The sequence below is a fragment of the Rhizobacter sp. genome, assembly GCF_032229685.1.
Lineage (GTDB): Bacteria > Pseudomonadota > Gammaproteobacteria > Burkholderiales > Burkholderiaceae_C > LMDS01.
In genome coordinates this window covers 57672-111761 of the sequence record NZ_JAVTWP010000002.1, presented here as the reverse complement: position 1 = coordinate 111761, position 54090 = coordinate 57672, and the positions used below count along the sequence as shown (strand labels likewise).

Annotated in this window: 49 protein-coding genes and 1 pseudogene (1 of these 50 cut by a window edge); 27 read left to right on the top strand and 23 right to left on the bottom strand. The window is 64.0% G+C overall.

The genetic code is table 11. The annotated features are described in order from the left end of the window. Positions 1-485: 485 nt before the first annotated feature. Together AC30PD_RS00960 and AC30PD_RS00955 are read right to left on the bottom strand one after the other, a co-directional pair. Positions 486-1184, bottom strand: a complete 699-nt coding sequence (locus tag AC30PD_RS00960; protein WP_489533759.1) for a tyrosine-type recombinase/integrase — start codon at positions 1182-1184, stop codon at positions 486-488. 327 nt (positions 1185-1511) lie between these two features. Continuing rightward, entirely contained in the window at positions 1512-1745 is a 234-nt protein-coding gene (locus AC30PD_RS00955) for a helix-turn-helix transcriptional regulator (protein WP_489533758.1), read from the bottom strand. An 80-nt stretch (positions 1746-1825) separates the two neighbouring features. On the opposite strand from AC30PD_RS00955, the gene AC30PD_RS00950 reads away from it, so the two are divergent. After that, on the top strand, positions 1826-2236 hold the full coding sequence (locus tag AC30PD_RS00950) for a hypothetical protein (protein ID WP_489533757.1): 411 nt from the start codon (positions 1826-1828) through the stop codon (positions 2234-2236). Between the two features lie 567 nt (positions 2237-2803). On the opposite strand, the gene AC30PD_RS00945 is transcribed toward AC30PD_RS00950, so the two are convergent. Together AC30PD_RS00945 and AC30PD_RS00940 are read right to left on the bottom strand one after the other, a co-directional pair. After that, positions 2804-3004, bottom strand: coding sequence for a hypothetical protein (locus tag AC30PD_RS00945; RefSeq protein WP_489533756.1), 201 nt, complete (start codon positions 3002-3004; stop codon positions 2804-2806). A 228-nt stretch (positions 3005-3232) separates the two neighbouring features. Then, positions 3233-4231, bottom strand: a complete 999-nt coding sequence (locus tag AC30PD_RS00940; protein ID WP_489533755.1) for a DNA-binding protein — start codon at positions 4229-4231, stop codon at positions 3233-3235. A gap of 121 nt (positions 4232-4352) precedes the next feature. Between AC30PD_RS00940 and AC30PD_RS00935 the strand changes: the two genes are divergently transcribed. The 3 genes from AC30PD_RS00935 to AC30PD_RS00925 all read left to right on the top strand — a co-directional run bounded on the left by AC30PD_RS00935 (position 4353) and on the right by AC30PD_RS00925 (position 6583). Further along, positions 4353-5471: a site-specific integrase gene (locus AC30PD_RS00935; RefSeq protein ID WP_489533754.1), complete on the top strand. Its 1119-nt coding sequence runs from the start codon at positions 4353-4355 to the stop codon at positions 5469-5471. 340 nt (positions 5472-5811) lie between these two features. Further along, the gene (locus AC30PD_RS00930; RefSeq protein ID WP_489533753.1) at positions 5812-6033 is read left to right on the top strand and encodes an MbcA/ParS/Xre antitoxin family protein; all 222 of its coding nucleotides are present in this window, start codon (positions 5812-5814) and stop codon (positions 6031-6033) included. 370 nt (positions 6034-6403) lie between these two features. Beyond that, a complete protein-coding gene (locus tag AC30PD_RS00925) occupies positions 6404-6583 on the top strand; it encodes a hypothetical protein (protein ID WP_489533752.1) in 180 nt (59 codons plus the stop codon). A 397-nt stretch (positions 6584-6980) separates the two neighbouring features. Here the strand turns inward: AC30PD_RS00925 and AC30PD_RS00920 are convergent, their stop codons facing one another. The 5 genes from AC30PD_RS00920 to AC30PD_RS00900 are packed head-to-tail and all read right to left on the bottom strand — an operon-like array spanning position 6981 to position 11554. Beyond that, positions 6981-8084, bottom strand: coding sequence for a DUF8744 domain-containing protein (locus AC30PD_RS00920; RefSeq protein WP_489533751.1), 1104 nt, complete (start codon positions 8082-8084; stop codon positions 6981-6983). 4 nt (positions 8085-8088) lie between these two features. Beyond that, a complete protein-coding gene (locus tag AC30PD_RS00915; protein ID WP_489533750.1) occupies positions 8089-8433 on the bottom strand; it encodes a metal-sulfur cluster assembly factor in 345 nt (114 codons plus the stop codon). Next, the gene (locus tag AC30PD_RS00910; protein WP_489533749.1) at positions 8430-8891 is read right to left on the bottom strand and encodes an RrF2 family transcriptional regulator; all 462 of its coding nucleotides are present in this window, start codon (positions 8889-8891) and stop codon (positions 8430-8432) included. The genes AC30PD_RS00915 and AC30PD_RS00910 overlap by 4 nt, the downstream gene beginning before the upstream one ends. 11 nt (positions 8892-8902) lie before the next feature. Then, complete coding sequence (locus AC30PD_RS00905; protein ID WP_489533748.1) at positions 8903-11188, bottom strand: nitric-oxide reductase large subunit; 2286 nt, start codon at positions 11186-11188, stop codon at positions 8903-8905. Between the two features lie 48 nt (positions 11189-11236). After that, the gene (locus AC30PD_RS00900; RefSeq protein WP_489533747.1) at positions 11237-11554 is read right to left on the bottom strand and encodes a DUF2249 domain-containing protein; all 318 of its coding nucleotides are present in this window, start codon (positions 11552-11554) and stop codon (positions 11237-11239) included. Between the two features lie 305 nt (positions 11555-11859). Between AC30PD_RS00900 and AC30PD_RS00895 the strand changes: the two genes are divergently transcribed. Then, positions 11860-12225, top strand: coding sequence for a hypothetical protein (locus tag AC30PD_RS00895; RefSeq protein WP_489533746.1), 366 nt, complete (start codon positions 11860-11862; stop codon positions 12223-12225). A 133-nt stretch (positions 12226-12358) separates the two neighbouring features. Here the strand turns inward: AC30PD_RS00895 and AC30PD_RS00890 are convergent, their stop codons facing one another. Genes AC30PD_RS00890 through AC30PD_RS00880 form a run of 3 tightly spaced genes read right to left on the bottom strand, consistent with a single transcriptional unit; the run spans position 12359 to position 16855 of the window. After that, positions 12359-15283: an adenosylcobalamin-dependent ribonucleoside-diphosphate reductase gene (locus AC30PD_RS00890; RefSeq protein ID WP_489533745.1), complete on the bottom strand. Its 2925-nt coding sequence runs from the start codon at positions 15281-15283 to the stop codon at positions 12359-12361. Between the two features lie 25 nt (positions 15284-15308). Then, positions 15309-16544, bottom strand: coding sequence for an NAD(P)H-dependent flavin oxidoreductase (locus tag AC30PD_RS00885; RefSeq protein ID WP_489533744.1), 1236 nt, complete (start codon positions 16542-16544; stop codon positions 15309-15311). After that, positions 16541-16855, bottom strand: a complete 315-nt coding sequence (locus tag AC30PD_RS00880; RefSeq protein ID WP_489533743.1) for a DUF2249 domain-containing protein — start codon at positions 16853-16855, stop codon at positions 16541-16543. Before AC30PD_RS00880 ends, AC30PD_RS00885 begins: the two co-directional genes overlap by 4 nt. 406 nt (positions 16856-17261) lie before the next feature. Here AC30PD_RS00880 and AC30PD_RS00875 point away from each other — a divergent pair, with 406 nt between their 5' ends. Further along, positions 17262-18818 carry a methyl-accepting chemotaxis protein gene (locus AC30PD_RS00875; RefSeq protein WP_489533742.1) on the top strand — a complete coding sequence of 519 codons (1557 nt, stop codon included), beginning with the start codon at positions 17262-17264 and terminating at the stop codon, positions 18816-18818. 501 nt (positions 18819-19319) lie between these two features. On the opposite strand, the pseudogene AC30PD_RS00870 reads toward AC30PD_RS00875, so the two are convergent. Together AC30PD_RS00870 and AC30PD_RS00865 are read right to left on the bottom strand one after the other, a co-directional pair. Further along, positions 19320-19490: pseudogene (locus AC30PD_RS00870) on the bottom strand (DUF3079 domain-containing protein); the annotation flags it as partial. Between the two features lie 11 nt (positions 19491-19501). Further along, the gene (locus tag AC30PD_RS00865; protein WP_489533741.1) at positions 19502-19993 is read right to left on the bottom strand and encodes a DUF6306 domain-containing protein; all 492 of its coding nucleotides are present in this window, start codon (positions 19991-19993) and stop codon (positions 19502-19504) included. A gap of 274 nt (positions 19994-20267) precedes the next feature. On the opposite strand from AC30PD_RS00865, the gene AC30PD_RS00860 reads away from it, so the two are divergent. The 10 genes from AC30PD_RS00860 to AC30PD_RS00815 are packed head-to-tail and all read left to right on the top strand — an operon-like array spanning position 20268 to position 33314. After that, positions 20268-21557 (top strand): MFS transporter, encoded by a 1290-nt coding sequence (locus tag AC30PD_RS00860; protein ID WP_489533740.1) that lies wholly within the window; start codon positions 20268-20270, stop codon positions 21555-21557. A 20-nt stretch (positions 21558-21577) separates the two neighbouring features. Continuing rightward, positions 21578-23230: an MFS transporter gene (locus tag AC30PD_RS00855; protein ID WP_489533739.1), complete on the top strand. Its 1653-nt coding sequence runs from the start codon at positions 21578-21580 to the stop codon at positions 23228-23230. A gap of 39 nt (positions 23231-23269) precedes the next feature. Beyond that, positions 23270-24664, top strand: coding sequence for an MFS transporter (locus AC30PD_RS00850; RefSeq protein ID WP_489533738.1), 1395 nt, complete (start codon positions 23270-23272; stop codon positions 24662-24664). A 30-nt stretch (positions 24665-24694) separates the two neighbouring features. After that, positions 24695-28501, top strand: a complete 3807-nt coding sequence (locus AC30PD_RS00845) for a nitrate reductase subunit alpha (protein ID WP_489533737.1) — start codon at positions 24695-24697, stop codon at positions 28499-28501. After that, complete coding sequence (narH, locus tag AC30PD_RS00840; RefSeq protein WP_489533736.1) at positions 28498-30021, top strand: nitrate reductase subunit beta; 1524 nt, start codon at positions 28498-28500, stop codon at positions 30019-30021. Before AC30PD_RS00845 ends, narH begins: the two co-directional genes overlap by 4 nt. A 1-nt stretch (position 30022) precedes the next feature. Beyond that, positions 30023-30733, top strand: a complete 711-nt coding sequence (narJ, locus tag AC30PD_RS00835; RefSeq protein ID WP_489533735.1) for a nitrate reductase molybdenum cofactor assembly chaperone — start codon at positions 30023-30025, stop codon at positions 30731-30733. Then, positions 30730-31455, top strand: coding sequence for a respiratory nitrate reductase subunit gamma (gene narI, locus AC30PD_RS00830; protein ID WP_489533734.1), 726 nt, complete (start codon positions 30730-30732; stop codon positions 31453-31455). The genes narJ and narI overlap by 4 nt, the downstream gene beginning before the upstream one ends. 19 nt (positions 31456-31474) lie before the next feature. After that, positions 31475-32254, top strand: a complete 780-nt coding sequence (locus AC30PD_RS00825; RefSeq protein ID WP_489533733.1) for a peptidylprolyl isomerase — start codon at positions 31475-31477, stop codon at positions 32252-32254. Positions 32255-32269: 15 nt separating this feature from the next. Then, the gene (locus AC30PD_RS00820) at positions 32270-32968 is read left to right on the top strand and encodes a carbonic anhydrase (RefSeq protein WP_489533732.1); all 699 of its coding nucleotides are present in this window, start codon (positions 32270-32272) and stop codon (positions 32966-32968) included. A 13-nt stretch (positions 32969-32981) separates the two neighbouring features. After that, the gene (locus tag AC30PD_RS00815; RefSeq protein WP_489533731.1) at positions 32982-33314 is read left to right on the top strand and encodes a cupin domain-containing protein; all 333 of its coding nucleotides are present in this window, start codon (positions 32982-32984) and stop codon (positions 33312-33314) included. Positions 33315-33335: 21 nt separating this feature from the next. Here the strand turns inward: AC30PD_RS00815 and AC30PD_RS00810 are convergent, their stop codons facing one another. Further along, positions 33336-33740, bottom strand: coding sequence for a ribonucleotide reductase subunit alpha (locus tag AC30PD_RS00810; RefSeq protein WP_489533730.1), 405 nt, complete (start codon positions 33738-33740; stop codon positions 33336-33338). A gap of 102 nt (positions 33741-33842) precedes the next feature. Here AC30PD_RS00810 and AC30PD_RS00805 point away from each other — a divergent pair, with 102 nt between their 5' ends. From AC30PD_RS00805 to AC30PD_RS00785, 5 genes are all read left to right on the top strand, one after another. Beyond that, entirely contained in the window at positions 33843-34328 is a 486-nt protein-coding gene (locus AC30PD_RS00805) for a SirB2 family protein (protein WP_489533729.1), read from the top strand. Beyond that, positions 34321-36276 carry a type IV pili methyl-accepting chemotaxis transducer N-terminal domain-containing protein gene (locus AC30PD_RS00800; RefSeq protein ID WP_489533728.1) on the top strand — a complete coding sequence of 652 codons (1956 nt, stop codon included), beginning with the start codon at positions 34321-34323 and terminating at the stop codon, positions 36274-36276. The genes AC30PD_RS00805 and AC30PD_RS00800 overlap by 8 nt, the downstream gene beginning before the upstream one ends. Further along, positions 36273-36944: a response regulator gene (locus AC30PD_RS00795; RefSeq protein WP_489533727.1), complete on the top strand. Its 672-nt coding sequence runs from the start codon at positions 36273-36275 to the stop codon at positions 36942-36944. Before AC30PD_RS00800 ends, AC30PD_RS00795 begins: the two co-directional genes overlap by 4 nt. Before the next feature lie 17 nt (positions 36945-36961). Then, positions 36962-37558 carry a nitroreductase family protein gene (locus tag AC30PD_RS00790; protein WP_489533726.1) on the top strand — a complete coding sequence of 199 codons (597 nt, stop codon included), beginning with the start codon at positions 36962-36964 and terminating at the stop codon, positions 37556-37558. 245 nt (positions 37559-37803) lie between these two features. Next, the gene (locus AC30PD_RS00785; RefSeq protein WP_489533725.1) at positions 37804-38427 is read left to right on the top strand and encodes a YitT family protein; all 624 of its coding nucleotides are present in this window, start codon (positions 37804-37806) and stop codon (positions 38425-38427) included. 63 nt (positions 38428-38490) lie between these two features. Here AC30PD_RS00785 and hemN read toward each other — a convergent pair whose 3' ends face one another. From hemN to AC30PD_RS00765, 4 genes are all read right to left on the bottom strand, one after another. Next, positions 38491-39900: an oxygen-independent coproporphyrinogen III oxidase gene (gene hemN / locus AC30PD_RS00780; protein ID WP_489533724.1), complete on the bottom strand. Its 1410-nt coding sequence runs from the start codon at positions 39898-39900 to the stop codon at positions 38491-38493. A gap of 69 nt (positions 39901-39969) precedes the next feature. Next, positions 39970-40227: a DUF2249 domain-containing protein gene (locus tag AC30PD_RS00775; RefSeq protein WP_489533723.1), complete on the bottom strand. Its 258-nt coding sequence runs from the start codon at positions 40225-40227 to the stop codon at positions 39970-39972. A gap of 47 nt (positions 40228-40274) precedes the next feature. Further along, positions 40275-40862 carry a hemerythrin domain-containing protein gene (locus AC30PD_RS00770; RefSeq protein ID WP_489533722.1) on the bottom strand — a complete coding sequence of 196 codons (588 nt, stop codon included), beginning with the start codon at positions 40860-40862 and terminating at the stop codon, positions 40275-40277. A gap of 16 nt (positions 40863-40878) precedes the next feature. After that, entirely contained in the window at positions 40879-41400 is a 522-nt protein-coding gene (locus AC30PD_RS00765; protein WP_489533721.1) for an RrF2 family transcriptional regulator, read from the bottom strand. A gap of 117 nt (positions 41401-41517) precedes the next feature. On the opposite strand from AC30PD_RS00765, the gene AC30PD_RS00760 reads away from it, so the two are divergent. Further along, positions 41518-42738, top strand: a complete 1221-nt coding sequence (locus tag AC30PD_RS00760; protein WP_489533720.1) for an NnrS family protein — start codon at positions 41518-41520, stop codon at positions 42736-42738. 31 nt (positions 42739-42769) lie between these two features. Here the strand turns inward: AC30PD_RS00760 and AC30PD_RS00755 are convergent, their stop codons facing one another. Then, complete coding sequence (locus tag AC30PD_RS00755; RefSeq protein ID WP_489533760.1) at positions 42770-42916, bottom strand: hypothetical protein; 147 nt, start codon at positions 42914-42916, stop codon at positions 42770-42772. On the opposite strand from AC30PD_RS00755, the gene AC30PD_RS00750 reads away from it, so the two are divergent. The 4 genes from AC30PD_RS00750 to AC30PD_RS00735 all read left to right on the top strand — a co-directional run bounded on the left by AC30PD_RS00750 (position 42851) and on the right by AC30PD_RS00735 (position 46305). Continuing rightward, positions 42851-43132, top strand: a complete 282-nt coding sequence (locus tag AC30PD_RS00750) for a DUF2249 domain-containing protein (protein WP_489533719.1) — start codon at positions 42851-42853, stop codon at positions 43130-43132. The genes AC30PD_RS00755 and AC30PD_RS00750 overlap by 66 nt on opposite strands. Further along, the gene (gene fdxA, locus AC30PD_RS00745) at positions 43129-43452 is read left to right on the top strand and encodes a ferredoxin FdxA (RefSeq protein ID WP_489533718.1); all 324 of its coding nucleotides are present in this window, start codon (positions 43129-43131) and stop codon (positions 43450-43452) included. Before AC30PD_RS00750 ends, fdxA begins: the two co-directional genes overlap by 4 nt. An 82-nt stretch (positions 43453-43534) precedes the next feature. Further along, entirely contained in the window at positions 43535-45001 is a 1467-nt protein-coding gene (gene ccoG / locus AC30PD_RS00740; protein ID WP_489533717.1) for a cytochrome c oxidase accessory protein CcoG, read from the top strand. A 116-nt stretch (positions 45002-45117) separates the two neighbouring features. Further along, a complete protein-coding gene (locus AC30PD_RS00735) occupies positions 45118-46305 on the top strand; it encodes an HPP family protein (protein WP_489533716.1) in 1188 nt (395 codons plus the stop codon). 426 nt (positions 46306-46731) lie between these two features. Here the strand turns inward: AC30PD_RS00735 and AC30PD_RS00730 are convergent, their stop codons facing one another. Next, a complete protein-coding gene (locus AC30PD_RS00730; protein WP_489533715.1) occupies positions 46732-48663 on the bottom strand; it encodes a winged helix-turn-helix domain-containing tetratricopeptide repeat protein in 1932 nt (643 codons plus the stop codon). Here AC30PD_RS00730 and AC30PD_RS00725 point away from each other — a divergent pair. Further along, a complete protein-coding gene (locus AC30PD_RS00725) occupies positions 48662-50296 on the top strand; it encodes an amidohydrolase (RefSeq protein WP_489533714.1) in 1635 nt (544 codons plus the stop codon). The two genes, AC30PD_RS00730 and AC30PD_RS00725, sit on opposite strands and share 2 nt — an antisense overlap. Positions 50297-50768: 472 nt before the next feature. Here the strand turns inward: AC30PD_RS00725 and AC30PD_RS00720 are convergent, their stop codons facing one another. After that, positions 50769-51968 (bottom strand): Wadjet anti-phage system protein JetD domain-containing protein, encoded by a 1200-nt coding sequence (locus tag AC30PD_RS00720; protein ID WP_489533713.1) that lies wholly within the window; start codon positions 51966-51968, stop codon positions 50769-50771. Continuing rightward, positions 51955-54090 carry the 3' portion of an ATP-binding protein gene (locus tag AC30PD_RS00715; RefSeq protein WP_489533712.1) on the bottom strand. The gene runs 1320 nt beyond the window's last position, so only the last 2136 of its 3456 coding nucleotides appear in the window; the start codon falls outside the window, past its right edge; its stop codon occupies positions 51955-51957. The genes AC30PD_RS00720 and AC30PD_RS00715 overlap by 14 nt, the downstream gene beginning before the upstream one ends.

Genomic DNA, 54090 nt, shown 5'->3' with positions numbered 1-54090 from the left:
TGTTAACTAATAGAGACGACGGACATATGCTCTCGCGCGCGAGTCTCACGTACCGAGTCGGGTGCCACAAAACTCCCCCGCGGATTGGGGCTAATTTGAACGACAAAGCACCCTACTGGTCCTCAAACGCCCCCCGCCGCCTCAGCGACCGGGCCTCAATCTAGCCCCGCGGCCTCTGTAAGGAGTCCGCAATCAACCCCCTCAGACCTTGCGGGCCGACGCCAAACTTACCCCTCAGCCGACGAAACTCTTCTGCAAACGCGCCCCGCAGCCTAAGAACTGGCCCCGTCGGGTTCAAGGTGTGAGTGGCTGCGATCTACAGTGGCATTTTGCGGACCGACACGTTCGAAGGACTGCTCGATCGGCCGCCCCGAGGCACCGAACTGAAGCAGGTGTCCGACCGAGGCCTTGTCGGACCGACGCCAGCGTCAGTCCAGACATCTGGCTCGGCAAGTGGAGCCAAGTCGCAACTCAAGGCCGAGCCCTCAAGTCCGGCGTGACGAACGCATCAGGCGGCTCAACCTATGGGGGCTGGACAGTCCCGCTCTTGTGGCCACGTCGTCCGGTGGCCAGCCGTCCTCCAACCAGCGAAGCAGGCAGCTATTGCGTAGCGACGTCGGGCCAGCATGCGTCCACCTGATTGTCGTCCCGCTCGGGCTGGACAAGCTTCGGGACACATGCTCGGCACAGATCTCCATCAGCGCCTTTGGAGTGAGGGATGCCTCGCCCCGCGTCGAAACGAACAGCGGATTTCCAGTGCCCTTGGCAACGTGCTCGCGCGTATGGAGCCAACGTGATACTGCAGCGGTTGTCTTCCATGCGAGCCTGACGGTCCGCGACTGAGCGGGTCGCCGCTGACTCCCGCGGATTTGCACGTATCCGATCCGGATTTCTGCAGGGTGCTTAGCGCCGTCCTCAGGGTCAAGGTTGACGTCCGCCACGGTGAGGGAGGCGACCTCCGATGCACTCAATGCATCCAGAAGAAAACACGCCAGGATCGCCCGATTTCGCACGGCGTGCCAGTCCAGAGCATCTGGCAGACACTGGACGAGCGCGTGATACTGTTCGTCTCGGAAGAAGGTCGACGTCGACGCTTCGGATTCCGGCACTGGCGGGTGATCAAGGCGAACGGGGTTCGCTCGGATCAGGCCACAGACTTTAGCGTGCGTGTACACGTCCGCCATGACCCTCGCGTATCTCCGCTGAGATACGGTACTTGGGTGATCGTCGCTCAGAGCGCGCGGCGTCATACCGCCAATGAAAGCTTGAACATTCCCCTCCGTGGCGTCTTCCCACTTCACGCCTTGATCGCTCAAGAAATTCAGCCAGCTGGTCCAAACTGACCGGTAGCCGGCAATAGTCTTTGCATTGACCTGGCGAGCGCGATCTTCGCGGGTGGCCCAAAGGTCAAATGGGGACATAGGTGTTGGGTCCAAGCCTGCTCTCTGTCCTCGTCATGCTGTCGGATCGATCAAGCGATCTTGCTGCGTGGATGTCGGCACCATCGTTGGTCAGGCGGGCGACAGCAAGTCGCAGACATCAACCTCAAGTGCGCGGGCTAGCCGTTCGATGTTGTCAAGCGAGACGTTTCTCTCGGACCGTTCGATCGAACCGACGTACGTACGGTGAAGGTCACAAAGATCTGCTAGCGCTTCCTGCGACAAGCCCTGCTCAAGGCGTGTCGCACGCAGATGCCGTGCAAGCCGGCGCCTAGCCGATTCGCGAAGTGAACCTTGCCCTTTCATGTAGGCAAGGTTGGCGTGATTGACGACTTTGCGTCTACAGACTTAAAGTAGCATGTTCAGTGACGGAGCCCCGTTTCGACATGGCGAAGATTCCACCCACGGACGTTCATGGACTGGCCGCCGAAGTCTGCAAAAAGCCCTACAGGTGCGCTCTGCCACTGTCGCTGCCCGATCACTGGGTGCGTCCGTTGGTACGCGACTTGCGCGAGATCGAGCAGATGAAGCGAGGGGACACCAGGGTCGAACCGCAGATGGCTGGCCCTCTCTTGGTTGCGATGCATGTAACCCGTGGAAGGATGAGTGAGCGGGGCCTGAAGCCGGATTTTTTCTTCTCAGAAGGGCAGATGGTGAGCTGGTTCCAGATGTACCAGTACTACATCGAGCGCGAGATGATCGCTAGGATCGTCGGTGTTCGGATGGTGGATGACGAAGAGTCGCTCTACGAAGCTCTCGACCACGAGATTGACCTACTGCGATCCTGTCCAAGCTAGACCCTCGCCCGAAGTGTCGCTGCTGCCCGCGTCCGATCACTGCTCGGAACCTACAACGACGAAGGGACCCTCACATAGCTGCCACTGAGCCTTATAGGCATGCGTATGACGCCTTCAGACGGACCAGCTATGCAGCTTCGATAAAGGAGTCCAAAGCATGAAACTGTGGACGGTTTGGCAGGACTACGGTGCGACGGGTGAGGGCCGAACTCTCATGGCGCGCATCGCCTACGCCCAGAACGCGCAGGAGGCGGTCGCTGGTTTCGGACAAGGTTCGGCCCATACTTTGCCAGTGGGGCCGAGGCGTTGGAGGGCGTGCCGGAGAACGAAGTGACAAAAGCGCTGTTCGCCCGAGCGGCGCTGAGGCGAGCCAGGCAAATGGAAGGTCGCGCGACTCTCGAGCTTTCAGCCAGCTTTCATTTCAACTTCGCCTGACTGTGCTCCTCACGGCCTCAAAAGCCTCGGCAGGCCCGACCGCGCCAGCCGTGCGCAAGCCGCGTCAATACCCTTCATCTGAGTCGCGCTCGATGAGTCCGACAACGCTTCGAGTCAGATTTGCACGCCCGCTCAACCGCAGAACCCAGCGCTGAGCATCTCGATGTAGCGGAGCACGTCAGCGGCCCTGCCTTCAGCAACCAATTGTGCTGGAGTTTTTCCGTCAAAGACGGACAGGGCCTCGTCGCTGTACCAGGCGGATGCGACGGCAGGATCAGAGTTCAATTCGGTAGCGGCGCGAAGGACGTTCTCTCTGTCGGTCATCGTGGACATGTGATGCTCGCTTTGTTGGGTCGAAGCCTGCCTATCGGATCATCAGCTACTTCTTCATCATGCCAGCGTCAGGGCGACCTCCTGTCTCGGAGAGGTCGAAGCGCTTGGCCGAGGTTTTCGAGGTCTCACGGGTTGCGGCTGGCACGGTGGATCCGAGACATTCTCCTGTCAATGCAAAACCCTGGCGCCGTCCTCAAAGTCTCATCGCCATTGGGGCGAACTTTTGCGTTACGCAGCCCGCTTGGCTGGCCGAGCCTTGGTTGCAGTGCTGCCAGCGCGTGAAGTGGCGCGGGACCGGATCGCCGAGATGATGCGTTCGGCCAGCGCTGTCTGCTGGTTAACGGCATGCGCGTCGCGATCCACAGCGACAAGCGACGCGCGCAGCGTCTCTGCGGTCGCAGCAAGTTGCTCGGCACGGCGCGTCAGATCCGACTCGCGCTCTTGCGCATTCCGAACTGCATCGATCTGACGGTCTACCTCAGCCTTGAGTCTGACGGTCTCCTCTGTGTGTTTCACGAGTTCGCTGCGGGCGGCGTCCTGTACCGCTTCCAGCTTTCGCTCGAGCGCATCGGCCCGCTTGTCCGCCTTGGCGCGTGCAACCCGCTCAGAGTCGATTTCCAGCGCAGCGCGGCGCTCGGCGGTGGCTGCGCGCTCGATTGCAAGGTCAGCCGTTCGCTTGGCCGTCGTGCGCGCTTCATCTGCCGCCTCTTCCGCTCGAACGACTCGAGCCTGAAGCTGCTCGATCTGTCGCAGTGCATCACCCAATCGCGCTTCTGCTGCCGAGCGCGCGAGGGCCTCCTGCTCTCGCAACGACTCGCGGTCGGTCAAGTCCGCGTGCAGCCTCGCGGCCTTGGCTGACGCCTCGAAGGCCGCGGCTTCGGCCAACCCGGCCCGTTCCTTCTCTGCCTCAACGTTCAAGATCGCCGCAGCCATGCCGTCCCGCAGTCGCTCGTCGAAGTCGCTCCTGCTTTCCGCCTGCGCTACCTCCCAGAGGTGCCTGGCGACTTGAATAATTGGATCTGGCAGATCGGGCGGTGCCGAAAACGCTCCCGGATCCTTGATCCGCCCGCCCAGGTTCTTGAACCATGTGTCGAGGTACGGACTGACCGTGTTCGGCGAACCACGCCCAATTTTTTGGCGCACGCGTTCGATCGTCGGCCTGGCACCCTCCAACAGCAGCGCATCGGATGCCGTCCAGACGTCGTTTTCGGTGATTCCTCGGGCCATGGTGGGTCTCCCACGTTTTGCAGGTTGCGCCGCCCTACTTTAGTCACGATAATAGATAGTTATCGCGATCTACGAAGACTATACGTTAGATATCATACAGTCACCACCATACAAATACGATATGAAAGCCACTGTCGCTAAACGCGGCGCCCCCGCAAACCTGATTGCTGTCGAGGTGCCCGAGACGGAAGTCGCCCCGCTTGATCCGGAACAACTGGGCCAGCTGGCGGAAGACGCCATGCGCAGGCTGCTGGCCGAAGGTGAGTCCGACAACACCATCCGCAGCTACCGGACGGCGCTGCGCTACTGGGCCGCCTGGTTCAGCTTGCGATACCGGCAACCCATCGCGCTTCCCGTGTCCGCGCCCGTCGTGATCCAGTTCATCGTCGACCATGCCCAACGAAGGACCGCTGACGGGCTTGCGTGCGAGCTGCCGCCGGCGATCGACCGCGCGATGGTCGAAGGAGGTTTTAAGGCGGCTTTGGGGCCCCCTGCCCTGGCGACGCTTGTTCACCGCGTCAGCGTGCTGTCGAAGGTCCATCAGCTGCGGTCGGTTCGCAATCCTTGCCAGGACCCGAAGGTCCGGGAACTGCTTGCCAAGACGCGACGGGCCTATTCGAAGCGCGGCGTCGTTCAGGACAAGAAGGCGGCACTGACCAAAGACCCTCTGGAGGCATTGCTTGCAACGTGCGACGACTCCTTGCGAGGGGTGCGCGACCGCGCCCTCCTCCTCTTCGCGTGGTCCAGCGGCGGGCGGCGACGATCGGAGGTGACAGCAGCCACCACCGACAACGTGAAGAAGATCGGCGCCAGAACCTATGTCTTCACGCTGTACCGCTCCAAGACTGATCAGGCCGGCACGAGCGGTCAGGACAACGACAAGCCGATCGTGGGGCCGGCGGCCGACGCGCTCGACGATTGGTTGGCCCGAAGCGGAGTGAAGTCAGGTGCCATGTTCCGGCGCATCCGCCGCGGCGACAAGGTTGGTGAACCGCTCTCCCCTGCGGCTGTGCGCGACATCGTGAAGACACGAGCGGCGCTGGCGGGGTTGGAGGAAGAGTTTTCCGCACATTCTTTGCGATCGGGCTTCGTCACCGAGGCGGCTCGCCAAGGTGTGCCGATTGGCGAAACCATGGCTTTGACCGGGCATGCGTCCGTGGCCACAGTGGTGGGGTATTTCCGATCGGCATCTGCGATTGGCAGCAAAGCTGCTCGGCTTCTTGGCGACGACCTAGCTTGATGCGATCGAAGTTCCGATTTCGCAGTCCGATTTGTCCGCGATCGCCCCCCGGCCCCCTCAAGGTGCAGTCGAGCGCCGCCGTATGAAGGTCAGCAAGTTGATCGAGACCGGCCCGTGCCCGCGTCGAGTACGTCGGCAGCCCACGACCCTTCGCCAACATCCGTTGCCCTGACCGCATCACCGCGAAGCCACCGTTCGGACCGACGCACATCCACCCGAGTGAGAGTCGCATCGGTGGGTGCACGCCGGTAAGCTGCACTTTGGCGGTTCGCCAGACAACACACCATCCGGGGTGCAACCGGGGCTTGCACCCCTGACGATGCTGGCGCAGAGTCCGCGCATGGACGATCCGGCCACCATCCCCACCACCACAGGCGAGCGTTACAGGCTCGTGGCATGCGAAGTCGCGGTCCAGCTCGGGCCCGAGGTGGCGGCGACGTACATGCAGACCAGGAATTTTGCGTTGGGTGGGCTCGTGCCCACCCAACTGCTGGCCACTGAAGAGGGCACCCGGCAGGTCCTTGCCGAGGTTTCTGCCCATGCAGACGGCGGGCCTCTGTGACAACCGATATGGCTGCTCCAGGGACTTACCTCTCGTTCTGCACGTCTAGCGAGTGGGTACTGTTTGCCATCCAACGCTAGACCTCGCCATGCTGCAGACAGGCGACAACTCAGACCACCGGATTGCCACATCATGGACACGTCAGTTTGCCTGGAATCGGTGCCGATTCGACGCACTCGACTCGGCTTCGAGTATGTAGTTTTGGAGGACGTCCCGTCGCCCTGGCGTGACCAGTGCTGGGCACACCTCGGAGATCTTCGTACACGGTTGATTGTTGATGGTGTCGGTCCGTCAGCACTTGTTCAAGACTGGCGTCTTTGGATCGAGTCGCTGTCCGGACAGTCGTGCTGAAGAACCTTGTGCCACGCCCATGAAAGCAAAGCTTGTTGAACTTCTTCAGCGCCTGTCGGAACTTCTGGGGCGCCTGCGACCACGGGCCTACGAGCCGGACGACGGGCCGCTCAACGACCAGCAGCTGGCCCAGATCCAAGAGATCGCCAGCCAGTCCATGCCGAAAGGCAAGCTGCTCAACGGCCAATCACTATTTTGATTGAGGCGAGCCTGTGGCTACATGAGTCCAGTGGACCATCGCCTCACTTAGCAGCAGACGGTCGCCAGCGACGTGTCCTGGCCGTCCAGCGCCGCCCATCGGACCCACGCGCTTGACCGTTTTGCCGCGGACAGCGGTCAGACGGACGCGAAAGTCAGCTGAGGGTCGGCCAGCAGCCGCTGGGCTATCGACTGGGAGCACCGGCACTCGACCCATTGCTGAAGTCCAGTCACTTGAAAAGCTGCCATCCGCCGCGAGCCGGCGCCAAGGCTTGGCGCCGAGAACCGGATAGGCGGTGTGTTGGGGACTACCTCGCCGGCCTGCGTACCCAGGTCGCAGAGACGCCAGATGGCCTGCGCGAGCGGATTTGCCGGGAGACCTGCCGCCTGAGATCAACTCAGACAGCCTTTCGTCTTCCCCAGGCGATGGCTGAAAGGACGACAGTTATGGCGAAGAGCAGTAAGGCGACAGCGTTGAGTTGCGCGCCGATCGCGCGAAGAGCAGGCTCCCATACGCCGACAACGACCCTGAGCAGCAGCGAAGCATGGAGAGCCAGGAGCGGGGCGTAGAACCATGGGCCAAACAGCAATTTCACACGGAGCACCGCGGGGAGGATGACGGGCGCGTGCCCCATCACCATGCTGACAATGAAGCCCAGCCCCAACGCGTGAAGCGCCAGGTCCCGACCAGGACAACCCAGCGCAACACCCATCCACGCCAGGCCTGCAACTGCCAGCCAGGCATAACCGGCAAGCAGGCAAACCGCCATGTAGCGTGGCAGACCCTTCGCGAAGAGGGTACGGCGCGCGATGTCGAAAGTTCCAAACCACAGCGCCAGCATCGGCAGCGCGCAGCCAAACAGCACGCCGCCGATGGCCGTCGAGGACGATAGCGCGGCACCAGCAAGCAGCAGCGCGACGATGGCCACCAGCACGGGCATCGCCACTGCGTGGCGCCGCGTCAAGCGTGTCATCTCCAGGCGCTCGGCCGCAATGGTCAGCACTGGAAGCGCGAACCACCAGGGCAGCGCGTCGGCCGGTCCGCGGCCGACTGCGAAGAGCACATTTCCAACCAGCCATGCGCACGACGCCAGCAGCAGCAGCGCTGTGTGTGGCGCGCGCTGACGCTGCAGGACGACGAGATGCACGGCGACCGAGACCAGGGCCGCGATGATGCCGAGTGCTGCTGCCACTTCGAAACGTCCGGCCAGCAAAGCGAGACTTCCCAGGCCAGCGGCCACGGGCGCGCCGAAGGCCCAGCGCAGGCGGACCGCCACCGCTCGTTCAATGGCGATGACCATGCCAAGGAAGCCCGACAGCATCAACGCAGCGTGCGCGCCGGCCGCCTGTGCAACGACGACGCTTCCATGAAGGAGCGACCAGCTTGCGCCGGCACGCAGTAAACCGCCTGCCACCGCTGACAGCAGCGACACCGCCACCAACAGCACAAATGCGGCAGTGGCGGCAAGGCGCAATCCTGTAGCCTGACGAGCCTTGGTCACGGGCTTATCCCATGAAGCGCCGGGCGCTCTCGCTCATCATCTCCGGCGACCAGGCCGGCTCCCAAACTATATTCACCTCGACCAGGCAGCCAGCGGGCAAGACGCGCTCGAGTTCGAACTCGACATCGTCCATGATCACCTCCGTCACGGGGCAGGCCGCCGATGTCATGGTCATCGTGACCCGTGCCGCCTCATCGTCGACCTCCACGCCGTAAATCAGCCCGAGGTCGACGACGCTCAGTGCCACTTCAGGGTCCACGACCTGTTTCAGCGCCGAGACGATCGTCTCCTGCAAATACTGCGGCCCTTGGTATGGAAATGGGCAGGCAGGTGCCGCTTCGGTATTCATGGACGCATCTCCTTTGGTGACTGTGGCTGCGGCGACAGAAGCTGGGCCAGGTTTTGCCGGCTGACCAACAGGTCGGCAAGCGTGTACCTGTCCAACGCAGCGTAGAAAGCGTCGTTCGCCTCCTTCAGCGCAGTTCGCATTTGGCAGACGCTGGAGATGACGCACCCGTGCGGATCCTTGCCGAAGCACTCGGCCGGAACGGACTCACCCTCGGACGCGCGTACCACCCGTCCAACGACGATGCGGTGCGCCTCCATGCCCAATTGCATGCCACCTCCCTTGCCGCGCATCGTGGCCAGCCAGCCCTGCAGGCCGAGAAAGTGGACGACCTTCGTCAGGCGGTTTTCTGGAACACCGTATGAGGTCGCTACCTCGGCGATGGTTGCCCGACGCATGGGCTCCATCGCCGAGTACATGAGCACGCGCAGGCTGTAGTCTGTGAAGGCGGTGAGTTTCATGGTCCCGCTGCCTATCGGCGCGAGAGAGCGGCATCCCCCAGATTTGCGCTGTGGCTCTTGCGCAGCGCCGGAGCGCGTCGAAGCAGCTTGATCGCATACAACGCCAGCAGCACTGCGCCGACCGCGAAGACGATGTCGCCCGGTACACGCATCCAGACGAGCGTCTCCATCACCTTCGAATGGATGATTTCGGGCGAGCGCGCGAACCAAAGGCCCTTGTCGATCGCAGCCCAGGCCTGGTAGATTCCCGCCGGCAGCAGCGACATGAAGACCATCATCGCAAGGCCGATGTTCAGGCCCCAGAACGCGGGCTTGAGCAGCCCGTCGGCGTGCAGGCCGCGCGCATACAGGTTGCGCAGGCAGAACAGCAGCAGGCCGATGCCCAGCATGCCGTAGACGCCGAACAGCGCGGCATGGCCGTGGGCCGCCGTCATGTTCAGGCCCTGCACGTAGTACAGCGAAGCCGGCGGGTTGATCGCGAAGCCCAGCACACCAGCGCCCAGCGTGTTCCAGAAGCCCACGGCGACGAAGCACATGATCGGCCACTTGTACGCGGCCAGCCACGGTGCGCCCTGACTACGGCGATAGGTCTGCAGCGCTTCCAGGCCGATCATTGCGAGCGGCACCACTTCCAGCGCCGAGAAGACGGCGCCGACCGAGATCACCGACGTCGGCGTGCCGGTGAAGTACAGGTGGTGCAGCGTGCCCAAGATGCCGCCGAACAGGAACACGATGGTTTCGGCGACGATGGCGCGGTTGGCGCTCGTCGTGCGCACCAGGCCCAGCTTCGTGAAGATCAGCGCGATGACCGCGGTGGCGAAGACTTCAAAGAATCCCTCGACCCAGAGGTGGACCAGCCACCAGCGCCAGTATTCGACCATCGAGTAGTGCGTCTTCTGACCCCACATCAGGCTGCTGGCATAGAAGCCGCCGATGCAGGTGGCGGACAGGAAGACCATCGCGATCAGGCCGCGGGTCTCCGACGGCTTCTTCAGCGCCGGCCACAGCGCACGGCCCAGCAGCAGCAGCCAGAACAGCAGGCCGACGAACAGAAGGATCTGCCAGACGCGGCCCATGCTGGTGTACTCGAGGCCCTGGTTGCCGATCCAGAAGCTGTAGTCGAAGCCCATGTGCTGCAGCGTGCCCAGCCAGCCGGTGGCGGTCGAGCCGACGACAATGGCGATCAGCGCCCAGAACAGCACGTCGACGCCGAGCTTCTGGTACTTCGGCTCGGCACCCGACAGCAGCGGCGCGACGAACAGGCCGGTGGCGAGCCACGCGGTGGCGATCCAGAACACACCGACCTGCGTGTGCACCGTACGGCTGACGACGTAGGGCAGAACTTGTCCCAGTGGGATGCCGAAGAAGGCCTGGCCCTCGACCGCGTAGTGCGCGGTGATGGCACCCATGCCGATCTGCAGCATCAGCAAGCCGATGACGGCGAAGAAGTACTTGCGCGTGGCCATCATCGACGGCGTGGCGACAGCGCCGAGGAAGGGGTCAGTCTTCGGCAGTTCGGGGTCGGCCTCGTGCTTCGTGCTGCCGTGGACCCACAGCATCGCGCCGATGCCGGCGATCAGCAGCACGATGCTGACCATCGACCACATCGCCGCCGATCCGGTCATCGTGTTGCCGACCAGCGGCTCGTGCGGCCAGTTGCTGGTGTACGAGAGGTTGCTCTCGCCAGGACGGTCGGTGGCAGCGGCCCAGGCCGTCCAGAAGAAGAACGCGGCCAGCGACTGGCGATCCACCTTTTGCGGCAATGCACCGTCACTCATCGCGTACTGCTCGCGCAGCGCGTGCAACGACGGGTCGCTGCTGAAAAGCGTCTCGAAGTGCTTGGCGGTTTCGCGGATGGCCTGCGCGCGTTCCTTGCTGACCGTGATAACGCCGCTGGCGTCGTCATACCGGTTGCGCCGCATCTCGTCCTTCAGCGTGACGGCAATGGCCGCACGCTCGATGGCCGTAGGCGGTGCCAGCGACGTGGTTTGCTGCACGGTGCGGATGGCCTGAAGAGCCAGCGCCTCGCGGTGCAGCCAGTCGGCCGACCAGTCGGGGGCGACATAGCTGCCGTGGCCCCAGACGGTGCCCAGTTGCTGACCGCCCGCCGACAGCCAGGCCTGCTGGCCGCTCTGCACTTGTTTGCCGGTGAAGATCGTCGAGCCGTCCTCGGAGACGACGGCCTTCGGTATCGGGGGCGCGGTCAGGTAGATCTGGTATCCGATGAAGCCCAGGGCTCCGAACGACAGTACGAAGATCAGGCCCAGCCAGCGCCAGAGCCGGTGGTTGCTTTTCATGAGATTCTTTCTTGGAAAAGGGTTGACTGCTGACGCAAGCCTTGAACCTCAGGCCCCACCACAGGCGCCGCAGCACGAACCCTTGCCGTGCGCACTTTCGACTCTTGCGATCTTCGAAATGCGAACGCGCCAAACCGGCCCTCGTTCGAGGTAGTCCCAACCGAATCCGCCAGGCTGCTCAGCCTGGAAGTGGTCGTACAGAGGCAACGGGTCATGGTCATTGATCAGCTCCAACGATTGACCCGTGGCCAGCGCGCGGAATGTGGAGAAGATCAGCGGATGACGGTCGCGCGGGGAGATGGCGCGAACATCGATGCTGGCGTTAGTCACAGCTTCGGGCGGTGAAATCATGGATTGGGTGGTCATAGAAGTTCCGTTCGGTAGGTGATTAAAGATGTATAGCGTATGCATCTATAGTAGGAGGGCCCTCCATCGCATTCATTGATTTAGGTCAAAGTGATTGGCAAAGTCCGGTCGGGCGCATTGCGCACTTGGGCCCGTGCTTCGCTGATGCTGCCTGCTCAGCAGACAATGAACCACGCCGGTCAGCCGGGCTGATCAGTTGAGGTGCGATCCTCCCGCGCCGGTGTGTGGCAGAAGACAGTGCAGCACGCCAGCTTGGAGTCTCCAAGCCACAACCGCTCCGCCTATCGGAAGCAGCAAAAACAGCGATGCCATACAAGCTGGTCTGGGAACTCAGGGGGATCGTCGTCGAATTTTCGGGCGACGTTTCCATACGTGACATGCAGAAGGCCGCCGAGCAGTACACCGGCGACATCCGTTTCGACCACCTGAAATTCGTCATCGCCGACTACTCCCGGATCACCTCCTGCGTCGAGAATCCATCGGAGATCGAAGCCGTCTGGGTTCTAGACTACGGCGCGAAGCGTTCCAACCTCGACGTTCGCAAAGCAGTGGTCACCACGAATGCCAGGGTGATCGACTTGGCCGATTTCTACGTGGAAAGACTGGGCGGCGCGTTTCCCGTGAAGATTTTCCCGACACAGGTCGAAGCAAGAAGTTGGCTCAGCCCTTGAGCCTTGAGCCGAACTCGCATTTGACGCAAAAGGTCCGGACGGACGGTGGCTTGTTGTTCCCTACCAGCCAGCACGACAGGACGGACTGAGCGGTCGGGGCTTACACGGAGACCGCCGGGGCCGCCGAAAACCCTCATCCGCACTGGCCGATGGCACCGCAGGCGGTACAGAACTCACACCCATCTTTGTGGATAACGGTCGCGTTGCCGCACTCGGAGCAGACCTTGCCGGCGAAGACATGGTCCCGAGCGGGCACGTCGCCTGAGGATTCGAGCACGCCCATGTCGCGCAGCGGAAAGCCGCCTTCGTCAAGAACGCCGAGCAGGGCGTAACGGTGAATGATCAGGCGGGCGATATAGGCCACCGTCGAAGGCCAGGTCTGTTGGCGGCGCTCGCCGTTCGGCAGCCCGGGCACGAACGCCATGAAATGGCCGAGGGGTTCCGCGTAGTTCAGCAGCTTGCGCAGCTTCATGCCGATCCAGGCCGGGTCGATCACACGCATGTCGAGCGACAGCAGTCGTGCCAGGCCGTCGAGCGCGCGAGGATAGTTGCCGGAGAACCCGACCGCGCAGGGCCGCGTGACCGTGGTTCCGCCGCTGCCGGGCAGCGTCACCTCCTTGAGCGTCACCGTGAACTGCTCCCCGGTGCCTGCGTTGTCGATATCGACAGACCACGCCAAGGTGCCCGACGGGCCCGTGTGTGGCTCGGCGATGCTGAACATCGCGTCCATCACCGGGGTCGGGCTGGCGCTGCCGGCACGCGGCAACGCATTGAGTTGCTCGCAACGCCAACGAATCACCGCTGCGGTCGCCGCGACGACGCCGGGAAACAGCCGTCGTTCGCCGCGCGGTGGAAACGGCATCTCGAAGGCGCGCTCCTCGGCCACCGTCGCCAGTGAGTCGAGCTTCAGTTGCAGCCACGCCGCGTCATTGGCACGCAGGTCCATCGACAAGGTTTTTGCGAGTGCGCCCAAGCCGCGGGGCTGCTCCGCACCGTTGACCCAGACCTCGAACGGCTGTGCGGATTGACCGTCCGCAGCGGCGAGTTCGCCAACGAAGAGTGCAAAGTCGCCAAACGGATGGTGGACCATGAAGGTCCACGCCGTGTTACCCGCGGGCAGTTCGGGCCGACCAGGCCATCGCAGCGAGGACAACACCGGTGCCGGCAGGCGGTCGAGCGCCAGTCGACGGTTGGCACCGTCTATGCGCAGGGTCACTTCGGGGGAGGCGTCGCCCGGCGGCGTGACGCTCAACACCGAGCCGAGCACGCTGTTGGGCCGGTAGGTGGCCAAGCCCTTCAGGCCGGACCGCCAGGCCTCCAGGTAGAGGTCCTGAAAGTCTGTGTAGGGGTAATCCGCCGGCACGTTCACGGTCTTCGAGATCGCCGTGTCGATGAACGGTGCCACGGCCGACACCATCGCGCTGTGCGACTGCGCGCTCATCTCCAGGGCGGTCACGAAAGCTGGCGTCAACGGTGCCGCTTCGCCCCTCAGGTGCCGGTACAGACGCCAGGCGTGATCTTCAACGGCGTACGCCTTGTGGCTACCGTCGGGCATGCGCTTCTTTCGCGTGTAGCTCCAGCTGAAGGCGGGCTCGATGCCATTGCTCGCGTTGTCCGCAAAGGCCAGGCTGATCGTTCCAGTGGGTGCGATCGACAGCAGATGCGAGTTGCGCAGCCCTTGAGTACGGATGCGGTCGCGCAGCGCTGGCGGCAGACGAGATGCAAACGTGGCGCCGCTGAGGTACAGATCGGCGTTGAACAGGGGAAAGGCGCCGCGCTCAGCGGCCAAGTCCACCGATGCCTCGTACGCCGTGCCGCGCAACAATTCGGCGATGCGCCGCGCCATGCTGCGCGCCGCCTCGGTGTCATAGCGCAGGTTCAGCATGATCAGCGCATCACCAAGCCCCGTGAAGCCGAGCCCGACGCGACGCTTGCTGCGCGCTTCTTCCTGTTGCTGCGGCAGTGGCCACACCGACACGTCCAGCACGTTGTCGAGCATGCGGACCGCAACGCGCGCCACATCGGCGAACGCAGACTCGTCGAACCATGCGTTGCCTTCAAACGGCAGGCGCACAAATCGCGTCAGGTCAATCGAACCGAGGCAGCAGCAGCCGTATGGCGGCAGCGGTTCCTCCGCGCAGGGGTTGGTCGCAGCGATGGTCTCGCAGTACGACAGGTTGTTGTCGCGATTGATATGGTCGAGGAACAGCACGCCTGGCTCAGCGTGGTCGTAGGTCGACCGCATGATCTGGTCCCACAGTTCGCGCGCTACAAGGCTGCGGTAGACCCAGAGGCCACCCTCCGCCGCACTCTGCAGATAGGCACCCGCTTCGCGTTGCGCCACCCCGGGTTCGGCACGGTGCAACAGCTTCACTTCGCCGCCATCCTGGACGGCCGCCATGAAGGCGTCGGTCACGCCGACCGAGAGGTTGAAGTTCTTCAGATCGCCGCCGTCCTTGGCACGAATGAACTCCGAGATGTCGGGGTGGTCGCAGCGCAGCACGCCCATCTGGGCGCCACGACGCGCGCCGGCCGACTCGACGGTTTCGCATGACCGGTCGAAGACGCGCATGTAGCTGACCGGTCCCGAGGCGCTGCTCTTCGTGCTGCCCACCCAGGCGCCGCGAGGCCGGATGCGGGAGAAGTCGTAGCCGACACCACCGCCGCGGCGCATGGTCTCGGCCGCTTCGGTCAACGCAGTGTAGATGCCAGGGTGGCCGTCTTCCTCCTGCGAGATCGAGTCTCCCACCGGCTGCACGAAGCAGTTGATCAGGGTGGCCGACAGCCCCGTCCCCGCCGCCGACTGGATGCGGCCGGCCGGCACAAAGCCGGCGCGCAGCGCTTCGACAAACCGAGATTGCCAGTGCGCGCGCTGCGTCGGCTCCTCAGCCTGTGCCAAGGCTCGTGCGACGCGCTGGTTCACGTCCTCGATCGAGGTCTCCCGGTCCTTTGCGTACTTCTCCAGCAGGACTTCCGTGCTGATGTCCTGCGCCGGGAGGTCGTTCGATTCGGATGGGGTTGCGGTTGTGGTTGTGTTTTCGATTGCGTGCAAGTGCATGTACAGATATCTCGGTGAATCAATTTCACGAAGAGACGGTCTCTTCGCAGGGTGTAAGGAGTCGCGTCATCAGGACCTGAACGGTGGGAATATCTCGGCCGAACGGCAACGCTCCAACACCGCGGAAGAACAGGCCCTTCTTGACGTCGCCTCGAAGGGCAGCGGCCAGTTGCTTGTCGATGCAGAACTGACCCCAGCCGGCCAGGCCGTCGCGCAGACCACATTGCGCCAGGCAATCGAAGGCGAGCGTGCAGCGTGGTTTGACGTGGGCGACGCTCTGCAACCTGGCCTCGGCAGCGAGGTAGTTGCGGAGCCACGGCGTCAACACTGCCCGCGCGGGCAGCCCGGCGACGCTGGTGAACTCGACCATGTCTTCGTCCCGGGCTTCGGCCAGCACCCGCTTGAATTCGACATGGGCATCGCATTCCACAGTGACTGCGAACGGCGTGCCCAACTGCACCGCGGCCGCACCCAGTGCCTGCACACGGGCAATGTCCTCGAAGCGGCGGATGCCACCCGCCACGATCAGAGGTATGGCGCGCTCAAGGCCCGCAGCACGCAGGAACTCGAGCGTCTGCGGAATGACATTCTCGAATTCGAAGCGCGGGTCATTCAGGTCGGCAACCTTTGCCGCACCCAGGTGTCCGCCCGCCAGTCGCGGATGCTCGATCACGATCGCATCCGGCATGCGCTTCTTGCGCTCCCACTTGCGCACAACGAGTTGAACGCCGCGAGCATCTGACAAGATCGGCACGAGCAAGGCGTTCGGGTGGTCTCGGGCCAGTTCTGGGAGATCGAGAGGCAACCCTGCGCCAACCACCACCGCGTCGATGCCGCACTCCAGCGCCCTTGTCACGGAGGGCCCGTACTCGCTCACGGCCCGCATGACGTTGATCGCAAGCAGCCCGCGACCGCCCGAGAGCACGCGCGCAGCGCAGATCTCGCGCTCAAGGGCCTCCAGATTGGCCTCGTCGATGGCCAGCTTGGCTGCCGCCGTGGCCGCCGCGCCGGGAGCGAGTCCGCGCGTGCGCTCCATCAAATCGGGATGATGACGGCGCAAGTCGACCGACGATATCGTGCCCACCGCACCCAGCGCCGCCACGCTTCCTGCCAGCTTGTGTGCCGACACGCCCACGCCCATGCCGCCCTGAACGATGGGCAGCAATGTTCGCCCACCCAGTTCCAGGGTGTTGAGACCGTTGTGGCGGGCCAGGTCCAACAGGTCGGCGGCCACATCGGGAAAGTGCTCCGGGACCCTCATGAAGCCGTCCCCGTTCGACCGCCACAGGTGCCGCAACACTGACCGTCGGACCACCACGTGGCGAGGCGGCCGATCTGCACGCGCCAGACCTGAGGCCCGGCCTCGATGCAGATCCAGGTGAAGCCGCTTGGCAGTTCGGCGCGAAGCTGCGAAAACAGTCGCCTTGGTTCGTGGTCGCACACGAGCAGCATCGACTCGCCGACGCAAAGGCGATGGAAGGTAGACAGGATCAACGGGTCGCGCTCGCCCGGAGCGACGCACCGCGTATCGAGCGTGCTCGTCGCGATCGATTCAACACTGGATGTGCGCAAGATTGCTCCTTTTGGGCCACCAGATCATAAACATGCACCAAGTATGCATCTATTATTGCGGCTGTAGCAACCAGGAAGATCAAACCGCAAGCCGCCGATGCCCAGCATTCAAAGAACAGTGATTTGCGCAGGTGAAAGCGACGAGTCCGGCAACGCGTGGGTGGCCCACTCTCCGAAAGATCACGTGCGCCACAAGCCAATTCATTTGACCCAGATCAACCCGCTATCAACTGCAGATCAATGAGTGCGATGGAATGCCGACACAGAACCGAAGTCCGCGAACTGAAGCGTTCCCGCACCAGTTCATCCGTCCAGGAGTTGGTCATTGCGCCAAGGCAGATGATTCGAACAGTTTCCCAGCGGCCTTCAGAGCGGGCGCATTGCCCGAGGCCACAAGAGAGATGCAATGAACAAATTGAAGGTATCTACCCGACTGACCGTTCTGGTTGGCGCACTGCTCTTGTTGCTGGTGTCGATCGGCGGCCTCGGTCTGTATGGCCTCGAGAACTCCAATGTCGCACAGCGAACGATGTTCGAAGATCGAACGGTGCCCGCCGGGCAGCTCGGTGAGATCAGAAGCTTGCTGTTGCGCAACCGCCTTGCCATCGCCATCGCGCTCGTCACGCCGACGCCTGAAGTTCTGAAGGAACGTGCGGACCAAGTCGATTCAAACATCGCCACCATCACGAAGATCTGGAACGCCTACACGGCGACCAAGATGACGAATCAGGAAGAAGGTTTGGTCAAGGATTTTGCGGAGCACCGCGCGGCGTTTGTGAAGGAGGGCTTGCTACCCGCGGTGGCCGCCATGCGCTCGAACAACGTGGAACAAGCCAGGGCTCTGACGGTACAGAAGATCCGACCGCTATTTGGGCCCGTGGACAAAGACATCGACGCTCTCGTGAAACTTCAGGTCGACGAAGCCAAGAAGGACTTCGAAGAGTCCGCGTCGAGCAACAGCGTCATCCACAGGGTCGCTGTGTGGGCAATCGTTGCCGGCGGATTGTTTGCCGCGGCGTTCGGCTTCGCCTTGGTGCGGTCCATTCGACGCGAGTTGGGAGCCGAGCCAGCGGAAGCTTCTGCACTCGCCCGCAGGGTTGCCGTCGGCGATCTGAGTCTGGCCATCGCCATACGCGAAGGTGACAGCAGCAGTTTGATGGTGCAGTTGAAAGCGATGCAAGCGAGTCTGGCAATGGTCGTGTCCAACGTGAGGCACAACGCCGACTCTGTGGCGACAGCCGCGGCTGAAATTGCCCAAGGGAACAACGACCTTTCGAGCAGAACCGAGCAGCAGGCCGCGGCGCTGGAGCAAACGGCCGCGTCGATGGAGCAGTTGAGTGCGACCGTGACGCAGAATGCGGATCATGCCCGGCAGGCCAATCTGCTTGCCCATGATGCCAGTCAGGTGGCCGCTGAGGGTGGGGCAGCGGTCGGGCGGGCAGTGGAGACCATGAAAGAGATCAACAGCAGCTCGAAGCGCATCGCCGACATCATCGGCGTGATCGACGGCATAGCGTTTCAGACCAACATTCTCGCGTTGAACGCGGCGGTAGAAGCGGCGCGTGCCGGAGAGCAGGGCCGTGGCTTTGCCGTCGTGGCCAGTGAGGTTCGGAGCCTGGCAGGGCGATCGGCCGAAGCAGCGAGGGAGATCAAGAGTCTCATCACCGCCAGCGTCGAACGGGTCGAACACGGCGCCGCGATGGTTGATCAGGCGGGCGTCACCATGAATCAGGTTGTCAGTTCCATCCAACGCGTGACCGACATCATGGGTGAAATCAGCATCGCAAGCACTCAGCAAAGTGAAGGTGTCATGCAGGTGGGCGAGGCCGTGAGCCAGATGGATCAGGCCACGCAGCAGAACGCCGCGCTGGTTGAAGAGAGCGCTGCCGCTGCGGAGAGTTTGAAGACGCAGGCGCAGCAGTTGGTGCGGTCCGTGGCGGTGTTCAAGCTAGTCGCGCCTTAGACTCGAGCCGCTTCCTTGAATTCGCGGACTTCGGTGGCGAGTCAGATCTTCACCGATTCAGTTGAGGTGCCGTGTGTGCTGCCACCACTCTCAACACGGTCGCCCATCAATGACAGCCTGCGCGATCTCGAAGCCAGTGCATATGGCCGCGTCCAGCGTCGAGTCGTCAGTCACATACTCGACTGTTTGTGTATGCAGATTGTGCGGCGAGCGGTGAATGCGCATCACGATGTGACTTCCCTGCTGAGCACTGTTGAGCGTTACTTCGAGGTCCACTTTCGTGCCGTTCCGGGAGCTTTGAACATGTCGATGAAGTAGCTGCCGCGCAGGGGGCATACCTTCGCCGGCTTCACTCGACGGTGCTGGCGGTGATGGCGGATCGGATTCGTTTCGGCGTTGAGCTCGCTGCTCCGCCGCCGGTGATTCCGCAGCCGCTTGAATGCACGATGTGCCGAACCTCATCGCCCAGTCCGTATTCTTCAGGATTTCAGGAATTTCGGTATCCAAGCCCCAGGTCATCCAGTCTTCGCCGAACAGTTCCGATGGATGCGGCGTCACGACGCTACCGTTGCCACACATCATCGAGTCCGCGGGGCAGTACTTGTCGCAGCCCCAGCAGATACGCTCGGGATGCGAGGGATGGATCGGGAATTTCTTGACCGCCGCTGTCATTCTCAGCCTCGTCACGCCACCCCGACAATTGGTCGGGCGTCGACAAGTCCGATGTTGTGATGGTGCGCTTCCAGCATCGCGGCCAGTTCTGACCGGACATGCGCGTCCTCAATTCTTGGTATCAGCGCTTGCAGCTTGCGCACCACCCACGCCTGTCCGCGGTTCAGGAAGGTCAGGCGTTGCTGCACGTCGGTGATCGCCATCGCCTTGCCCCAGAACGCGCCAGTGGCGCTCGACGATTCGCCTTCCAACGCCTTGATCGTGCGCATGAGCATGCCGCACCACCGAACCTCATCCTTGTGAATGTCCTGAACCAGCGCTGCCAACTCGGAAGATTGGATTTCGCGCACCGTCTCCATGGCGACACGCGCGCCAGCGCGTTCAGCCTCCAACAATTCGTTCAGCGCTGCCAGCAGTTCTTCTCGTGGCACAGGCGAAGCGACGGCAGCCGCGGCTGGAGCGACGCTGGCTGAAGCGGCCTGCGGCTTTGAATCGATGGTCATGGTTTCCGTCCAATCACGGTGAGCAGCTACTAAAGCGGTATGCGGTGTGCATGTTATCGACTCGCATATCGCTGCGCCAGTCTGAGAAGAGTTCGGCTCGCTCTGCATTGATGCAGATCAAGTCCGAGGCCAAGGAGGGCCTGAGTAGTTCTTCGGAACTATGCGGCGGGTGGCGGGCATCGTTCTCTTGGCGCACCAGCAATAGCCGCTGGAGGGATGTTCGGCAAGGACGCACCGAAGCACAGTCTCGTCATACACCGGACGAGTCTTGTTCATGGTCACTACTACAACTTCTCCCCCCATCCCGCGGCAGGCCTGGTCGGTCCTGATCGTCAGCACCCTCGCCTTCACCGTCTGCTTCATGGTGTGGATGATGTTCGGCGTCATCGGCATTCCGCTGAAGAAGACCTTGGGGCTCAACGCCACCGAGTTCGGCCTCCTAACGGCGATGCCTGTACTGACAGGCTCCCTGATCCGCGTTCCGCTGGGCATCTGGACCGACAAGTACGGCGGCCGCATCGTGATGACCGTGCTGATGGCGGCGACGGTGCCGGCCATCTGGCTGATGTCCTACGCCACGGCGTACTGGCACTTCCTGGTCATCGGACTCTTCGTCGGCCTGGCGGGCGGTTCCTTCTCGGTTGGCACACCCTACGTAGCGCGCTGGTTTCCCAAGAGCCGGCAGGGCATGGCGATGGGTGTCTACGGCGCCGGCAATTCGGGTTCTGCGGTCAACAAGTTCGCAGCACCTGCGCTGCTCGTGCTGGGCGGCTGGACATTGGTCCCCCAGGTCTACGCCGCAGTGATGCTCGGGACGGTCATCCTGTTCTGGCTGGGCAGCAGCAGCGATCCGAAGCATCTGGTGCCGTCGAACACCAAGTTCAGCGACCAGCTCAAGATGTTGAAGGACCCGAGGGTGCTGAAGTACTGCCAGTACTACAGCATCGTCTTTGGCGGCTATGTGGCGCTGGCCTTGTGGATGGTGCAGTACTACGTCGGTGAGTTCGGCCTGTCGATCCAGACGGCGGCGCTGCTGGCGGCCTGCTTCTCGCTGCCGGGCGGCGTGCTGCGCGCCGTCGGCGGCATTCTTTCCGACAAGTTCGGCGCGCACCAGGTGACCTGGTGGGTGTTGTGGGTGAGCTGGGTCTGCCTGTTCCTCTTGAGCTACCCGCAGACCGACTTCACGATCCTGACCGTCAACGGCGCGAAGACGTTTCACGTCGGGCTGAACGTCTACACCTTCACCGCGCTCATGTTCGTGCTCGGCATCGCCTTCGCCTTCGGCAAGGCCAGCGTCTTCAAGTACATCGGCAACGACTTCCCCACCAACATCGGCACCGTCAGCGGCATCGTGGGCCTGGCCGGTGGCATGGGCGGATTCGTGCTGCCGATCATGTTCGGCGCGCTGATGGACCTCACCGGCGTCAGGTCCAGTGCCTTCATGCTGCTCTACGGCGTGGTCTGGGTTTCGCTGATCTGGATGTACTGGACCGAAGTCCGCAAGACCGAAATGATGGGCCAGAACGCTCCGGCGTCGCCCATGTCGCGCAGCTTCGCGCGCTGAGCTCTCTGGAGAAAAAAGCAATGAATACCCCCATCACTGCCGCCCTGCCACGTGGCGAGGCGACCGGCAATGACATCGCCGACTGGCGCCCCGAGGAAGAGGGGTTCTGGAACAGCACCGGCAAGAAGATCGCCTACCGCAACCTCTGGATCTCGGTGCCTGCTCTGCTATGCGGCTTCGCGGTCTGGGGCATGTGGGGAATCATCACGGTGCAGATGCTCAACCTGGGGTTTCCTTTCACCCAGGCCGAGTTGTTCACGCTCACGGCCATCGCTGGCATCTCGGGCGCCACGATGCGCATTCCGGCCTCGTTCCTGATTCGCCTCGCCGGCGGCCGTTACACGATCTTCCTGACAACGGCGATGCTGTTGGCGCCTGCCATCGGCACGGGCATCGTGCTGCAGCACAAGGGCTGGCCGTTGTGGGCGTTCCAGCTCATGGCGCTCTGGTCGGGCGTGGGTGGTGGCAACTTCGCCAGCTCGATGTCCAACATCAGCACCTTCTTCCCGAAGCGCCTGCAGGGCACCGCGTTGGGCCTGAACGCGGGCCTGGGCAACTTCGGCGTCACGACGATGCAGATCGTCATTCCGCTCGTGATGACGGTGGGGCTGCTGGGTGGCTTCGGCGGCGAGCCGATGACGCTGGTGAAAGACAGCGGATGGATCTTCGGAAAGATCGCCGCCGGCACGCCGACCTGGATACAGAACGCCGGCTTCGCTTGGGTCCTGTCGCTGGTGCCGCTGTCGATGCTGTGCTGGTTCGGCATGAACAACCTGAAGACGGTGTCGCCCGACACGGGCTCACCGCTGATGGCCTTCGCCAAGATCACCTACCTGTACACACTCGCGTTCGTTCCTTCGATCTTCATGCTCTACCTGTACCTGCCTGCGCCCACCGGCCTGGGCCTGTTGAGCATGTGGGTGGCCATCCCGCTGGACATCGTTCTGGCGCTGAGTGTGATGAAGCTGGCGGCGTTCGGCGAGATGAAGGCGGGCGTGGCCAAGCAGTTCGCAATCTTCCGTGACAAGCACACCTGGTCGCTGACCGTGCTGTACATCGTGACCTTCGGTTCGTTCATCGGCTTTTCGATGGCGCTGCCGCTGGCGATCACGGTGATCTTCGGCATCAGCCACGTGCCCGACGCGAACGGCCTGCTGCAGCACACCCTGAAGAATCCGCATGCGCCCTCCGCGCTGACCTATGCCTGGATCGGCCCTTTCGTCGGCGCCGCGGTGCGGCCGCTCGGTGGCTGGATCTCCGACAAGCTCGGCGGCTCGATCGTCACGCAGGTGATCTCGGCCGTGATGGCGGTGGCCTCGGTGGCGGTGGGCTACGTGATGATGCAGGCCTACGGTTCGGCCACCCCTGAGCAGTACTTCCCGATGTTCCTGGGGCTGTTCATGCTGCTGTTCTTCGCCAGCGGCATCGGCAACGGTTCGACCTTCCGCACGATCGGCGTGATCTTTGACCGCACCCAGGCCGGTCCGGTGCTGGGCTGGACCTCGGCGGTTGCGGGCTACGGTGCATTCGTTGCGCCGGTCGTCATCGGCGCCCAGATCAAGGCCGGCACACCGCAGAACGCGATGTACGGATTCGCGGCCTTCTATGCGCTGTGCCTGGTGCTGAACTGGTGGTTCTACCTGCGCAGCAATGCGTACGTGAAGAACCCCTGATCAAACCTTGAGCACGACACGAACCGTCTGATCCGCGCCATGGCTGCCATGCCCATCATTCGCCACTGGAATCCGGAGGACCGTGGTTTCTGGGACCGGTCTGGCCGCACCGTGGCGACGCGCAACCTGTGGCTGTCGATCCCGGCGCTGACGTTGGCCTTTGCGGTGTGGATGCTGTGGTCGGTGGTGGTGGTGCACCTGCCGGCGGCGGGATTCAACTTCTCGACCAACCAGCTCTTCTGGTTGACGGCCTTGCCGGCGCTGTCCGGTGCGACGCTTCGCATTTTCTATGCGTTTGCCGTGCCCATCGTCGGTGGCCGCCGCTTCACGGCGCTGGCGACGGCAAGCCTGCTGTTGCCGGCCCTGGGCATCGGCTTCGCGGTACGCGACCCAGGCACCTCCTACGAGTGGATGGTCGCACTGGCCATGCTGTGCGGACTTGGCGGTGCCAACTTCGCCAGCTCGATGGCGAACATCAGCTTCTTCTTTCCGAACGCGCGCAAGGGCTATGCACTGGGCCTGAACGCCGGACTCGGGCACCTGGGCGTGGCCATGGTTCAGCTGGTGGTGCCGCTGGTGATTGGCGTGGGTGCCTTCGGCGCCTTCGTCGGCGCGCCGCAAGCCACGGCGCAGGGTCCGGTGTGGTTGCAGAACGCCGGGTTCATCTGGGTTCCCTTCATCGCTGCAAGCGCCGTCGCCGCGTGGTTCGGCATGGACGACCTGGCGGATGCCAAGGCAGGTTTCTCCGAGCAGGCGGTGATCTTCACGCGCAAGCACAACTGGCTGATGTGCTGGCTTTATCTCGGCACCTTCGGCAGCTTCATCGGTTTCTCCGCCGGGCTGCCGATGCTGATCCAGAGCCAGTTTCTGCGCGACGACCTGCCGCAGCTCGCCTGGCTGGGACCACTGATCGGCGCGCTGCTGCGGCCGCTGGGCGGCTGGCTCGCCGATCGCTACGGCGGTGGACGCATCACCTTCTGGAGTTTCGTCGCCATGGCGCTGGGCGTCACAGCGGTGCTGCAGTGCCTGCCGCATCAGGCCGCAATCGCAGGGCTCGACGGGCAAGTGGGCAGCTACCCCGGTTTCCTAGCTGCCTTCGCCCTTCTGTTCGCCGCTTCAGGCCTCGGCAATGGCAGCACCTTCCGCATGATCCCGACCATCTTCCTGACCGAGCGCCAGCGCGCCGCAGAACCGCTGCCTTCCGCGCAGGCACAGGCAACGAAGGACGGCAATGTCGAAGCCGCTGCTGTGCTGGGCCTGGCCAGCGCCATCGGCGCCTACGGCGGCTTCTTCATCCCGAAGAGCTATGGCACCGCGATCGCGATGACCGGCAGCCCCGCAGCGGCACTGCAGGTCTTCATCCTTTTCTATTTCACCTGCATCGCGCTGACCTGGTGGTACTACAGCCGCCGCCATGCGCCCATGCCCTGCTGACCCGCAGACCACTTTCCGAAGGACGACCCCATGAGCCACTTTCTCGACCGACTCACCCACTTCGCAGCACCCAAGGAAGCCTTCTCGGGTGACCACGGACTCACCACGGGCGAGGACCGCACCTGGGAAGACGCCTACCGCAACCGCTGGGCGCACGACAAGATCGTGCGCAGCACGCACGGCGTGAACTGCACCGGCAGCTGCAGCTGGAAGATCTACGTCAAGGGCGGCATCGTCACCTGGGAGACGCAGCAGACCGACTACCCGCGCACACGCTGGGACATGCCCAACCACGAGCCGCGCGGCTGCGCGCGCGGCGCCAGCTACAGCTGGTACCTGTACAGCGCCAACCGCGTCAAGTACCCGATGGTTCGTGGCCGCTTGCTCGAGCGCTGGCGCGCCGCAATGAAGACGGCAAAGAACCCCGTGGACGCCTGGGCGACCATCGTCGAGAACCCCGAGGCCCGGCGCGACTACCAGAAGGTGCGTGGCATGGGCGGCTTCGTGCGCAGCAGCTGGGACGAAGTCAACCAGCTCATCGCTGCGTCGAACGTCTACACGATCAAGAAACACGGGCCCGATCGCATCATCGGCTTCTCGCCGATCCCCGCGATGAGCATGGTCAGCTATGCGGCTGGCAGCCGCTACCTGCACCTGATCGGCGGCGTCGCCTTGAGCTTCTACGACTGGTACTGCGACCTGCCGCCCGCCAGCCCGCAGGTGTGGGGCGAGCAGACCGACGTGCCGGAATCGGCCGATTGGTACAACAGCACCTACATCATCGCCTGGGGCAGCAACGTGCCGCAGACGCGCACACCGGACGCCCACTTCTTCACCGAGGTTCGCTACAAGGGCGCGAAGACGGTGGCGGTGACGCCCGACTACTCCGAAGTCGCCAAGCTGGCCGACATCTGGCTGCACCCCAAGCAGGGCACTGACGCGGCGCTGGCAATGGCTTTCGGCCACGTGGCGCTCAACGAGTTCTACTTCAAGGAGCGCAGCCCCTACTTCGACAACTACGCGCGGCGCTACACCGACCTGCCGCTGCTGGTGATGCTCAAGGAGCACACGCTGCCCGACGGCACCAAGACCCTGGTGCCCGACCGCTACCTGCGCGCCAGTGACTTCAACGGCAAGCTGGGCCAGGACAACAACCCCGAGTGGAAGACGGTGGCCTTCGACATCGCCGGCCGTGCCGTGCTGCCGAACGGCAGCATCGGTTTTCGCTGGACGCCCGAAGGCGGCGTCGACCAGGGCAAGTGGAACCTGGAGAACAAGGAGGCGCGCCACGGCACCGAGGTCAAGCTGAAGCTGTCGGTGATGGAGGATGGCGAGCAGGAACACGAGGTCGTCGACATCGGTCTGCCGTACTTCGGCGGCGTGTCGTCGCCGCACTTCAAGTCGAACGTGCAGAACGGCGAGGTCAACTTCGTCAAGGTGCCGGCGGTGCGTCTGCGCCTTGGCAAGGAAGGTGAGCATCGCGAGGCCCTGGTGGCCACCGTGTTCGACCTGCAGGTGGCGCAGTACGGCATCGACCGCGGGCTGGGCAGCGGTGCGAAGAGCTATGACGACGATGCGGCCTACACGCCGGCATGGGCCGAGAGCATCACCGGCACGCCGCGCGACCAGATCATCACCGTGGCCCGGCAATTCGCCGAGAACGCGCACAAGACGCAGGGCAAGTCGATGATCATCATCGGCGCGGCGATGAACCACTGGTACCACGCCGACATGAACTACCGCGGTGTCATCAACCTGCTGATGATGTGCGGCTGCATCGGCCAGAGCGGCGGTGGCTGGGCACACTACGTGGGCCAGGAAAAGCTGCGCCCGCAGACGGGCTGGACGCCATTGGCCTTCGCACTCGACTGGGTCCGTCCGCCGCGGCAGATGAACGGCACCAGCTTTTTCTACGCGCACACCGACCAGTGGCGCTACGAGAAGCTCGGCATGGAAGAGATCGTCTCGCCGCTGGCCGACAAGAAGATGTACGCCGGCAGCATGATCGACTACAACGTGCGCGCCGAGCGCATGGGCTGGTTGCCCAGTGCGCCGCAGCTCAAGACCAACCCGCTGCAGGTGGTGAAGGACGCCACCGCCGCCGGCATGGACCCCAAGGACTACGTCGTGCGCGGGCTGAAGGACGGCACAGTGCAGATGAGTTGCGAAGACCCGGATGCGCCGCAGAACTGGCCGCGTGTGCTCTTCGTCTGGCGCAGCAACCTGCTGGGCTCGTCGGGCAAGGGCCACGAGTACTTCTGCAAGCACCTGCTGGGCACCGAGAACGGCATCCAGGGCAAGGACTTGGGCAAGGACGACGCCAAGCCGACCGAAGTGAAGTGGCACGAGCACGCGCCGGAAGGCAAGCTCGACCTCGTGGTGACGCTCGATTTCCGCATGAGCACCACCTGCCTGTACAGCGACATCGTGTTGCCCACCGCCAGCTGGTACGAGAAGAACGACCTCAACACCAGCGACATGCACCCGTTCATCCACCCGTTGTCGGCGGCGGTGGATCCGGTCTGGCAGAGCAAGAGCGACTGGGAAATCTACAAGGGCTTCGCCAAGACTTTCAGCGAAGTCTGTATTGGCCACCTGGGCGTCGAGAAGGAAGTGAACCTCTCGCCGATCATGCACGACACCGCCGGTGAACTGGCGCAACCCTTCGACGTGAAGGAATGGAAGAAGGGCGAGTGCGAGCTGATCCCCGGCCGGACCGCGCCGCAGATCGCGGTGGTCGAGCGCGACTACCCCAACGTGTTCAAGCGCTTCACCGCGCTCGGGCCCCTGATGGACAAGCTTGGCAACGGCGGCAAAGGCATCGGCTGGAAGACCGGCACCGAGGTCGAGCAACTCGGCCAGCTCAACGGCAAGACCTTGACCGAAGGCGTGACCCAGGGCATGCCGAAGATCGTCACCGACATCGACGCCTGCGAGGTCATCCTGCAGCTGGCACCCGAGACCAACGGCCATGTGGCAGTGAAGGCGTGGCAGGCACTGGGCAAGCAGACCGGCCGTGACCACACCCACCTGGCGCTGTACCGCGAAGACGAGAAGATCCGCTACCGCGACGTGCAGGCGCAGCCGCGCAAGATCATCAGCAGCCCGACGTGGAGCGGCATCGAGAGCGAGACCGTCAGCTACAACGCCGGCTACACCAACGTGCACGAGTACATCCCGTGGCGCACCCTCACCGGTCGCCAGCAGTTCTACCTCGACCACCCCTGGATGATCGCGTTCGGCGAGGCCTTGAGCAGCTACCGCCCGCCGGTGGACCTGAAGACCACGCACGGCATTCACAACATCAAGCCGAACGGGAACAAGGAGATCCTGCTCAATTTCATCACGCCGCACCAGAAGTGGGGCATCCACAGCACCTACAGCGACAACCTGATGATGTTGACGCTGAATCGCGGCGGGCCGGTGGTGTGGCTGAGCGAAGACGACGCGAAGATCGCCGGGGTGGAGGACAACGATTGGGTCGAGGTCTTCAACATCAACGGCGCCATCGCGGCGCGCGCGGTCGTGAGCCAACGCGTGAACCCAGGCATGCTGCTGATGTACCACGCGCAGGAAAAGATCATCAACACACCGGGGTCGCAGATCACCGGAGTGCGCGGTGGCATCCACAACAGCGTGACCCGCATCGTGCTCAAGCCCACGCACATGATCGGCGGATACGCGCAGTTCAGCTACGGCTTCAACTACTACGGGACCATTGGCACCAACCGCGACGAGTTCGTCGTGGTGCGCAAGATGGAGAAGGTCGACTGGCTCGACACCCCGCTCGGTGACGAGCGTGCCGAGATCGTTCAAGCACAAGGAGAAGGCGCATGAAGATCCGCGCACAAGTCGGCATGGTCCTGAATCTGGACAAGTGCATCGGCTGCCACACCTGCAGCGTGACCTGCAAGAACGTTTGGACCAGCCGCCCCGGCGTCGAGTACGCCTGGTTCAACAACGTCGAGACCAAGCCCGGCATCGGCTATCCCAAGGAGTGGGAGAACCAGGACAAGTGGAACGGCGGCTGGATCCGCAAGGCCAACGGAACGATCGAGCCTCGCCAGGGCGGCAAGTGGAAGCTGCTGATGCGCATCTTCGCCAACCCGAACCTGCCGCAGATCGACGATTACTACGAGCCCTTCACCTTCGACTATGACCATCTGCAGTCGGCGCCCGAGATGCAGCACGCGCCGACCGCACGGCCGCGCAGCCTGATCACGGGCAAGCGCATGGAGAAGATCGTCTGGGGCCCGAACTGGGAAGAGATCCTGGGCGGTGAATTCTCGAAGCGCTCGAAGGACAAGAACTTCGACGACATCCAGAAGGACATCTACGGCCAGTTCGAGAACACCTTCATGATGTACCTGCCCAGGCTGTGCGAGCACTGCCTGAATCCGGCATGCGTGGCCTCATGTCCTTCAGGCTCTATCTACAAGCGTGAGGAAGACGGCATCGTCCTGATCGATCAGGACAAGTGCCGCGGCTGGCGCATGTGTGTCTCCGGCTGCCCCTACAAGAAAATCTACTACAACTGGAAGAGCGGCAAGGCCGAAAAGTGCATCTTTTGCTACCCGCGCATCGAAGCCGGGCAGCCCACGGTGTGTTCCGAGACTTGCGTCGGTCGCATCCGTTACCTCGGTGTGCTGCTGTACGACGCCGACCGCATCCAGGAAGCGGCCAGCGTGGAGCACGACAAGGACCTCTACCAGGCCCAACTCGACATCTTCCTCGACCCGCACGACCCGAAGGTGCAGGCACAGGCGCGGCTGGACGGCATCCCCGAGAACTGGATCGCGGCGGCCCAGAACAGCCCGGTCTACAAGATGGCGGTGGACTGGAAGGTCGCACTACCCTTGCACCCCGAGTACCGCACGCTGCCGATGGTCTGGTACGTGCCGCCGCTCTCGCCGATCACCGCAGTGGCAAATGCCGGACAGATGGGAACCAACGGCGAGATCCCCGACGTCAACCAGCTGCGCATTCCGGTCAAGTACCTCGCCAACCTCCTGACGGCCGGTGACACGGCGCCGGTGGTTCGCTCGCTCGAACGTCTGCTCGCGATGCGCGCCTACCAGCGTGCCAAACATGTGGACGGAACGCCCAACCATGCCGCCATCGACCAGGTGGGCATCAGCGTGGCGCAGGTGGAAGACATGTACCAGGTGATGGCCATCGCCAACTACGAAGACCGCTTCGTCATCCCCACCACGCACCGCGAGTACGCCGAAAACGCCTTCAACATCCGCGGCGGTTGTGGCTTCAGCTTCGGCAACGGCTGCTCCGAGGGCACAACTGAGACCAGCCTCTTCGGCAGCGAAAAGAAGCGGACCATTCCCATCAAGGCGGGGGTTTGAGATGAAGACCATCTCCAAGACCCTGCGCGTGCTCGCGCACCTGCTCAGCTACCCCGATGCCGAGTTGCGTACGCACTTGCCCGAGCTGCAGGCCGCGCTTCACGAGGAGCGGGTGCTCAGCCCTTCACGTCTGGCCGAACTCGACGCCTTGGTCAGCCGTCTGGCCAACCGGCGGGGGCTGGACGTGGAAGCCGACCACGTCGAACTCTTCGACCGCGGCCGCGGCACAGCGCTGCACCTGTTCGAGCACGTGCACGGCGACAGCCGTGACCGCGGCCCGGCCATGGTGGACCTGTGCAAGACGTACGAGGCCGCAGGCCTGTTCCTCGCCCCAGGCGAACTGCCTGACCACCTGACCGTGGTTCTGCAATACGCGTCCACACAGCCGGCGGCGCAGGCCAAGGCCTTCCTCGGCGAGATCACGCACATCCTGCAGGTGATCTTCAGCGCGCTGCTGCGCAGAGAGGCGGCACACGCCTGCGTGCTGGCCGCGTTGCTCGACCTGGCTGGCGAAAAGGCGCAGGCCGTTTCCGTGCCCGTCGAACCCGAGCTGGACGAGAGCTGGGCCGAGCCGATGGCCTTCGACGGCTGCTCTACCCAAGGTCAGGCGCGACCCGGTCAACCGCAGCCCATTCAGATCGTCAAGAACCCGGCGCTGGCGACGGCACCGGTCCGAGCGACTGCCACACCTTCGCAAGGAGCATCTGCATGAACGCCCTGCACAACTTCGTGTTCAACGTCTACCCGTACATCTGCCTTGCGGTGTTCTTCATGGGCAGCCTCGCCCGCTTCGACCGCGACCAGTACACCTGGAAGAGCGACTCGTCGCAGTTGCTGCGCGCCGGGCAGTTGCGCTGGGGCAGCAACCTGTTCCATGCCGGCATTCTTTTCCTGTTCTTCGGCCACCTGTTCGGTCAGCTCACGCCGCACTGGATCTACGAGTACCTCGTCAGCGCGTCTCAGAAGCAGATGGTGGCGGTGGTGGCCGGTGGTATTGCCGGCCTGATCTGCTTCATCGGCTTGAGCCTGCTGTTGCACCGGCGCATCTTCGATGACCGCATCCGGCTGACCAGCCACCGCACCGATCTCGCCATCCTGGTCATTCTGTGGGTGCAACTGGCGATCGGACTGTCGACGCTGCCGGCGTCGCTTCACCACGTATCCGACCCGCAGACCATGCTGAGGCTTGCCTCCTACCTGCAGGGCCTGGTGCTGTTCAACCCGGATGCCAGCCTGGTATGGGGCGTGGAGTGGCATTTCCAGGCGCACATGCTGCTGGGCATGACCATCTTCCTGCTGTTCCCGTTCAGCCGCCTGGTACACGTGTGGAGCGGGTTCGGCACCCTGGCCTACCTTTTCCGTCCGTACCAGCTGGTGCGTGCCCGCCGGCTCAATGTGCCGTCAGGCCAGAACCAGCCTGGCCGCGTCGGCTGAAAACTTCGAGGACATCTCCATGAGCCTGAACACCATTTCACTTCCTCGTATCAACGGGGTCCCACTCTCCGATCAACAGGAAGCGTTGTCGGTCGAGGAGATTCGCCAGCGCGCCTGTTCGGAATTGCTGCGACAAGCTGCCATAAAGGCAGGACTGCTTGCACAGGACGATCCTGCGCCATCAGGCGGCGCGATGAGCGAACCTGCCAGCGCGGCGATCGAAGCCTTGCTCGACCAGGAACTGACCTTACCCCACCCGTCGGAAGAGGCGTGTCGCCGCCACCACGCGGCCCAGCGCGGGCGCTATGCTGTCGGCGAACGTGTCCACGTGCGCCACGTGCTGTTCGCCGTCACCCCAGGAGTGGACGTGAACGCACTGCGCCAGCGCGCCGAGGGTTGCCTGCTCGACGTGCGGGGCACGGCACCCGGCGGTGAGGACCGTTTTGCCGTGGCTGCCGCGGCCACGTCGAACTGTCCCAGTGGCGCCGAGGGCGGCGCCCTGGGCTGGCTGACCAGCGAAGACTGTGCACCGGAATTTGCACGTGAACTGTTCGGCAAGCCGGAGGTCGGCGTCTTGCCGCGACTGGTGCACAGCCGCTTCGGTCTGCACGTGGTGGAAGTGCTCGCCCGTGAGCCGGGCGTGGCTCCTTCCTTTGAGGCGGTGAAGTCGGCGGTCGAACAGGCGCTGCGCCAACAGACTTTCACGACTGCCCTGCGTCAGTATCTGCAACTGCTGGCCGGACAGGCGGAACTTGAAGGCGTCGACCTGGAGGCATCCGCCACGCCACTCGTGCAATAGCGCAGGCGAACGCCGATGGGCAGCTCAGTGACTGACGAACTGCTGGCGCGCTTACAGCGCTTCCACACCGATGCGTTTCCGCAGCACCGATCGCACTTCAGACTGCTGGTCGACGACGGCCAGCACCCGATGACGTTGTTCATTGGGTGCAGCGATTCGCGCTTGGTCCCGTACCTGCTCACAGGCGCCGCCCCCGGCGAGTTGTTCCTCGTGCGCAACGTCGGCGCGTTCGTGCCGCCCCACGACCAGAGCCAGGGCTTCCACGGGACCGCGGCAGCGATCGAATTTGCGGTGCTGAATCTGCAGGTCCGGCGCATCGTGGTCTGCGGCCACAGCCACTGCGGAGCGATCCGCGCGCTGTACGGTGAAGTGCCGGCTGCGGCGAAGAACCTGGTCCAATGGCTCGAACTGGGGCGCGAAGCCGCGCTGCCGGTGGCCGAGCCTGGCCCCGAGGTGCTGCGTCGCACCGAGCAGCGCGCGGTGGTGCTGCAACTTGAACGCCTGATGGACTACCCAATGGTGCGCGAGCGGGTCGAGGCCGGCAACTTGGCCCTGCATGGGTGGCACTACGTGATCGAAGATGGTGAAGTGCATGTCTTCGATGTCGAGCGGGGCGGTTTCGTACCTGCAGCGCAGGCCGACAACGCCGGCACTGGCCCCTATGTGGCGCACGTGCAGCAAGGCGCACCGGACGAAGAATCGACGCGACTCTGAAAGGTAAGCTGCCATGGCTCAAGCGCACGCCGCTTCAGGCGACATCATCGAACTTCGCCCCCTCGGCGCTGCCTTGCATGACCGCGTCACCACCGCGATCATCAAGTCAACTCAGATGGAACTTGTGCACCTGGTACTGCCCAGCGGCAAGGCGCTGCCGGAGCACCGCGTTTCGGGCGAGATCACCGTGCAATGCATCGAGGGCCTGATCGCTTTCACGACGCCCACCAACAGCCTACGCTTGGCACCTGGCCAGCTGGTTCACCTCTCCGCCGGTGAGCCGCACGCCCTGCTGGCCCTGGCGGATTCGACCGCCCTGCTGACGATTTGCCTCGTCCCGCAGTGAGACATGCGTCGAAGCGATGCGTCAACCCAGCTGTACCGCTTCGCCTTTGCGGTCGAACGGGATCAGGCCCGACAGGTCGCCGGATTTCACGGCCTCGACCATACGCTGCAACGCGGCGTCGATCTGGCTGTCACTTGGCGGGCGGCCGCTCGTGCCGGACATTGCGGCGGCAAACACCAGCGCCCACTCCGAACCCAAGGTGGAGGCCTCATCGACCAGCGCTGCAAAGTCCGCCAGTTCGCCCGGATCCTTGTCCACGCACATCAGCGGCGCCAACTCCCCAGACTCGCCCGCTTCGAACCGTGCCTTTTGTTCAGCCGTGGCGCCGGCCGGCAAACTCGCACTGGCAAACACGAGCAGCAACCGCTGTCGCTCAGTTTGCCCGCGGGCGGCTACAAGCAAGTCGTTGAAGTGGCTGATTTCCATGGTTCGAAGCTTACCCGCGATCGATGCCACTTCCCGAAACGTGTGGTCAGCTGACCGCCAGCTGAACGTGTTTCGCGCGGCGCGCTCCGCGGATGCCCTTGCTTGGACGCCAACGCGTGTTGCCACGATGGCACCCGGCACGGGATCGCTGCTTGCTGGAAGACGCTCGCCATGACCTTCCAGGCCTGGTACCCAGAGATCAAGCAGATGCACATCGCCCTCGTGACCGCGAGTGGCCTGCTGTTTGCCGTGCGTGGCGCGGCCGTGCTGTCCGGCCAGCGCTGGGCCATGCGCAACCCCTGGCGCTGGCTGAGCTACGGCATCGATACCTTGCTGTTGAGCGCAGGTGTCACGTTGTGGGTGATCTTGTCGCTCAACCCACTGCAGAGCCCTTGGCTGGGAACGAAGTTGCTTCTGCTGGTGCTTTACATCGTGCTCGGGTCACTGGCCCTGAAGCGCGCGCCGACCCCTGCAGCACGACGATTAAGTTTTGCGGCTGCGCTGTGCGTGTACCTGTTCATGGCGTCTGTCGCTATGGCTCATCACCCGCTGGGTGTCCTTCAGAAATTCATCGGCGTGCATGTCTGAACTCTCCAGCCCTTCCATGGACATGGCGCGAGGCTGCCTGCCGGCACAGGCCGTCCAGTACAGTGGGCGCATGCGTCGATCCTGGAGCCTTTCCAAGAAGCTGGGTGCCATCGGCTGCGGGCTGTTGTTGTTGGCCTTGGGGTCGATCGGTCTCACCTTGTGGGTGACCTGGCAACTGCAGGGCGGCGGCGCCGCCGTGAACGAGGCCGGGCGCATGCGGATGCAGACGTGGCGCCTGGCTCAAGCACTTCCGAATTCCGATCCACGGAGGATCGAAGGGCTACTGGTCCAGTTCGACGAGAGCGTGAATGTCTTGCGGGCTGGTGATCCGGCTCGACCACTCTTTGTGCCGCGCGACGCGCGATCCCAACAGGCTTTCCTCGACGTGCAGCGTAGCTGGAACAGTCTGCGACGTGAATGGTCTGCGAGCTCGCTTCCGCCGGCCAGCAACATCGTGTCGCAGGCCGACGCCTTCGTGATCCGGATTGATGTCTTCGTGTCGGCTATCGAGCAACAGTTGTCCCGCCTGACCACCATCCTGAACGCGGTGCAGTTCACGATGGTGGCGTTGACCATCGCCGGCGCAGTGGCATTGCTTTATTCAGCCTACCTTTTCATCTTCAACCCGCTGGCGCGTCTGCAGGCCGGCCTTGCCCGCGTAGAGGGAGGCGATCTCACGGTGCGTGTGGAGGCTCGGGGCGACGACGAGTTCGCGGCGTTGGCTGCGGGGTTCAATCGAATGGCTGAAAGGTTGCAAGCGCTCTACGACAGCCTTGAATCCAAGGTGCGGGAGAAGACCGAAAGCCTGGAGGGCCAGCACGCGCGCATGTCGTTGCTCTACGAGGCCGCAGCGTTCGTTGCGCGTGCCGCGACGCTCGACGAACTCGCCAAGGGCATCGCCCAACAGGCACGCCTGGCAGGCGGGGCGGATGCTTCGGCCGTCCGTTGGTCGGACGAATCCAACAAGCGCTACTTGATGCTGGCGTCCGATTGCCTGCCCCAGGCACTGATTGATGAGGAACACTGCATTCCCACCGGCGACTGTTTCTGCGGCCAGGCACAGGGTCTGGCGGTGACGCGGGTGATACCGATACAGGTCGAGGGGCCCTCGGCGCTGCTGGGCCATTGCGCGCGCGCTGGCTACGAGACGGTGATCAGCGTGCCCGTGCGCCTGCAGGAACGCGTGCTCGGCGAATTGAACTTGTTCTACCGCCTGCCAAGGCAACTCTCGGGCGACGACCGCGCGCTGCTCGAAACCATCGCCAGCCACCTGGCCGGCGCCATCGAAGGCCTACGGGCCGCAGCTCTGCAGCGCGAGACGGCGGTGGCCGAGGAGCGCGGGTTCATCGCGCGCGAACTGCACGACTCGATTGCCCAGAGCCTGGCCTTCCTCAAGATCCAACTGGGTCTGCTGCGCAGCGATCTCAAGGGCAGAGACGAAATCAAGATCGATCGCACGCTGCGTGAACTGGACGCCGGAGTTCATGAGAGCCTGGGCGACGTGCGCGAGTTGCTGGTTCACTTCAGGACACGAACGAACGCAGAAGACATCGTTCCCGCGCTGAGAACCACCTTGCTGAAGTTCGAACATCAGACCGGACTGGCCACCCATCTCGAGATCGATGGCGAAGGCCTGCCGTTACCCGCGGATGTGCAGGTTCAGGTACTTCACGTGGTGCAGGAGGCGCTATCGAATGTGCGCAAGCACGCGCAGGCCCGCGAGGTCTGGGTTGAGGTCCAGCAGTCACCGCAGTGGCGCGTGGAAGTTCGCGACGATGGCTGCGGCTTCGAAGCTGGTGGGGCCGGGCCCGACGAGTCCCACGTCGGGTTGCGCATCATGCGCGAGCGGGCGCAAAACATTGGCGCCACCGTCGAGGTGGAATCCGTACCGGGGTCTGGCACTTGTGTCGTGTTGAAGTTACCGCAACGGCTCGGGCTTGCGGCATGACCTCAACGGGAGCAATTCGCGTTCTGGTGGTTGACGATCACACGCTATTCAGGCGCGGACTGATCGCACTGCTCGCAGGCGACCCACGCTTCGCGGTTGTTGGGGAGGCTGGCGACGCCAATGAGGCGCATCGCAGTGCCGCCACTGCGCAGCCTGATGTGATCCTGCTCGACATCCACATGCCTGGCGTCAATGGGGTGGAAGCCCTGGCCGGTTTTGCCGATGTCTCGCCCACGGCGCGGGTGCTGATGCTCACCGTCAGCGAGGACGAGCGCGATCTGGCTGCAGCGCTGCGCGCAGGCGCGCGCGGCTACCTGCTCAAGACCATGGACAGCGACATGCTGGCTGCGGCCATCCTGCGCACCATGGCGGGCGAGTCCGTGGTCAGCCCCGAAATGACGAGCAAGCTCGTCAGCGCCTTTCAGTCGCGCCAGAGTGAGGCGCCCGCAGTGCCTGCTCAAGTCGACGCCGATCCGATCCACAGTCTGTCGCCACGCGAACGCCAGATCCTCGCTTGCATTGCCCGTGGCGCAAGCAACAAGGAGATGGCGCGCGAGTTGAGCATTGCGGAGGCAACAGTGAAGATTCACGTCCAGCACATCCTCCGAAAACTGAACCTCAGCTCACGGGTGCAAGCTGCCGTCTACCTGACAGGCCGGCCAGGATGACAGCGCCGGGAGACGCAATGTTCGATCAGGAGCACACGGGGCCATCCGATGCGCTTGGGATGCTTGCGTTGCGTTACTCGGTCGGCCCGAAGTTTCTGGCGCCGCCTGCACCAACTGCCGCGCAGTGGCAGCGTGCCGCCGAACTCGCCCTGCGCGCACCCGACCACGGCGGCCTCCACCCCTTTCGCTTCGTGATCGTTGGCGACTCACAACGGCCGGCGTTGTCGGAACTCTTCGTCCAGGACGCGCTTCGGCGCGGGCATGCCGCCCCCGAAGTCGAGAAGGCCAGGTCGCGCGCATTCAACGGGCCCGGGCTCGCTGCGCTGGTAGGGCGGGTACGCGAGGGCGTTGCGGATGTGCCCGCCCACGAGCAATGGCTGTGCATCGGTGGCGCGCTGATGAATTTTCTCAATGCGTTGCACCTGATGGGGTTCGGCGCCAAAGCGCTCAGCGGGGCATCGGTGTCCGATCCGGACATCCGGTCGGCTTTCTGCGACGAGGGTGAAACCCTGGTGACTTGGGTCCTGGCGGGTCGGCCCACCCGGGCAGCCCATCCGAAGCGGGTCGACGCGGTCTCCCAGATCATCGGCAACTGGTCCCTCCCCCGAAGGTGACAGTCCCCCGCCACACGCTTCACTACATGAGCGCTCCCTGCGCAAGTTGAACCGTCGCGCCAAACCTCCGTGCCCAGCACATGCCTTGATGCCGGTCAGCATCGGCAGCCTCGGAGGAACGCACACTCCAGGGCAATCATGGCCAATCGCATCCCAAACAGAGCCAGCACTCCGAAACGCGTGCACCGGAGATGCCAGAGCCATTGCTCTGTCTCGCTGATCCGCGGGGAAGACGGGGCCGGTTCATGACGCCTACCGCCGCGGCACCCGCCCATCCCCACACCGTTGCCGATGATGTGCAAGCGGTCGGCACGGCGGTCATCTTGGTGTCCCTCGGGCTGTCGTTGCTGAACAGCGCGGGGCTCATAACCGGCGGAACGCCGGGTCTTGCTTTCCTGCTGAGCTACGCCACCGGCCTGCCCCTTGGCGTTGCACTGTTCCTGGTCAATCTGCCCTTCTACGGCCTTGCATGGAAAGGAATGGGGCCGAGATTCACCGCCAAGACCTTGGCTGCGGTATCGAGCCTGTCGGTGGGAGTAGGACTGCTCGGGCACGTCGTCACCGTGCGCGCGGAGCCGCTGTACGCCGCCATCGCGGGCGGTGTGCTCATCGGAACTGGCCTGCTGGTCATGTTCCGACACAAGGCCAGCTTTGGAGGCATCAACATCCTGGCCCTGTATCTGCAACGCCGAAAGGGTTGGGCACCTGGCAAGGTACAACTCGTCGTCGATGCAGCGATCCTGGCAGCCGCACTGTTGCTGATGGACTCAACCCGGGTAGCCTGGTCGCTGCTTGGTGCCGTCGCAGTGAACGCCGTCCTCATCTGGAACCACCGCCCGGGTCGCTATCTGTCGACGCCGGAGCCGTGACGCGCCCGTACTGCTGACCACCTGAGCACGCCATGGGAGGGCGCGGCCAACCCGGCTTGCGAGCTACATCACCTTTGAAAACCGATGGCGATCTCTGGCCAACTGCAGGTGCTTGTCGAACGCCATGGCGACGGCGCGAACGAGGAACCAACCCGAAGCCGTCACCTGGACCGCACCTTGTTCCAGTGTCACCAGCCCCGACGCAGCCATCTCGTGCAAGGCTCGAAGCTCGGCCTCGAGATACTCTGCCACGCGCACGCCGTGTGCACGCTCGATGGGCTCGAATTCCACGCGACCCTGGCACATCAGCGCCATGATGACATCCCGCCTCAGCTCGTCATCGGGCGTTAACGTGTAGCCCCGAACGACAGGCAACCGGCGGTCGCGCAGCGACTCGTAGTATTCCGGCAAGGTCTTCGCGTTCTGATAGTAGGCCGCTCCCACCCGACCAATGGCCGACACACCCAACGCGACGAGATCGCAGTCGGGTTGCGTGCTGTAGCCTTGGAAGTTGCGGTGAAGCCGACCTTCCCGCTTGGCGACCGCCAGCGAGTCGCCCGGCAGTGCGAAGTGGTCCATCCCGATGTAGCAGTAGTCCTGCGACAGGAACCCCGCGATGGCATTGCCCAGCATCGAGATGCGCTGAGGGGCGTTCGGCAGGTCGGCGTCGGCAATCCGCCTCTGCGGCTTGAAGCGTTCCGGCAGGTGCGCGTACGCATACAGAGCGATGCGGTCGGGCCGCAGTTCACCCATCTGCTGAATGGTTCGCGCAAAACTCTCGGGCGTCTGCTTGGGGAGCCCGTAGATCAGGTCGGCGTTGATGGAGACGTACCCCAACGCCCGGGCACTCTTCATCAGGCCCTCGACCATCTCGAACGATTGGACCCGGTGTACCGCTTGTTGAACCTCCGGGTCGAAGTCCTGCACACCGAAGCTCAGCCGGTTGAAACCAAGTTTGCGAAAGTGCGCGAGACGGTCGGGTGTCACCGTGCGAGGGTCCACTTCGATCGACACCTCCGAATCCGGCGTCAATTGGAAGGCGCCGCCCAGCGTGGTCATCACCCGAGTCAGTTCGGAATCGGACAGGAAGGTGGGCGAACCGCCACCGAAGTGGAGTTGCGACACCGGGCGACCGGCACCGAGGGCCTCGACCACCAGAGCAAGTTCCACTTCTAGCGCGTCAAGGTATTCGGCGGCGCGGTCGTGGTGTTTGGTGATGATCTTGTTGCAGCCGCAGTAGTAGCACAACGATTCGCAGAAAGGGATGTGCACATACAGCGAGAGGGGTGCCGACGAACTGGCCCGACTGCGCGCATGAAGTACTTGCATCGCGTCTGATGAGCCGAACCTTTCCGCAAATCGGTCGGCCGTCGGATACGAGGTGTACCGCGGGCCCGGCGTGTCGAACTTGCGCAGCAACTCTTCGGTGAGGATCGCGCGCACATCGACTGGCTGAGCGGTATCGGTAGGCATGGCGAATGGTGGACTTGCTGAAGGCATTCGAGCTTGATTCCAGTCAAATGCGCACCGGGACAAGGCTGCTCAGCACACGCTGAAGTCAATCACGATGGCGCCGGGCTCGCGCTGGCGGTACTCGACTCCGACGCGAGCACCATAGCGTTGCTCGATCTGCGCAAGCAGGGGCAGCGGGTCATGATCGTTGGCAAAGCGCATGGTCTCGCCGGGCTGCAGACTGTCCAGGGCACCAAAGATGGCGGCATGACGAAAGCGCTTGGCAACGCCGCGGGCGTCGAACGGATAGATCGCGTCGGGAGACAGGTGAAGATGAGGCTGTGACATGGTCGTCTTGTGGTTGGCTGAGGTTTAAAGATTGCAGCGCCGCGATTTCAGCGCGCCACGTCGGCGGTGTGCGCGACCGCCGGCACATCTGTGCTGACAAGACCACGCCGAGTGCGCATGGCAAGGCCCACGCGGTCCAGCTCGGAATCACTCAGCAAACGGGCGGCCATCGGAAGCAACTCGGATTCTTCGCGTGCGATGTGTTGTGCGTACAGGTCCACGAGCCCCTGCACGTCAGCAGCACCCAACGGGACAGCGATTCCAGCGGCCACACGCTCTAGAACTTGACGCAACGCACCCCATCGACCTTCGAGAGCACGGTGGTCGGCGCAGAGGGCTGTCGTCAGTTCGCGAAGACAAACGGCATCCGACCCGCCCATGGACTCCAGCAGTGCGGGAAACAGGTCCTGCTCTTCGTCCTCATGGTGGTGTCGAGCGGCCGTATCGAAGTAGCGCATGACCGCTGCGGCAGCTTCTTGCGCGGGCCGATCCGAACCATGCGAGGCGATGTGTGGCACCAGTCGCAGCAACGTTTCGCACTGACTCTGGACACGTCCGTGGCAGGCCGCCAGCATTTCCAGGGGGACCTCGAAGCCTGCGGCAGGGGCGGTGTGCCCAGGGAAATTGTTGGTCATTTTCGTGCGCCCAGATTCAGCGATCCTGCGCGGAGGTTTTGGTCTGCCGTGCGGGACGGCGGGTTGGAGGCATCGACATAGTGACGGCCGCCTTTCCGCCCGACGGCACTCCCACCGGGCGACCCTTGGGTCCGGGGAGCCCCGCGGTCATGTCGGCCAGCGTTGCCCCGTCCAAGGCCTTGAAGTAGCCCCGCAAGGCCTCGCCGAACAAGTGCTTCAGGCGACAGCTCGGCGAAAGCGTGCAGGCGTCGGTGTCGGCATCGAAGCACTCGACGAGGCGGAAGTCGGTCTCCGTCGCGCGCACGACATCGCCAATGCGAATCGCCTCGGGCTCCGCCAGCAACCGCAGGCCGCCGCCACGCCCCCGGGTGGTCTCGATCAGGCCCCGGTGTGCCAGATCGTTGACGACCTTCATCAGATGGTTCTTCGACAGTCTGTGGTGCTCGGCCAGTTCGGCGATGGTGACCAGACGCTCACGATGGGCGGCGCAATACATCAGTACGCGCAGCGTGTAGTCGGTGTATTCGGAAAGTCGCATGTGCGGCCCTAAAGATGCATGCAGTGTATTGCTTTATGGGTGCGTTGTCACTAAGATGCAGTTTGTTTGCATCTTTCTAGATCAATGCACCTCTCGCAGGGCGCAAGTGGCTCCTCCATGACGCTTCAAGCTCCGCCCCCCGTCGTCGCCGTACCAGCGGCGAGTCCACCAGGCTCCGTCACTGCGCTGCGCGGCTGGCCGGTTCTGCGGCTCGGCTTCCGCCCGTTCTACCTGGGTGCCGCGGTGTTCGCGATGCTGGCGGTTCCGCTTTGGATCGCATTGCTGTTGGGTTCAGTGACGCTGAACTTGCGCGTCTCGCCGGTGCTTTGGCATGCCCACGAGATGCTCTTTGGCTTCGCCGTCGCTGTGATCGTGGGGTTCTTGCTCACCGCCGGAAAAGCCTGGACCGGATTGGCCACACCGCGCGGCGGTGCGCTGGCAGCGCTTGCCCTGCTGTGGGTAGCGGCCAGACTGGCTGCGGTCGCGGCGCCCTACGCCGTCTATGCGGTGCTGGACATGCTGCTGCTGCCCTTGGTGGCGGCCATCCTCACCAGCGTGCTGTGGCGGGCCGGCAACCGCCGCAATCTGCCTTTGGGCGCCATACTGGCGTTGCTGGCGCTGGCGAACCTGTGTTTTCACCTGGCTGTTCTGGGCCTGCTCGACATCGCCCCGGTCCGAGCACTGCACGCCGGTCTGGCCTTGATCGTGATGATCGAATGCGTGATCGCTGGCCGGGTGATTCCAGCGTTCACGATGTCAGCACTTCCGGGCACCAAGCTGCAGGTGCCGCCCCGGCTGGAACAAGCCACGCTCGCGGCCACGGCCCTCGCGTTGGCTGCGTGGGTGCTGCTGCCGCCCCACGCCGTCACGGCCGCAGCTTTTGGCACGGCCGGCTTGCTGCACGCTGTGCGCCTGTGGCAGTGGCAACCCTGGCGCACGCGTGCGCGGCCCATCCTTTGGGTCCTGCACCTGGCATATGCATGGATCCCCATCGGCCTTCTGCTGCTCGGGTGGGCTCAGCTCGGCGGCGTCAATGCATCGGCAGGGATGCACGCCTTGGCCGTAGGCGCCACTGGTGGGCTCGTGATCGGCATGATCACCCGCACGGCGCGGGGCCACACGGGGCGGCCGCTGCAGGCATCGAGGCTCGAGGTTGCGGCCTACCTGTTGGTGGCGAGCGCCGCTGTGGCTCGGGTGGTGCTGCCGTTGCTGGCGCCACAGCAGCTCGTACTGTGGCTGGTCGCCGCCGCAGTTGCCTGGTCTGCCGCGTTCGGCATCTACCTGGTCATCTTTGCGCCGTGGCTGGTAAGCACGCGGCTCGACGGCAAGGACGGCTGATGACCAACGTTCCTTTTCGATGCAAGTCCGTTCATCCAGGACCCCATCGAGGCAATACCAAGTGAAGCCGCCGCCTGCCCACGCCGCTTCCCACTGTGTCGAAATTGGCGAGATGACGCAGATTGAGCGTCACGCTGTCATCTTCGCCCGCCTTGAAGCGCTTCATCCAGGTCAGCACTTGCGGCTCCTGTACGACAGCGATCCTCAACTGCTGCGCGATCGATTCAACACTCGGTTCGATGGCCAGTACGAGTGGCTAGATATGAAAGCCGGGCCCTTGGTGTGGCGCGTGCAGATCACCCGACTTGGCACGAATGCGAGATGTCTCGTGGGGCGATTCCCTGCTGTACCGGCAGCGCTTGCTGCGCTTGACCGAGGACAGGACGCTGCATGACTTTCGTCGTGACCGAGGCGTGCATTCGCTGCAAGTACACCGACTGCGTGGATGTGTGTCCGGTCGACGCGTTTCGCGAAGGGCCGAATTTTCTGGTCATCGACCCCGACGAATGCATCGACTGCGCCGTGTGTGTCCCGGAGTGTCCGGTGAACGCGATCTATGCCGAGGAAGATGTACCGGGCAACCAAGTGCACTTCACGGCGCTCAACGCCGAACTCTCGCGGGGGTGGAAGCCCATCACCAGAACGAGGCTGCCTCTTCCTGACGCCGAGGAGTGGAGCAAGATCGAAGCAAAGCTCGGCGAGTTGAAGCGATGACGGCATTCGAATCGCTCGCGACCGGTGGGCGAGCTCACGACGGGCGTGCCACCCCAGAATTCCTTGATCGAGGACGCTTGTCTTGAGCAAACGCCAGCCGCACCCCGTCATTCCGATTCAACCGGTTACACCCAGCGACGAGGGCCAGTTCGTTTCCATGTATCAGAAGCAGCCCGACATCTATCCGCGGGCGGTAAAGGGCTGGTTCGCCGCGTGGCGGTGGGCCTTCGTGTGGCTCACGCAGCTGTTCTTCTATGGACTGCCCTGGATCCAATGGGGCGGCCGCCAGGCGGTGCTGTTCGACCTGGAGGCTCAGCGCTTCTACATCCTGGGCCTCGTGCTCTATCCCCAGGACCTGATCTTCCTGGCAGCGCTGCTCGTACTGTCGGCCCTGGCGCTGTTCTTCTTCACGGCAGTTGCTGGCCGCCTGTGGTGCGGCTACACCTGCCCGCAGACCGTCTACACCGAAATCTTCATGTGGGTGGAGCGCAAGATCGAAGGCGACCGGATCGCCCGCATGCGACTCGACCAGGCGCCATGGAGCGCAAACAAGCTTGCTCGCAAGTTTGCCAAGCAGAGCGCGTGGCTGTCGATCGGACTGTTCACAGGATTCAGCTTCGTGGGCTACTTCACGCCGATCCGGGAACTGGCTGGTGCCGTGGTCACCTTCGGCGTGTCGCCGTGGAACGTGTTCTGGATCCTGTTCTACGGCGCTGCCACCTATGGCAACGCAGGATATTTGCGCGAGCAGATGTGCAAGTACATGTGCCCCTACGCGCGCTTCCAGAGCGCACTGATCGACAAGGATTCGTTGATCATCACCTACGACACCGGACGCGGGGAACCGCGTGGCTCACGCTCGCGCAAGGCCACGGCAGCGGCACAGGGCCTCGGTGACTGCATCGACTGCACCTTGTGCGTCCAGGTCTGCCCGACCGGCATCGACATTCGCAATGGGCTCCAAAACGAGTGCATCGGCTGCGCTGCCTGCATCGATGTCTGCGACGACGTGATGGACAAGATGGGCTACGCCAAAGGCCTGATCCGCTACTCCACAGAGAACGGCGTGGTGAACAAGTGGACGCGGCTGCAGATGTTCCGGCGCGCCTTGCGGCCTCGCGTGTTGATCTACGGCGCGGTGTTGTCCGCTGCGAGCGTGGCGTTCGCCGCCAGCGTGGCGCTCCGCAGCCCGTTCAAGTTCGATGTGGTCAAGGACCGCGGAGCCCTCGCACGGGTCGTCGATGAAGGTGTTGTCGAGAACGTCTACCGTATCCAGGTCATGAACCGTCTTGAGGCGACGCAGCAGTACCGAGTCACTGCCAGCGGAATCGCGGGATTGGCGGTGTCGGCGCCGCAGCTGAGTGCCGGCCCGGCGGGCGTGACATCTGCGGCGGTCACGCTGAAGCTTCCACTTGCTTCCGCACATGCCTTGCTCGGCACCTCGACGCCCGTGATTTTCGAAGTTTCAGTGCTTGGTCCTGCAAGCTCCAACCCTGAAGGCGCCCGGGCGGTCCAACACGAGAAGTCCACGTTTTTTGTCCCTCGATGAGGTGCTTTGCCCCGGCTGGCCGGCTTCGGTCGAGACGCCGAGGCCCCTGAAGCCTGGCGCTTTCGAGTCGTGCGGCCTTCCCAGTGCCAAAGGCTGCGCGAAACAAGAACAATTCGATGATGAAAAACGTCTTGGAGGAGAGCAGCTGGCTGCTCTGGCTGGGCTTTCAGCGCCAGACCGTCGATGCCCGCGAACGCGCGCGTGACGTCGCAGGCGCAGTGCTCGGCCTTCTGCTGACGGGTGGTTTGAGTTGGTGGGCGTGGGGGCCAAGCTCGATCTGGCTCGGGGCGCCGATGGGGGCATCTGCGGTCCTGCTGTTCGCGGTGCCAAGCAGCCCGCTGGCACAGCCCTGGCCCGTCGTGGTTGGCAACCTCATGGCTGCGCTGGTGGGCGTGCTGGTGTTCCAAACCCTTGGATCGACGCCACTGTCCGCGGCCCTGGCCGGCGGCTTGGCGCTGGCACTTATGTTCCCCCTGCGCTGCGTGCATCCACCCAGCGGCGCGGTGGCCGTCACCGCGGTTGTCGGCGGGGCGGCGGTCCATGATCTGGGTTTCGGCTTCGCGCTGGCGCCGATTGCGCTGAACTCGGCCGTGCTCGTGGCGTGTGCCCTGCTGTGGAGGCGGGTGACGCGCAATCACGTGGCACCGCACCCGGTGATACACGCAAACCGCCACCACACCACCGATGCGGCGCCGCAGGATCGCATCGGCATGACCACCGCCGATCTTGACGCCGCGCTGCGCAGCTTCAACGAACTGCTCGACATCGACAGCGAGTCGCTGGAGCAGGTGCTGCGCCACGCGCAGGGTCTGGCCTGGCAACGCCACTTCGGCAGCGTGCGCTGCGCCGACATCATGTCGCGCGACCTGGTGACAGTGGAGTTCGCGACGCCACTGCAAGAGGCCTGGGCCTTGCTGCATCGCCACCGCATCCGCGCCCTGCCTGTGGTCGACCGGGCCCGCCGCGTGATTGGCGTGGTCACGATGGTGGACTTTCTCAAGCATGCCCGGCTCGACCCGCGGGACCACCTCAGCCTGGGGCAGCGCGTTCGGCAGCTGCTGGCGCCCACGCCCGGTGCCTACTCCGATAAAGCTGAGGTGGTCGGCCAGATCATGACCAGCCCGGTACACACCGTCTCCGAACAAGACCCCGTGGTGGACCTGGTGCCCAGGCTGTCTGACGAGGGCATGCATCACCTACCCGTGGTCGATGCCGACCGCCGGATTTCGGGAATGGTGTCTCAGTCGGACCTCGTAGCAGCTCTGTACCGCGCGCAGTCTGCGGGTCTGCCCAGCAGCCAATGAAGGGGGCGCTCCCAGCACAGCGTCAACGTGTCGACGTGTCGCCGGCAGGTGCGCCGCGCTGGCGCGCTGGCTTGCTGCTCGGCTCACCGCATCGGCTGTTGTGTCGGCAAGGACAACGAGGCGGGTAGATGGGCGCAGGTTCACCTTGGGCACGCGACTGTCGGCTAGCAGGCAGAAAGTCGAACGACAGGTCCTGGCCGGCCTTGACCGCTCAGCGGTCAACGACCAATGGCGGCGATGAGATGCTCACCGGACGCCGCGAGCTTTGCCGACCGCTGTACGTTTCACTGCCGCCCTTGGTCGCGAGCAACTGGCCGACGCTGGACGACCCTGTGCCGTCATCGACCATGGTCACAAGCGGACCATCGAAGAATCACAATGAGACGGTACCCGGCAGACTCATCCGAAGAGACCCGCCATTCTTCTTCACTTAGGTCGCTGACTATCGTCACCTGGGTCGACTGGGGTACCAGCATGTGCAGGCACGCCCGCTGCAGCGGCCGCTGCCACGCGCCGGGCGCGAAGTGCGCCGGCAGTGTCTGCGAAGATCGAGCCAAACTGGGATGTCGTCATCGTCGGCATCCGCTCGAGTAGCCGAACCGCCTCTTCGCGCGCTTCGGCGATTCGGCCGAGCTCGAACAGGGCCGCAATGCGGTCCTGGCGGCAGCGCCAGAAGTCCGGCGCCTTGGCCAGGCACTCGTCGGCGACACGTACCGCTTCCTCGAGGCGCCGGCCGCCCCAAAGCGCGGTGGCGTAGAACGCCGGCAGGTAGGCCGGCGAAAGGGGATCCCGTTCAACGGCCTGGCGCAGGTTCTGCACGGCGGGTTCGACCTCGCCGAGTTCGAGTTGCGCCTTGCCGAGGCTGTAGAAGCAGCCGGCATCGTTCGGACTGAGCTCGCAACTTCGCTTCGCTGCGGACAGCGCCCCGTCGAAGTCGTTGCCGAGCGCCAGCGCCTGCGAGAGGGCGTGGTGGGCCAGCGGCAGGTCGGGCTGCAATGCGATCGCGCGGCGGATCTGCGCCAGGACCTCGCCGACCCGTCTTTCGTCCCACTCGCCGGTCAGGTGCAGGCCAACGTCGATGGTGTTCGCAATTCCCAGGAACGCCCAGGCCGGGGCATAGTCCGGGTCGATCTTCAAGGCTCGGCCGTACAGATCGCGCGACTCGCGCAGGCCGGTTGCGCTGTACTGGGTCATCCGGGCCATGCCGCGGGCCGTCAACGCGTAGACATCCAGCGTCTTCGGCGGCGATGAGAGTGCGCGGCGCTGCTCGGTCCGAGTCATCTTCGACTGCAGCGTTCCCGCGATTTGTCCGACGACGGCCTGTTCCGTGCTACCAAGCGTGGTGGCGTCAACAGTGTGGGTCACGGACAGGAGCACGCGGCCGTCCTGGCTGTCCAGCAGTTCAATCGCGAGACGCAACTGCTCGCCCTGCCGGCGCACGTTGCCGTCGACGAGGTAGCGGCTGTGCAGGCGCCGGCCGACCTCGACCAGCGGCAGCGCGCCGTCGGACATCCGGAAGCTCGACTGCGTCGACATGACACGCAGGTCCGGGCTGCGGGCCAGTTCCGCGACGAGGTCCGCCGCGACGCTTCTGGCGAGTGCATCACCGTCGCTGCTCCCGCCCGGCGACTTGAACGCGAGCACGGCCACCGAGAGCGTGTCGCTGTCTTCCTTGGCACCGGCGGGAGGCATGTCGCGGTGCCGGACCGACCAGGCTGCGACGCCGACCAGCGCGATCGCCGCCGCGATCGCACCTGCCAGCCATGCCGCGCGGGCCCGCGGTCGAGTGGCGGGCCTTGCCGCGATGTGGAGGGACGCGACCTCGGCTACCGGGGCCGACACGGGCGCGGCGCGCACGGCCGCCTCGTCGGCCACAACCAACAGGTAGCCACGTCGCGGGATCGTCTTGATGACTCGATACCCCGCCTCGCCGAAGGCACGTCGCACGTCGCCAATGGCCTGGACCAGCGAATCGTCCGTGACGACCAGCCCAGCCCAGACCGTGGCGAGCAAGTCTTCCTTGGTGACCAGCCGGCCAGCGTTGCGCCCCAGGTGCGAAAGCACCTGGAACGCCTGGTGTCGCAGATCGACCTGTCGGCCCTCAGAGTCCAGCAAGGCCTCGCGATCGAAATCGATCACGAAACCCGCTACGGCGAGCCGGGGAGGCACGTCCAGCGGTTGAAGCATCGGTCGATCCAACAGCGTCTCCCGATGAGAAGCTTTGTGGAAGACCATTCTGCGCCGTGCGCCCCCGCCACGCAGATCGGCGCGCTTTCGCCGGATTTCGTCGATCGATCGGGACTTGTCGACGACCCGAGAACATGCTTCACACCTCGATGCTTCGTCGGAGAACCGCATGCGCGCACACCTTGCATTCGCCATGGCTTTGGGACTTGTATCCCCAACGTGGGTCTGGCCCGCGCCGCAGCTCGTCATCGTCAATGCGCGGGTCTTCACGGCGGAGCCTGCTCGACCGTGGGCCGAAGCTGTTGCGATCGAGGCGGGGCGGTTCAGCGCCGTCGGCTCCGACGCGGACATCCGTGCGCTGGCCGACGGCACGACACGCGTGATCGATGCCGGCGGCCGACTCGTGACACCGGGCCTCGTCGAGGCCCATGTGCATCTGGGATCGACGCTGCCATCGCCCCCCATCGCGATGCCCGGCCTGCCGTTTCCGGGGCCGTCCGCGGGTGAGGTCCTGGCCGCCGTCGGCGCGGCTTCGAAAGAAGCGGGCGACTGGATCAGCGGCATCGTGGGTCCCCTCACGGCGCGGGATGCACGCAACTGGCGCGTCGCGCTGGACGATGCCGCGCCGGACCGGCCGGTCGTGCTGGTCGGCTTCTGGGGCCACACGACGCTGCTCAACTCCGCGGCCCTGAAGCGCCTCGGCGTCGCCGAGAACGTGCGTGATCCGCTGGGTGGCTGGTGGGGGCGCGATGCCGCCGGTCGCCTCGATGGGCGGGCCTTCGAGGCGGCCGAGGACATCGGTTGGCATCGGCTGAGCCCGCCGGACCCGGCGCGCACCGCCGCGGAGTTCCAGGAAGCGGGCCAGCGCTATGCACGTTGGGGTGTGACGAGCATCCATTTGATGAACAGCAGCCGGACGCTGGCCGAGACGGTGGAAGCCCTTGCACGCGGCGGCACGCAGCAGAAGTGGACCGTCTACTCCTGGGCACGCGGCGAGGATCGCATTGCCGATGCGTGGCGTGCCCTCGATGCAGCGCCGAGGCCGCTGCCGCGGCATGTGCGGATCGATGGACCGAAGTGGCTGCTAGACGGCACCGGAATCGAGCAGAACGCGAAGCAGCGCGCGCCGTACGTTGGGCGGGCCGAGTGGCGGGGTCGATCGAACTACACCGGCACGCAGTTGCGGGAGATCCTGCAGACCGCGCTGCGGCGCCCCGAGCAGCTTGCGCTCCACGTCGTGGGCGACGCCGAAACGGATCGGCTGTTCAAGACCATGGAAGCGCTGGCTCCCGCCGCGCGCTGGGCCGCCAGGCGCGTGCGCGTTGAGCACGGTGACGGGATCCGTGCCGACACGCTGGCGCAGGCGGCCCGGCTCGGCGTCGTCGTCACGCAGAACCCGACCCACCTGCCGCCGCCGCTGCCGGAAGGCGCGCCTCGCCTCTTCGACCGGCTTTCGATCCTTCGCAGCCTGGTCGAAGCCGGTGTACCGCTGGCGCTCGGCTCCGATGGCGGCCCCGACGAGGCGAATCCCTTCCTGAACATCATGCTCGCCAGCACCTACGCCGCCGCTCCAGGCGAAGCATTGACGCGCGAACAGGCCTTGCTGGCCTATACGAGCGGCGGGGCGTTCGCCGAGCGGCTCGAGCGCGCCAAGGGGCGGATCGCTCCCGGCATGGCCGCCGATCTGGCCGTGCTGTCTCAGGACATCTTGACCGTGCCGTGGCAGGCATTGCCTGCCACCACGAGCGTCCTGACGATCCTTGATGGCGAGGTGGTCCACGAAGACCCCGTCATTCCTAGATAAGCGCACGCCTCCCCTCGCCGCATGGCACCACTCCGACCCGCCGGGCCGTTCACTCCCGTCGAGGGGTTAGCCCTTGATTTCGAACGCTAACCTTCGGGTCGAAACGTCTGAGAGTCCGCTTTGAAGGCAGCAAACGAAAGTCGCCTCGTGGCCGTCCAGTGCTGGCCATCGGAGGGCCCCTAACGGCCGCTGAGCAGCGCATCGCCGAAGGTGACCGAAATGGCACGAGAACCCGAGAACCGCTGAGGTCCAGCTTCCGAGCAGTCGTGGACAACCCTTCAGCGACACTTCGCTGGTACGAGCTCGTCGGCAGAGAAATTAGTGTCGCTCGCACGGGCTGCTCGCGCCCGCAGCCCGGGCACTCGCAGTCGGATTTGGCAGTGCGGCGCTCTGACCCAGGCTCACCGGTCTCGACGTCCAGGGCCCGCGCAGCGACTCTGCCGTCCGCGGCTCCCTTGCTTCACTGTGCGTCTCACCATCCGGTTTCCACTGCCTGCATGGCCGTGGGCCAGTGGATTCTCTCCTGCTCTAGACGAACACATGAGCCCCAACGCCCGTTCTGTAGATCCGAGAGCAGTTTCGCCTCCGCGGGGGTGAGATGGTCGGTCGGTCTCATATCCTGCGACGCCTCCTCGGTCCACAGGTGGCTGTGCGTTTCGAGCACCGCCTCCGACATCAGCACCGATTTGATGCCCGGAAAGGCTCCACGCGCCCTCGACAGGATGTGCATCCCCCAGGTGTCGATGTCGCCCCAGTAGAGGCAATTGGCCTCTCGGGCCCAGCCAATCTTGTGCAGGGCGGTGACGTTGTTCCCCAACCCCATCGCGACGATCGCGTCCTCCATGTCCGGTACTGCCAGCCCCGTGGCCAAGTTCTCGACGATTAGCAACCTCTTCGGCCGGACATTGAGGACCTGGGCCCATTGCTGCACGGGCATCTGCAGATCCTCGGCGCCACCCAACTGCTGTCGCAGTGCCGGATCCAGCAAGCGCATCCGAATCGTTTCCGGTGGTGAGCGGAGCCCGAGCAGTTGATGCACGTCGCCGATCCTGCCCAGGATCGCCTGAAGCATTGGCACGACCGCACCGATTCGCTTCTCCAACCACTTCGTGTCGATCCCCACGAGTGGAAGCTGGCGGAGGTAGATCCCACTCCCCGGATTTGCCTCGCACCACGCCAGGAAGTCCACCAGGCGTCCGAAGTCGTCGGCACTCCAATCGCTGATCGCGATCGCCGCGCGCGCGCTGTCCTTTTGATCATGCAGTGCCGGATGCCGCTGGCACAGGGTTCGCCACCGATCCTTTAGCGTTTCCCAGTGACGACGCCGGCCGGCACACACTGCAACCGCTTCAGGAGCGTCCAACAGGACCTTCTCGGGCACGGTGACGGTGCCCAGCAAACGCCAGTTCACGGTCCTCCACGCCACCGTCGCGCTGCCGCCTCCTGCCTTGGAGTTGCTCTCAAATGCGGTCCATGCCGACAGCCAGGTCCGCATTGCTGATGGGGCGTGGGCTGCCTCCTTGTCCGACGGGCAGCGCAGCGCCACCGACAGCGGCCACTGCCCTGTCGACGGGTTGAGCAGCCATTCGGTCTGGTACCTATCGAGCTGCCGCCGGCAACCATCGGCGACGTCATCGGGCAGAAGAGCGCCGGCCAGCTCAGCGATCGGCATGCACGCCTCGTTCGACGACCTCTGGCTCCGGTGCGTCTTCCCGCCCGGGGCGCTGCCCTCCGAGCCCGACGAGTCGGCGGTGCGCCATGTCGTACTCGATTGATACCGCTCCAGAGCTGTTACGCAGCTTGTTGCTGAAGACGTGCGCCCCGCCGATGAAAGGCTCAAGCGTTCGTACCGCCTTCATGGGAGTGGCCATCAGCATCTGGAAGCCGAAGTTGTGAAAGATGTTCAGCGTCATCGCCGTGAACTCAGCGTCTGCCTTATCGAAGGCCTCGTCCATCAGCACCGTGCAGAACTGGGGCAGCGGCCGCTCTGTGCCGGCAAGCTGGTAGCGCAGCGCCGCGGCCAGACACGTTGCTGCGAGCTTCTGGCGCTGCCCGCCCGACTTGCCCGCGCCCGACTGGTAGATGTCGAGCACCCGTCCGGCGTCGTCGAACTCCTTGGCGAGGAACTCGACGTGGTGGCGGACATCGAGCACCAGAGATTTCCAGCGCTCGTCCTCGTCCTTGTCGCTGTGCAGGCGCTGGACGATCACGTTCAGCGCGTCGAACTGTTCTTCGCGCTCCTCGCGCGTCGCATCGGGCTTGATGTTGCGTTCGAGGCAAGCCCTTAGGTCGTTCAGGAATGCCGTAACGTCGGGCAGCGAGCGTGGCCTGTCCATGATCCGCAGATAGGTGCCGGTGTTGAACTCCGACTGCGACAGGGCGTCGTTGACGATGTTCATTCGGTCACGGATCTCGTCCTTCTCGGTGATCAGGCGTTGCCGGAGCTTGGCGAGGTGCCGGTCGCTCTGTTCGTTGAGCAGCGTGAAGAACCGTTCCTCGAACCGCGGCAGATCATCGTCCTCGATCTTCGACAGCAGCGCGGCGTAGTCGGGCCAGTCCGCCATCGTATCGCCCATGTCCGCCGAAGCCGCCTTGTGCTCGCGCTTGAACGCCCTGAGCACTTCCTCGAGCTGGTTTTGCGCGCCGATCTTCAGCGCGTTGGATTCGTTGCGCCGGTCCTTCAGCGCGCCCTTTACCCGCTCGCGTCGGTGCTCCAGGGTTTCTAACGTCACGCCGCCACCGAAGAGCGGTTGCAGTTCACCCCCGTCGGTTGGTGGCGTCCTGGACTCGGCGGGAGTGGCGTCACGTTGGCGGACCAGCGCATCGATCTGTGTCTGCGTCTGCGCGTGTTTCTGCTCCTCCACCGCGTGGGCGCCGCGGGCAGCCGACGCGATGGTGTCCTGGCTGGCGATCTGCTCGTCCAGCGCCTTGACTTCCGGGTGCGATTGTTGCGCCGCGGCGATCTGTTCGCCCAGGCGCAGTACATTGCCGGCCACCGAGACCTCGTCGAAATCTTCCCAGATCGCTTGCGATAGTTCCGTCGCCGCGTTCAGCTTCTCCTGCTCCTTCGCCTTCTTCTCCTCGAGCGATGTCAGTCTCAGCTCCGTATCGCTCTTGGTGTTCTGCAGGGTGTGAAGGTCGTTGAGTAGTTCGAGCTTCTTCGCCTCGTTCGAGAAACCGATCGTCCATTCCCGCCGATTGTTGATGTCGCTCCGGTCGTTCTTCTCGTGCCGTGTATGTCCCCGCTTGATCTGCCCTTGCAGGCTCAGTGAGCGGTCGGCCCGCCGGAACTCTTCCGTGGTCTCGGCGCAGACGAAGTCTCCGTACTGCTGCGTGAGCTCGTCGCGCAGCCAGTCGCCATAGTCACCCGCCGCGGTGTCGAGCATGCGCCCTGGTGCCTTGGGGCCGTCGTTGTTGCGTCGCTGGTGCGTGCGCATTCTCAGGTAGAGGATGTGCTGACCGGTGTGGTTCGATTCGAGCCAGTCGACCACATCCCGGTAGTGTTGCTCGGGAACAAGGAACGAGCGCGTGAGCGGCGCGAGTAGTCGCTCGAGCGGGCCTTGCCAGGGCCTGAACTGTTCCGGCACGTCCAGCAGTTCGCCGCCGAACGGGAAGACGGCGGGGTCCAGTCGCAGCGCGTCTGCAATCCGATCACGCTGCTGGACGAGCGGACGTGGCAGGTTCGACTTGCGTAACTCCAACGAAGCCAGGTCATCGAGGATCTCGCGCAGTTGCTTCTCGGCCTCGAAGAGGATCTGGCGTAACTCGAGTTCGCGCGCCGCGTCGGCCTTCTG

Coding starts and splice junctions, on each gene's coding strand:
- AC30PD_RS00810 (WP_489533730.1), bottom strand. CDS start 33,740: ATGGAAATCAGCCACTTCAACGACTTGCTTGTAGCCGCCCGCGGGCAA.
- narJ (WP_489533735.1), top strand. CDS start 30,023: ATGAAGACCATCTCCAAGACCCTGCGCGTGCTCGCGCACCTGCTCAGC.
- AC30PD_RS00820 (WP_489533732.1), top strand. CDS start 32,270: ATGGGCAGCTCAGTGACTGACGAACTGCTGGCGCGCTTACAGCGCTTC.
- AC30PD_RS00945 (WP_489533756.1), bottom strand. CDS start 3,004: ATGTCCACGATGACCGACAGAGAGAACGTCCTTCGCGCCGCTACCGAA.
- AC30PD_RS00905 (WP_489533748.1), bottom strand. CDS start 11,188: ATGAAAAGCAACCACCGGCTCTGGCGCTGGCTGGGCCTGATCTTCGTA.
- AC30PD_RS00735 (WP_489533716.1), top strand. CDS start 45,118: ATGATGAAAAACGTCTTGGAGGAGAGCAGCTGGCTGCTCTGGCTGGGC.
- AC30PD_RS00815 (WP_489533731.1), top strand. CDS start 32,982: ATGGCTCAAGCGCACGCCGCTTCAGGCGACATCATCGAACTTCGCCCC.
- AC30PD_RS00950 (WP_489533757.1), top strand. CDS start 1,826: ATGGCGAAGATTCCACCCACGGACGTTCATGGACTGGCCGCCGAAGTC.
- AC30PD_RS00890 (WP_489533745.1), bottom strand. CDS start 15,283: ATGCACTTGCACGCAATCGAAAACACAACCACAACCGCAACCCCATCC.
- hemN (WP_489533724.1), bottom strand. CDS start 39,900: ATGCCTACCGATACCGCTCAGCCAGTCGATGTGCGCGCGATCCTCACC.
- AC30PD_RS00875 (WP_489533742.1), top strand. CDS start 17,262: ATGAACAAATTGAAGGTATCTACCCGACTGACCGTTCTGGTTGGCGCA.
- AC30PD_RS00900 (WP_489533747.1), bottom strand. CDS start 11,554: ATGACCACCCAATCCATGATTTCACCGCCCGAAGCTGTGACTAACGCC.
- AC30PD_RS00960 (WP_489533759.1), bottom strand. CDS start 1,184: ATGGCGGACGTGTACACGCACGCTAAAGTCTGTGGCCTGATCCGAGCG.
- AC30PD_RS00770 (WP_489533722.1), bottom strand. CDS start 40,862: ATGACCAACAATTTCCCTGGGCACACCGCCCCTGCCGCAGGCTTCGAG.
- AC30PD_RS00775 (WP_489533723.1), bottom strand. CDS start 40,227: ATGTCACAGCCTCATCTTCACCTGTCTCCCGACGCGATCTATCCGTTC.
- AC30PD_RS00885 (WP_489533744.1), bottom strand. CDS start 16,544: ATGAGGGTCCCGGAGCACTTTCCCGATGTGGCCGCCGACCTGTTGGAC.
- AC30PD_RS00955 (WP_489533758.1), bottom strand. CDS start 1,745: ATGAAAGGGCAAGGTTCACTTCGCGAATCGGCTAGGCGCCGGCTTGCA.
- AC30PD_RS00940 (WP_489533755.1), bottom strand. CDS start 4,231: ATGGCCCGAGGAATCACCGAAAACGACGTCTGGACGGCATCCGATGCG.
- AC30PD_RS00935 (WP_489533754.1), top strand. CDS start 4,353: ATGAAAGCCACTGTCGCTAAACGCGGCGCCCCCGCAAACCTGATTGCT.
- AC30PD_RS00725 (WP_489533714.1), top strand. CDS start 48,662: ATGCGCGCACACCTTGCATTCGCCATGGCTTTGGGACTTGTATCCCCA.
- narH (WP_489533736.1), top strand. CDS start 28,498: ATGAAGATCCGCGCACAAGTCGGCATGGTCCTGAATCTGGACAAGTGC.
- AC30PD_RS00750 (WP_489533719.1), top strand. CDS start 42,851: ATGACGCAGATTGAGCGTCACGCTGTCATCTTCGCCCGCCTTGAAGCG.
- narI (WP_489533734.1), top strand. CDS start 30,730: ATGAACGCCCTGCACAACTTCGTGTTCAACGTCTACCCGTACATCTGC.
- AC30PD_RS00765 (WP_489533721.1), bottom strand. CDS start 41,400: ATGCGACTTTCCGAATACACCGACTACACGCTGCGCGTACTGATGTAT.
- AC30PD_RS00855 (WP_489533739.1), top strand. CDS start 21,578: ATGAATACCCCCATCACTGCCGCCCTGCCACGTGGCGAGGCGACCGGC.
- AC30PD_RS00850 (WP_489533738.1), top strand. CDS start 23,270: ATGGCTGCCATGCCCATCATTCGCCACTGGAATCCGGAGGACCGTGGT.
- AC30PD_RS00915 (WP_489533750.1), bottom strand. CDS start 8,433: ATGAATACCGAAGCGGCACCTGCCTGCCCATTTCCATACCAAGGGCCG.
- AC30PD_RS00895 (WP_489533746.1), top strand. CDS start 11,860: ATGCCATACAAGCTGGTCTGGGAACTCAGGGGGATCGTCGTCGAATTT.
- AC30PD_RS00925 (WP_489533752.1), top strand. CDS start 6,404: ATGAAAGCAAAGCTTGTTGAACTTCTTCAGCGCCTGTCGGAACTTCTG.
- AC30PD_RS00730 (WP_489533715.1), bottom strand. CDS start 48,663: ATGCGGTTCTCCGACGAAGCATCGAGGTGTGAAGCATGTTCTCGGGTC.
- AC30PD_RS00825 (WP_489533733.1), top strand. CDS start 31,475: ATGAGCCTGAACACCATTTCACTTCCTCGTATCAACGGGGTCCCACTC.
- AC30PD_RS00795 (WP_489533727.1), top strand. CDS start 36,273: ATGACCTCAACGGGAGCAATTCGCGTTCTGGTGGTTGACGATCACACG.
- AC30PD_RS00930 (WP_489533753.1), top strand. CDS start 5,812: ATGGACGATCCGGCCACCATCCCCACCACCACAGGCGAGCGTTACAGG.
- AC30PD_RS00720 (WP_489533713.1), bottom strand. CDS start 51,968: ATGCCGATCGCTGAGCTGGCCGGCGCTCTTCTGCCCGATGACGTCGCC.
- AC30PD_RS00910 (WP_489533749.1), bottom strand. CDS start 8,891: ATGAAACTCACCGCCTTCACAGACTACAGCCTGCGCGTGCTCATGTAC.
- AC30PD_RS00785 (WP_489533725.1), top strand. CDS start 37,804: ATGACGCCTACCGCCGCGGCACCCGCCCATCCCCACACCGTTGCCGAT.
- AC30PD_RS00845 (WP_489533737.1), top strand. CDS start 24,695: ATGAGCCACTTTCTCGACCGACTCACCCACTTCGCAGCACCCAAGGAA.
- AC30PD_RS00860 (WP_489533740.1), top strand. CDS start 20,268: ATGGTCACTACTACAACTTCTCCCCCCATCCCGCGGCAGGCCTGGTCG.
- AC30PD_RS00790 (WP_489533726.1), top strand. CDS start 36,962: ATGTTCGATCAGGAGCACACGGGGCCATCCGATGCGCTTGGGATGCTT.
- AC30PD_RS00800 (WP_489533728.1), top strand. CDS start 34,321: ATGTCTGAACTCTCCAGCCCTTCCATGGACATGGCGCGAGGCTGCCTG.
- fdxA (WP_489533718.1), top strand. CDS start 43,129: ATGACTTTCGTCGTGACCGAGGCGTGCATTCGCTGCAAGTACACCGAC.
- AC30PD_RS00865 (WP_489533741.1), bottom strand. CDS start 19,993: ATGACCATCGATTCAAAGCCGCAGGCCGCTTCAGCCAGCGTCGCTCCA.
- AC30PD_RS00760 (WP_489533720.1), top strand. CDS start 41,518: ATGACGCTTCAAGCTCCGCCCCCCGTCGTCGCCGTACCAGCGGCGAGT.